The sequence below is a fragment of the Sulfurospirillum sp. MES genome (assembly GCF_000789415.1).
GTDB lineage: Bacteria > Campylobacterota > Campylobacteria > Campylobacterales > Sulfurospirillaceae > Sulfurospirillum > Sulfurospirillum cavolei.
In genome coordinates this window covers 518112-575155 of record NZ_JSEC01000001.1, presented here as the reverse complement: position 1 = coordinate 575155, position 57044 = coordinate 518112, and the positions used below count along the sequence as shown (strand labels likewise).

Genomic DNA, 57044 nt, shown 5'->3' with positions numbered 1-57044 from the left:
GCGCCGTTTAAGTTCCCTTGCGTATAATCTTTTTCTTTAACCATACCGTTGTCTGTGGGGGTGCTAGATAAAACCGCGTTTTATCGGCTGAGATAATACCCCAAGAAACCGTTAATGCGGTTTCACGAACCTGATCCGGATAATGCCGGCGTAGGAAATAAGGAGATAAACCCATGTCTAAAGTCCTCGATAATCTTGAAAAAATAGATTCATCTTACATTCAAAACTTCCCAAGCTCTCGTAAAATTTACATCCAAGGCTCACGTGAAGACATTCGTGTCCCCATGCGTGAAATAGCGCTTAGCCCAACCGCAAAAAGCGATGGAAGCATGGAAGAAAACCCACCGCTTCACGTCTATGACACTTCAGGCGTTTACACCGACCCAAGCGTTACCATCGACTTGCACCAAGGCTTAAAACCCATTCGTGCGAAATGGATAGAGGAGCGAGCTGACACGGAGCAACTAGCCGATTTTAGCTCTGCTTATTTTCATAAACGCTTTGAAGATGAAGAACTTAAAACCCTTCGCTTCCCAAATCTCAAAAAACCACGCCGTGCGAAAGTGGGCAAAAACATCACCCAAATGCACTACGCCCGTGCTGGCATCATCACCCCAGAGATGGAGTATGTCGCCATTCGTGAGAACTGCAACCTTGAAGTCGCACGCCAAAACAAACTCTTAGGCGCACAACACAAGGGTGAGCATTTTGGAGCGAACCTGCCTGAGGTTTACACCCCTGAATTTGTACGCCAAGAGATCGCCGCAGGACGAGCCGTCCTACCTTTAAATGTCAATCACCCTGAAGCCGAACCGATGATCATCGGGCGTAACTTCATGGTCAAAATCAACGCCAACATCGGTAACTCCGCCACCACTTCCTCCATCGAAGAAGAAGTCGAAAAGATGCTGTGGTCTACGCGATGGGGCGGAGACACGGTCATGGACTTATCGACAGGTAAAAACATCCACGAAACCAGAGAGTGGATACTTAGAAACTCCGCCGTGCCTATCGGTACAGTGCCCATCTACCAAGCTCTAGAAAAAGTAAACGGCATCGCCGAAGATTTGACGTGGGAAGTCTATCGTGACACGCTTATCGAGCAAGCCGAGCAAGGCGTGGACTACTTCACCATTCACGCAGGCGTGCGCCTCTCATACGTTCCTATGACCGCAAAACGACTGACTGGCATCGTCTCACGTGGGGGAAGCATCATGGCAAAATGGTGTCTGCACCACCACAAAGAAAACTTCCTCTACACCCATTTTGAGGACATCTGTGAGATCATGAAAGCCTATGACGTCGCCTTTTCTTTAGGTGATGGCTTGCGCCCAGGTTCTTTGTACGATGCCAACGATGAAGCGCAATTTGCTGAGCTTGAAACCTTAGGAGAACTCACCAAAATCGCATGGAAACACGACGTACAAGTGATGATCGAAGGACCGGGACACGTGCCAATGCAAAAAATCAAAGAAAATATGACCAAAGAGTTAGAAGACTGTTTTGAAGCACCCTTCTACACCCTTGGACCGCTCGTTACCGACATCGCTCCAGGCTATGACCACATCACCTCAGCCATCGGTGCAGCGCAAATCGGCTGGTACGGTACGGCGATGCTCTGCTACGTCACCCCAAAAGAGCACTTAGGCTTACCCAACCGAGAAGACGTCAAAGAAGGCATCATCGCCTACAAAATCGCCGCCCACGCCGCAGACCTTGCCAAAGGCTTCCCCGGAGCGCAAATCCGAGACAACGCCATGAGCAAAGCGCGTTTTGAGTTTCGTTGGTACGACCAGTTCAACATAGGCTTCGACCCAGACCGCGCACGTGAATACCACGACAAAACGCTCCCAGTGGAAAGTGCCAAAGTCGCGCATTTTTGCTCCATGTGCGGCCCAAAATTTTGTTCGATGAAAATCTCACAAGATGTTCGTGACTACGCTGAAAAAATCGGCGCGGAAGATGTCAATGTTGCGCTAGAAAAAGGGTTGGAAGAGCAAGCAGAACACTTTAAAAAGAGTGGTGGACAGATTTACATGTAAAGAATTTAGCCCTTGGATTCAAGGGCTAATTTTTTAGATGCGTAAAAAGTTAAAAGTTTAGCTCAAATCCTTAATTTTTAATCTTTCCTTCAGGTGTACACTGATCTGTTCCCAAAAAAGCTTTTGAAATAAGCTCAATCAATTCATCTATTTTTTTGATTGTTAAATTAGCTTCAAATATATTCTTCGGATTTTTTGGATCCTTGTCTCTAAATATAATTGAGCTAATATCATTGTTTTCTGATTTTATTTCTAAATTTTCATCATAAGTCGGATGAGCGATAGCATTTCGTATATGCCTTAAATAATTGAAAAAATTATGATCTTCTTGTTTGCCATAATATACATAATCCCATTTTGTTGGAACATTTGCTTCTACAAAATCTTCCAAAGCTGGATTTTCTTGTATTGCATTAGCCTTTACAAATATAATCAAGCCAAAAAATGAATTGATGAGCTGTGTTATTTCATATTCAAACGCTTTTGGATTTTTTTGCTTTTCTTCTCGATAGATTTCTAAATTATGTAATGTTCTACAAAAAAAATCCTTCTCATTTTGATAATTCATGATGTTTTTCCTTTATATTTAGAGATTTAAGAAGATTTAAAAAAGATTAAAGGGCTTTACTTTTAACTTTTCTCCCGATTTACGCAACCCTACTCTCTACATGTAACATACTCTCGATACTCAGCTGATAGTCTAGTTCTTCCCATTCGATGCCAGAGTCTAAACAGATAAACGTGTAGTTTTTGAGTTGAGAAAGTGTGGCATTTTTGAAAAATTTAGGGGTCAGGGCTAAACTTTTAACTTTTGACCATTAATTTTATGCGTTAAATTTTAGCTAAATTTTGCATAGAAAACTTTACATGTAAAGCTTTTTACTTCACCCCGTGATGTGGATTTGCTTCGCCTCTAGGGACGAGTTCGTCCATATTTTCCCCACCGATAAAATACGCCTTTCCAAACCCAAACGTCGCTTCACCGTACGTTACTTTGAATTCGTAGAGATTAAAGTCGGTCATCTTTTTCAACGTTGCGACCATTTTGGTATCAAATTTCTCTGCAAACAGACTTAAAACTTCCTCAAAACGTTCACTGCCTCGTGTTATTTTTTGGCTGTCGCACTGCAATGAGACGCGCTTTCTGGCAAAGAGATTGTCCGTTTTACTCTCGTCTTCCACGAAGAAAAGTGACGCTTTGGGATTTCTTTGAAGATTTTTAGCATGCGTGGCGATGTCGGAAATGTAGACGTAAAAACGGTTTTGATCGTACATGTAAGGTGCGTAAGAGCTAAAAGGATCTCCTTTCGCGTCAAGTGTGCCGATGATGGCGGTTTGAATGCCGGCTATAAAATGTTTCATCCAGAGCCTTTTTTTTCGTTTCATTGTAGCACGAAAGCGTCAATGATGATGCGAAATTGCGTTACAATACCTATTTCACATCTTGACATGTAAAGCTGACTTATGAACATCGTGCTTTCCGTTTCGGCAATTTACGTTTTTATCGTGCTCGGGTACGTCGCCAAAAAAATTTTCAAAGACGAGCTTTCAGAGCGCGGTATGGTCATCCTCTCGGTCTATTTTTTGCATCCGATGTTCTCGTTTTGGGGACTTTCGACCAAACCTATCAGTCTAGACTTGCTCAAAGTTCCGGCGTACTATCTTGTGTTTTCGTTTCTAACGATTGCGCTCGGCTTTTTCATCGCTCGACTTTTTTTCAACGACAAAAAAGAGCGTTCGATTATGACGATTGCCTCGGCTTTGAACAATACGGGAAACCTCGGCATTCCTTTGGGTATCGCCCTTTTGGGAGAAGAGTCCATCATCTACACCAGTATGATCAGCGTCGCCAACACCCTCATGACCTACACGCTAGGCGTTTTTTTCTATTCGGCGGGGAGCTCAAGCCTGCGACAAGCATTCGTCAATATCTTTAAACTGCCGATTATTTGGGCGGCGATGCTGGCACTTGCGTTAAATTTTTCGGGGATTCGCATTCATCCCGTTTTGTTTCAGTCGTTGGAGATGGGGGCGTACAGCATGATCGTCATTCAGTTGATGATTTTCGGTATGTACCTTTATAACGTCAAGCTCAAAGAACTCAACGTCAAACTCTTATGGCACGTACATCTGCTCAAATTCGTTTTGATGCCCGTCTTGACGGTATGGTTGCTCTTTTTCGTTTTACCGATCACGCCGTTTGTCGCTTCGGTGCTTTTCTTGGAACTCATCGTTCCGCTCGCCGTCGTCAACGTCAACCTTGCCGCACTCTACGACTGTCGGGCGTTAGACGTGGCGAGCCTTATCTTTTTTACGTCGCTATGGTTTATCCCGTTTTTAATGCTCGCCGCCTTTATACTCTCCGCTTTTTCGCTGGGCAGTTTTGCTTAAACCTTGCGATCAAGATGCGTAATCTTCACGTAATCGTAAAAATCGCTTAAGAGCAAATAGCGCATCCCGATGTCCGCAAAGCGTTGACGTACTACCGCATCGCCCGCGTTGTAGAGATTTGCCGCTTCCAAAAACTCTTTAGGATAGCGTTTTTTTTCAAACGGGTACTCCGAAAAGCACTGCATAAAATTGGCAAAAAGGTTGTCGATGATCCGCTCTTTTTCACGCGTCGGTCGATGCAAATAGTCCTTGACTTTTTCAAATTCCCGACAAATGTATTCTAAGCATTGTTGCATGCGTCACTGCTTAAACAGGCGTTGATATTTTCGGGTACGGGCATCGTGACATGTAAGAGTTCGTTCAGGCGCGCAATATCAAAACCGCAGAGCTTTACGTCGCCTATTTGAAGGAGCGGACGGCGAATCAAAATCGGTGTGCGTATCATCGCTTCGATCAGGCTCTCTTTCGTATACTCTGCAAGCTTAAACGTACCGTCTTTAAGTTGCGGCGCAAACGGATTGAGCATCTCACGCGGCGTAAGCCCTTCAAAAAAGGCCTCAAGCGTAGGCTTGTCCCACGGAGTTTCCAACAAACTACGTACCTCAATCTCTATCCCGTATTCACGTAAAAGTGCCTTTTGGCGGGCATTGCCGCTACAACCCGTTTTTTCGTAAAAGACGATTCGTCGGTGAGGCGTAAAGACCATCGTTTGCTCCTTTGCTTTGGAGGGACTTATGCAAATTGTATGCCGCTATAGGTCGTTTTAAAAGATCGCGTGTTAAGATACGCAACGTTTTTAGAAAGGATTTTTGATGAAACTCATCTCGTGGAACGTCAACGGCATTCGCGCCGTCGCCTCGAAAAATGCATTTTCGTGGGTCGACACCTACCAACCCGATATTTTATGCTTGCAAGAGATCAAAGCCGAATACGAACAAATCCCGACCGATCTTTTTACTCATCCGCTCACGCATCGTTACGTAAACTCCGCAAAGAAAAAAGGCTACTCGGGGACGATGAGCCTTTCGCGCATCCCTTTTGCAGATACCTCAACCGACCTACAGATCGATCATACCGAAGAAGGAAGAATTTTGGAGCACCGTTTCGGCGATACGGTCTTGTTTAACGTCTACTTTCCCAACGGTCAACAAAGCGAAGAACGCCTCGCACACAAAATGCGCTTTTACGCCGATTTTTTGGAGCATATGCAAACGCTTCGTAAACAAGGCAAAAGTATCATTGTTTGCGGCGACGTCAACACCGCCCACCGCGAAATCGACCTTGCCCACCCCAAAGCCAACGAAAATACTTCGGGCTTTTTACCCGTTGAACGCGCATGGATCGACACGCTTTTACATGTAGGCTACGTCGATACGTTTCGCCACGTTCACGGCGACCGAAAAGACGCCTACTCGTGGTGGTCGTACCGCGCGGGAGCGAGAAGCAGAAACGTGGGCTGGAGAATCGACTACTTTTTCATCTCCGAAGAGCTTGCGCCAAGACTCAACGATGCGTTTATTTTGCCCGAAATTCAAGGCTCCGACCACTGCCCCGTCGGAATCGACATCGAACTTTAATCGATACTTTAACCAAAATCCATTATAATAAGAGCATTACCAAAGGTTTTGGAAGAGTTTTTGCTTTATTACGCTAACGAAGCTTCAAAGGAATAACATTGGACGCAGCCGATCAAGAGTACGTCGCACGCAAACTGCTCTCCGGATTTGAAAATCTTTTAGATATCAGTGTCGATTTCGTAGCGGAGCTTGGAACGACGCATATCACGATTCAAAGACTTTTAAAACTGGAAAAAGGCTCGGTCATCGACTTAGAAAAACCTGCGGGCGAGAGTGTCGAACTTTACATCAACGGAAAGATTTTCGGTAAAGGCGAAGTGATGGTTTACGAAAAAAACCTTGCCATTCGTATCAACGAGATTTTAGACTCCAAAACCGTTATCCAATACTTTAAAAAAGAGAGCCTATGAGACTTTTATACGTTCTGTTTGCTCTTTCCTCTTGGCTTTGCGCTTCCAACCTTTTAACCTACAACGTCTATGAAAGAAGCGATCGCGTCGATGTGATGCTCTCGTTTGACGCGCCGCACGAAGGCAGTATTTCGCAAAAAAACGATGCGTCTTCCATTACGTTAACGATTAATGATTTAGGCTACGACAAGATGATCGAGAAGAGTATTAACTCGGCGATTATTCAAGAACTCGTGATTATTCCGGAAAAAAACAATGCCCTCAAAGTGGTGCTCAAAAGCGATAAACGCATCAGCGTCGTCGCCTCTAAAACCGTCGACGGCTTTGGTCTTCGCATTCGCGGAAGCATCATGCAAGCCAAAACGTCCGATACCGAAGCCGCTCCGTCGCTTTCACCCTCGTCTTCTAGCCCGACAAGCGATTTGATCGATACGCGCTATATCGTCGTTATTATCGTTTTACTGTTTTTAATTGCGTTGATGTTCTGGATCAAACGTCGCATCGGCGTACGAACGATTCGTCCCGCAAAAAGCGGCGGAGCGGGGAAATCTTGGCTTTTTAACCCTAAAACGGGTGTCGGTCAAGAGGTCAATTTACTGCATAAAAAACAGCTCGATACGCAAAACAGCGTCGTTTTATTTGAATACGGTAGCATTCGTTACCTCGTTATGACCGGAAATACCAACGTTCTTTTGGAAAAATTTCAAAACGGCGAAGTCAAAGACGACAACGATTTTGAAAAAGTCTTTGAGGAAAATCGTAGGCGTTTGGACGACTACTTGAAACTGCAAGATAACAAACTTAGCACTTACAAAAATAAAGCTTCAGCGGATTACCCTCCTTTTGAAGAGGCAGAGCATTAAGCCTCGATGACGATTGCTATCTCCATTCTGTCGATTTATGCCTTTATCCTTTTAGGCTTTATGTCCAAAAAAGTGCTTAAAGAAGAGATGAACGAAAAAGGTATGGTGTTGCTTTCCATCTACTTTTTGCAACCGATGCTCTCGTTTTGGGGACTCTCTTCCCGTCCGATCGATTTATCGTTGCTTCAAGTACCGTTTTGGTATGTGGCGATTTCGCTCTTTTGCGTTCTGGTGAGCTTTGTTATCGCACGTCTTTTCTTTACCGACATCAAAGAAAAATCGATCGTCACGATTTGCGTCATTATCGGCAATACGGGCAATTTAGGTATTCCTTTGGGTATTGCGCTTTTTGGCGACGCATCCATTATCTACACCAGCATGATCAATATTAGCAACGTTTTTATCGTCTATACGCTCGGCGTCTTTTTCTATTCGCGCGGCAATTTTAGCATCAAAGAGTCGCTTTTCAATATCGTCAAACTTCCCGTCATCTGGTTTGCGTTTTTAGCGTTGATCCTTAATTTTTCCGGCGTGCGTTTTCATCCGGCACTGATGCGTTCCATGGAAATGGGCGCATACTGTACGATGGTCATTCAGTTGATCGTCTTTGGCATGTACCTTTACAACATTCATCTCAAAAGCATGAACGTCACATTGGTCTTACATGTCGGAATGATTAAGTTTTTACTGACGCCGCTGATCGCCGGTGCTATTTTATTTTACGCTCTTGATTTGGAACCGATGGTCGCGACTTTGATCTTTTTGGAGTTGATCGTTCCTTTAGCCGTTACCAACGTTAATTTGGCGGCGCTGTACGAATGCAAACCGCTAGACGTCACGATGCTCGTCTTTGTTACGTCTTTGGTGTTTATTCCGTTTTTTATTCTCGTTAGCCAGTTGTTACACTTTTTAAATATCGTGAATCTACCATGAACATGAACGATAAAGAAGCCAGAGTAAAATACATTCGCGCGTTAGAGCGTTTCTTAAGCAGTTGCGTCAGTGCGCTGAAAAACGAACAGTTTGATTACGATCTGTTTGTCAAACGTGCGCAAAAAAGTCTCAAAACTTTACACAAAGTGCAAGCCGTTCGGCTCGATTCAACTTACACGCATACGCTTGAAGCCTACGCCAATCTTGTCGTCTCGACGATAGAAACCCAAGATGCCGACAAAGATGCCGCACATAAACGTCTTTTAAAAGAGGCGAACTTGTTGGAAAAAGAGAAATACCGCGGTAGCTACAAAAAAGAAAAGCATAAAACGCGCGGCTTTGACGACGGATATTAGATTATCCTTGGACGATCACGCACGCTTTACCCGCATCTTTTGCCCGATACATCACACTATCGGCTTCATCAAGAATCGTTTTTGCATCGTTTTGAGCCTCATTAAAAAGCAAGACGCCGATGCTAGCACTGAGCGTATACACGGTTGACGAAAGCGGGTACGGTTGCGCGATGAACGCGGCGATTTGGTGCGCTATGCGTGTAACCGTAGAGAAAGCTTCCTCGCGGGTAAAGCCTAATTGCGCCACTAAAATCACAAATTCGTCGCCGCCGAAACGTCCTACGGTATCCGTTGCACGAACCGTTTCCTTTAAACGACGTGCAACTTCGATGAGCAGTTCATCGCCCGCTTGATGCCCGTACGTATCGTTCAAAGGCTTAAAATCGTCCAAGTCAAGGAAAATGACGCCTGCGAACGTATGCTCTTTTTTGCATGTAACAAGGCTACTTTCCAGCTTATCCACAAAAAGCCTTCGGTTGGCAAGGTGCGTCAGAGGGTCGTAAAATGCTAGCTTTTTGATCTCCTCTTCTGCCGCCAAACGTTCCGTAATATCGCGCGTAATGCCGATAAACTGCATGGAGCCGTCTTGTTGATTGACGACTAGACGAGCATTGACTTCCGTCCAAACCGTGTTACCGTCTTTACACGGTTGTTCGACTAAAACGTTTTTTGCATCAAGGATTGCTCCGTTAGCCGCTTCCATGATCGCCATTTCCATAAGATGTAAAACCGTTTGCCTCGATCCTTCGCAAATCACCTCTTCAAACAATTGATCCATCACCTCTTCCGCGCTAAATCCGCGCAATCGTTTCACGGAAGGACTGACGTAAACAAATTTGCCGTCCACGCCCATCACCCAGATAACGTCATGCGAATTTTCCGCCAACCAACGATACCTTTGAATCGTCGCACTTTGAGCTTCTTGCACCATATCGATCATGGCATTGACGTCGCGGCTTAGCGTCGAGAGTTCATCGGTTTCTTTATCCAAGGGAGCTCTTTGCGTATAGTCGCCCGCACATACGGCTTTAACGACGGAGCTAAGATGGCGAATCGGGGTTAAAAAATACGACTGAGAGAGAACGTAAGCGATCCAAGCGCTCAAACACCCCAAAACGATCAACACCGTAAATGCCATACGCATATCGTACAGCGTCAAAAGCGTGCTGACATCGACCATCGAAAGCCCTATCCAATCCACGTAAGGCATATATGCCAACGCCACCGTATACTCTTTTCCGTCGTATCGTAATTTACATGTAAAAACATCCGATGCATGAGAAGGAAGGTCTTGCATATAACGGCGAAGCTCTTTTTGGCTCTTCGTATCAAGATACGGCCAAATGGTCTTCCACGTATTTGACGCGCTCGTGTGAACGTTATGCGTGACCTTGCTAAAGTCGGGATGTCCGAGAATCGCACCTTGTTTATTTAGAATAATCGCTTGAAAGCCTTGGGTTTTTGTTAAAACATACGCATCGATAAATTGTGCAAGATCAATCCCAAAGCCCGTAACGCCCAAAGCGTTTTGTTCATTGCGAACAAGGATATTCATCCATAATTTCGTCGCTTTGACCGCCTCGTCGTAGTCGATATTTAAATTGAAGGTATCTGCCGAGCGCATCGTATGGTAAAACCATCCGTCGTTCGTGTTGGAAGCGGAGAGCTTTTTCAGCGGTTGAAAGGCGTGATAACTGCGGTTAAGATCTTCGTAGTAAAAATGTTCACTGCCGGAAAAGGCAACAAACCAACTATCGGCTTTTGCCATACGAAGCGAGTCGTTAAGCAGTTTTAAACTCTCTTCTTTCGCCGTTTCATCCGACTCGTTCGACAACCATCGATGCAAAGCATCCGAGGTCATAGTATGTTCGGCTAAGCGAATATTAAGAGCAAGCATATCGGCAATGCGTTGACTGTGTCGAAGAGCATGTTCGATCGCGTATTTTTCACCGAACGTCAGTCTAAGATCCCGCGTTAGCTGATAGGTAAAGGCTAGGCTGATACTGCCCAAAATAAGAAAAGCTACGATACTCAGTAAAATGCTACGTGCCCGTAATCCCTGTAACATAGCTCTTCCTCAAGAGTTTTTACGCTAACGAATCCTTATGATAGTGCATTTGCAAAGAAAAAGTCAATAGCCTCGCGCATCGCGTCGACGTCGTGGATTCGATTGACGCGGTCGCGAAATTCCGAAGCTTCTCGAAAGCCTTTGGAATAGGTGTGTAAATGCTTGCGAAAAAGCGAAACACCCTGTCTTCCGTAAACCTCGATCATGGCATCAAAATGTTCGGAAACGATCTCCAAAATTTTCGTTTTATCGACAAAAGGAAGTGCGTGTTTGATTTGGTAAAAAATCCACGGATTTCCCACCGCCCCGCGTCCGATCATCAGGCTGTTGCACCCCGTTACCGCCTTGACATGTAAGGCTTTTTCGTAGTCGGTAATGTCGCCGTTGGCAATGACGGGAATGCGAACCGACGCACGTGCCCGTGCAATCGCTTCATAATCCACTTCCGCTTTATATCCGCCCGAACGGGTTCTACCGTGAATACTCATAAAATCGACCCCCGCTTCTTCGCAGGCTTTGGCAATCGTCTCGGGGATTTTCGTCGTAAATCCCAAGCGAACTTTCGCGCTGGTATAGCGTTTGTTCGAATGCGTTTTGATCGTTTCGATGATTTTTTGCATATGCGGAAGATTGAGCAGTAGCGACGAACCCGCGTCTTGAGAAACGACTTTAGGCACGGGACAACCGCAATTAAGATCGATACCGTCGATGCCTTCGATGTCGTTTAGCATCAAAACCGCTTCTTTAATGACCGCTAAATCCGAGCCGGCAATCTGCACGATATAGGGAGTTTCCAACGGCGATTTCGTGAGCATTTTAAACGTTTTTGCCGAATGGTGTTTTAACGCGTTGGCGCTGATCATTTCGGAGAAGGTCACGTCCGCGCCGAATTTTTTGACGACGGAACGAAACGGGAGATCGGTAAAACCGGCAAGCGGAGCAAGGGCTAAAATGCCCCGCTCAAAATCTATCTCATAACTCATACGCGAAGAAATGCGTCAATATCAATGCTTTTAGCGTTATCCCTTAAAAAGAGGACGGTTTTAAATCGCACAAACTCGTCACGATCGGAATTGACTAAAATCTCACGAATTTTATCGATCATTTGAAGATCGTATAAAACATACAGATACGCATCAGCCGCAACGCTTCCTTTGGTATTGTACAGTTTTTCGAACAAGGCGATTAAAGCATCGGGAGAGAGTTTGGCTTTAATTTCGCGGGCAAGGTCCAAATAATCGATTCTATCCGCCGCGCATTGGTCGAGCATATCTTCGATGGATTTTAAATCCATATCAAAACTATCGTCCGCATCCAAATAACGCTCCATCATACGGCGAAACGCTTTTTTATCGGTAGCAAAATCATAGCGTTTAATTTCATTGAAACTGGCAAAATTTAAAAGTGCGTTATAGGCTTTTTGGCATAACTCGCTTTGGAGGTCTTTACAATTTTTCAAAACTTCCGTCGCAAATTTCGGCTCTACGCTCAATCGGTTGATCGTATTTTTAACGGCTAAAGGATTGGTTTTTGCTAAACGGTATTTTTTCATATCTTCGTAATTACCGTTTTCGATACTCACCGCCAACGCACACGCTTTTGCAACCTCCTCTTCGATAAAAGAGGTCGGTAAGGTCGGATCAAACCGCATACAACTTAAAACGCGTCCCGCAAATTTGAATCCGTCCGTTTTATAATTGTGCGTTACTTCTTCGCCTAAAATACGATTTTTTGCCGCTTCTTGAAACAACTCAAAATCCTTTTTAAGTGCACGTTTGTAGAGGAAATCTTTAAAATTGTAGAAAACGAGATGAACGATCGATCCTAAGACGAGAACCAATACGGGAATCGTAATCCATAATGCCACCGGTAAGTTTAAAGAGACTCCCAAAAGCGTTAGCGCATAGCTTTCAGCGCTAAAGCTATATACGTAAAGCCCAAGAGCCACCATATAAATCAGTGATAAAAGGATATAACGTTTAATGCCCATCTGTTCCTACTTTTAGAATAATTTTCTCGTTTATTTGTTTTTTGCCGACTTCTCTATAATTTCGCGGCATACGATACAATACCTCGCATGCGGCTTGACTTTAAGACGCTGAAATCCGATCTCTTCTTCGCACATTTCGCAAATACCGTACGTACCGTTGCGAATTTTATTGAGTGCAAATTCGATTTCGTTCAGCTCTTTCATCTGTTGCGTACTAATCGCTTGTTCGATCATACGATCGGTACTGACGGAGGCATGATCGGCTTCATCTCCGACTTCGCTGTCTTTGAGATCATCGATCTCACGCATAGAATCTTCGATGTTTTTTTTGATTTGAACCTTTCTTTCTTTTAGAAGATCCTCGAAATGCTTTAACTCGTTCTCTCTCATCCTTTGTTTCCTTTAGAAAAGTTGCCCTGCATTATAATCGACTATTTATGATAGGGATGGTTGTTTTTTATGCACAATCCCCGATAAATCTGTTCAAATAAAACCACCTTTGCAATTTTGTGCGCATATGTTAATCTACTTAAACTTATAATCTTTTGAGTTTGCCCCAAAAAAGCCTCATCAAAACCGAATGCACCTCCGATAAAAAAATTAATATGGACGTCTTCATCAAAAAAAAGGCTAAACGTTTCGCTGTCTACGAGCGTTCCTTGTACGTCTAAAGCGATGTTGTAGCCTTTTAAAAAAGGCTCGTACGCTTTCGTATAAGAAGCTCTCGCTTCTTTTTCGCCGATGGTTTGTGCTAAGGCTATCTGTTTCGTAAAGATCTTGACTTCTTGCGCTTTGGCAAAGCGTGAAATCATTTTAATATACTCCGACGCTAGCGCGTCGAGTGATTTGTCGTTGCTTTTTTCAATCGTGTAAACCGTGATGTTCATGCTTTGAGTCTTAGCTCAAAATCATCACTTTTACAATGTGCTCCCAAAAGCTTCATCAAATCCGCAACCGTCTTTTTCATCTCTTCGCGCGTAACGATCATATCGATCAAACCGTGTTCCAATAAAAATTCCGCTTTTTGAAAGCCTTCGGGTAAATCGGCACCGATCGTTTGTTTAATAACCCTTTGTCCCGCAAAACCGACCAATGCACCCGGTTCCGCCATAATAATATCGCCCAAAAAGGCAAACGATGCACTCACCCCGCCCATCGTAGGATCGGTTAAGATCGAAATGTAGGGCAGTTTTGCTTCGGCAAGTTTTGCTAACGCAGCGGATGTTTTGGACATTTGAAGCAGAGAAAAAGTGCTCTCTTGCATACGGGCACCGCCGCTGGCACTCACGATTACGAGTCCTTCTTTGGCCTCAATCGCCCGATGAATCGCTCGAACGATTTTTTCACCCTCGACCGACCCTAAACTTCCGCCCATGAACGCAAAATCAAACACGACGAGTTGAACTTTCACGCCCTCGATCGTACATGTGCCGCAAATCACGGACGAATGTTTTCCCGTTTTTTCCTCAGCCTCTTCGATACGCTTTTTATACGATTTTTTATCCACGAATTTTAAAGGATCGACGGGGATCAAATTTGCATCAAACTCAACGAAACTTCCCTCATCGCTTAATTGCTCAATACGTTTTGTGGCAGAAATTCGCATATGAAATCCACACTTTGGGCAGACGTTAAAACGTTGTTCGACCTCTTTATAATACATTAACGATTGACACGCGCTACATTTCACCCAATGGCTAGGTGCTTCGCTCGGAGCGGATTGTGTCTTTCTTATTTTACTGAAGATTTCGGCAAATCCCATACGTATGCATCCTCTTTGAAAGCTAATTGCTTATAAATAAGTCAATTATTCTATCGAAAATTTCCTTATCTTTGCTTACGAGAAAAAGCTCCTGCGTTTCGTAAAGGTATAAATCCTCGCACATAAAGCGTCCCGCTTCCACGTCGTATGAGCGGATAGCTCCCTCATACAACACGAACGAAACATCTCTCGCATACGCTAAAGAGAGTGCGAATGCTCCGGGAGAACGGTATTTGAGTCCTGCTTTTTGCAATAAAGGATGCAGACGAGAAGATGCGTAAGCGCGCTCGAAAATACCCACTTTGCTAAACGGATTGCACCAAACGTCGCTGAAATTTTTTTCGTCGAGGTGAGCGCGTTTGAGTCCGTTTTGATCCTTCATAAAACAATCGCCGTTGGCTAAATTTGCGATAACGGCTTTGGTGCATTTTCCCTCTTCGAAATAGGCAACCGACGTACCGTAATAGGGCAAATGCGATAAAAGGTTGTCGCTTCCGTCGATGGGATCTAGAACGATATACGATGACATGTCGGGATTTTCGATCGTTCCGCTCTCTTCGGAAATAATCGTTCCGAAAGGAAGCAAATGCTCGATAAAAATTCGTTCGGCTTCTAAATCGATCGCCGAACTTCGATCGCCTCCCGCACCTTGTTCAAAACAGAGGTGATCGTCCGCATGCAAGCCTTGCGTTCGTAAACGCCGATACAGTACCCTGTTGGCTTGCAGTGCGGCTTCGATCACGTCCATACTTAACCTAACAACTTTTTGACGATCGCATTGGCGGCTTCTTTACCCTCTTTGGCGGCCGTGACGACCAAGTCTGATCCGCGCTTACAATCGCCGCCGGCAAAGACGCCCGATTTGGTTGTTTGGTATTCGCTATTCACGACGATGCAGCCTGATTTGTTGACTTCAATACCGTTTTCCGCTAAAAACGTCGGTACGGAAGGAATAAAGCCTAATGCAAAAATGATAATGTCGGCATCGACTCTAAAATCGCCGCCTTTTACGATTTCAACGACTTGCCTTGAAGAGGCGTCTTTTGAGCCTAAAATCGTTTTTTGCATATCGATACCGATCGCTTGACCTTCGGAGTTTACCAAAATCTCTTTGGGAGAGACGTTGTACATAAATTCCGCACCCTCTTCGATCGCATTTTTAAACTCTTTTTTAGAACCGGGCATATTGTATTTATCGCGACGGTATAAACATGTCACGCTTTTAGCCCCTTCGCGAATCGACGTTCTCAAACAATCCATTGCCGTATCGCCGCCGCCGACGACGACGACGTTTTTATTTTTAACTTCAAATTTTTTATCGTAACTCTCGTTAAATTGCTTCTTTTGAATATTACGTAAAAAGTCGATTGCCGTAAAAACGCCGCTTGCGTTTTCATTGGCGATATTGGCTTTACGAGGACTCTCCGAACCGATCGCCAAGAAAATGGCGTCGTGGCTATGCGCAATTTCGTCAAATCCGATCTCTTTACCGACTTGCGTATTGGTATGCAACGTCAAACCGGCGTCTTGAAGCCATCTTACGCGCCTTGCGACCACCTCTTTGTCCAACTTAAATCCCGGAATCCCGTACGTCAGAAGCCCACCGGCTCTGTTTTGTTTATCGTACATGCTAACGCCGATACCGGCTCGAAGAAGGTAGGTCGCACAGGCGATGCCCGCAGGTCCCGCACCGATAATCGCTACCTTTTTCTTTGTCGTGATTCCCGGGAAGCTCGGTTTAAAGCCCTTTTTAAATCCCTCTTCGGAAATAAACGTCTCAATTGCGCCGATCGTAATCGCTCCGTGACCGTCGTTTAGCGTACAATCTCCTTCGCACAAGCGATCTTGAGGACAAATACGTCCGGTAATTTCGGGAAACGGATTGGTCTCGTTGGAAAGATTAAAAGCAAGTTCCCTCTTCATTGCGCTCGTGGCTTTTAACCAAAACGGAATATAATTGTGTAACGGACATTTACTGTGACAAAACGGATCGCCGCATTGAATACAACGATCGGCTTGTGCGGAAGCGTCTTCTTTACTAAAAATTTCGTAAATTTCTTTAAAATCTTTAACGCGATCTCCGGTTGAGCGTTTTCTAGGCTCGTATCTCTCTTCATTCACAAAATTTTGCATCTTAGTCTCCTTGCTCCGGATTGAGTGGTACTTTGGTCATATCTTTAGGACGAACGATCCAAAAGTCCCTGACCGCATGGCGAAAATCTTCTAAAATTTGCGTGGCTCTAAAACTTGCCGTTTCATTGATGTGCGTACGAAGTAGACGCTTCAAGAAATGCCGTGCTTCGTCCATATCATCCGTATCGATACGCTCGGCAATCACAAGTTCTTGATTGAGTTTATCGATAAAGTCGCGCGTTTCGTCATACACGAATGCCACACCGCCGGTCATACCCGCACCGAAGTTCACGCCGGTATTGCCCAAGATAGCAACGACGCCGCCGGTCATATATTCGCAAGCATGATCTCCCGTTCCTTCAACCACGGAGACGGCACCGGAGTTTCGCACGCAAAAGCGTTCTCCCACGATTCCGGCAACGTAAAGTTTACCGCCCGTTGCACCGTACAAACAGGTGTTACCGGCACACGCGTATCCCCTGCCTTGAAATTTAGGCGCGATGACGATTTTACCGCCGTTCATACCTTTACCGACGTAATCGTTTGCCGTACCTTTGAGATTAATACTCAACCCGTTGGCTAAAAACGCACCCAAAGACTGTCCCGCAACCCCGTTAAGTCTGAAAACGATGCTGTCGTCTTTGAGACCCTTGTTGCCGTAAAATTTCGCGATTTCACCGCTAATGAGCGTTCCGAAACTTCGATTGGTATTGCAAATTTCGCGATGCAAAACGATTTTCTCGTCCGGATTTTCGATAACTTTGTAGACTTCTTTTAAAATCTCTTTTTCAAACGCGTTTTTATCGAAAGGATCGTTGGATTTGCCGCTATGCGTGTCGGGACCTTCCAAACGCATCAAAACGGACGAAAAATCGAACTTTTTCGCAAACGCATCGTCAATGACATGTAAAAGATCGCTTCGTCCGATAATCTCTTCCAAACGCGTATACCCTAAATGCGCCAAAATTTCGCGTACGTCTTCGGCTAGAAGCGTAAAAAAGTTGACGAGTTTGTCGACCGTTCCGACGAAATGTTCCCTTAACTTTTCGTCTTGCGTCGCAACGCCCACCGAACAACGGTTCAAATGGCAAACACGTAAGACTTTACATCCGATAATCGTTAACGAAAGCGTACCGAACGCATAACTTTCCGCACCTAAAAGTGCCGCTTTTACGACATCGAGCCCCGTTTTGAGTCCACCGTCGGTTTGCAAATGAACATTGTCGCGTAAATGGTTGGCCTTTAAAGCATTGTGTGCTTCGCTTAGACCGATTTCCCATGGATTGCCGGCAAATTTAATCGACGTCAACGGTGCGGCACCCGTTCCGCCGTCGCCGCCCGAGATAATAATTTTATCGGCATACGCTTTAGCGACACCCGCGGCAATCGTTCCCACACCCGCGGTAGAGACGAGTTTGACCGTCACGATGGCATCTGGATTAATTTGCTTCATATCGAAAATCAGCTGTGCCAAATCTTCAATCGAGTAAATATCATGGTGCGGCGGCGGAGAAATTAACGTAACGCCCGGAATCGTATAACGAAGGCTGGCAATTAATGAAGTCACTTTATGACCGGGTAACTGTCCGCCTTCCCCCGGTTTTGCGCCTTGTGCGACTTTGATTTGAATTTCGGTTGCCGAACGTAAATACTCCGGCGTCACGCCGAAACGTCCGGACGCAATTTGTTTAATTTTAGAGTTTTTATTGGTTTTAAGGCGATCAGGTGCCTCGCCGCCTTCTCCTGAGTTACTCATACCGCCGATACGATTCATCGCTTCGCCTAAGGCCTCGTGCGCTTCGGGAGAGATGGATCCTAAACTCATCGCCGCGGTAGCAAAACGTTTAAAAATAGCCTCTTTGGATTCGACTTTTTCGATCGCAATAGGCTCACGATCGGATTTAAGTTCGAAAAAGTCGCGTATCATTTTAAATCCGCGATTGTTAATCAGCTTCGTGAACTCTTGAAAATCTTTTTTTTCTCCCGTAACGGTCGCTTTGTGAATCGCATGAATCGCCTGCGGATGATAATCGTGGTACTCTTGCCCGTCGATGTATTTGTAAAAACCGCCGATTTCCAACGGAAAAAGCTTTTTACTGAGATTGAGTTCATACGCTTTATGATGATTACGTACCAAACGCTCTTCGATGTCTTCGTAACCGAGCCCCGGAATCAATGAAACCGCTCCGTTGAAACACTCCTGAACCACTTCGCTTCCCAAGCCTAAAACGTCGAATAATGCCGAGTTACGATACGACGCAATCGTTGCGATACCCATCTTTGACATCACTTTGAGTAAGCCTTGCCCAATGGCATGATTGACGTTTTTCAGTTTGGTTTTGATCTCGTACGATCCCATATCGCTTTTTTTGCATTCGTCTAAAACGGTTGCGTAGAGCAAATAAGGATAGATTGCACTGGCTCCAAAACCGATCATACATGCACACGAATGCGTATCGATCGCTTCGGCGGAGATCGCGACGATGGAGGCTAAAGAGCGGACGCCTTCATCCAATAAAACTTGATTGACGCGCCCGATGACCATAATCATCGGCATCGGTTTGAGCTTGCTCGTCATACCTCGATCGTCAAGGAAAATAATGCGAACGCCTTCGTTTTTAACCGCTTGCGCAATATCGTATGCCAAATCTTCTAAACTTCCTTTGAGGTTATCTTCAAAAAGTGTCGAGAAATAGCGATTTTTGTACTCATCTTTATAGCGTGGTTTGCTCTTATCGCCGAAAGAATCTAAAATATCGAATTTTTCTTGCATCATAATCGGCGAAATCGATTTGATACGAACGGCATGTTCTTGGCTCTCTTCAAGAATATTGCGTATCTCTCCGAAACTCGTATTAAGGCTCATCACCACTTTTTCACGGATAGGATCGATCGGGGGATTGGTCACTTGGGCGAATTTTTGTTTAAAATAGTCGCTAAAATTACGCTGAACATGGCTAAAAGCCGCCATCGGCGTATCGTCGCCCATTGAACCGACACCCTCTTTGCCGTCTTTCATCATCGGCTCGATGACCATATTTTTTACTTCTTGCGTAATGTTGAAATAGCGTTGCTCCAACTCCAAATTTTCACGCACGTAGTCGGTTGTTTTTGAAAAAGGAATATCGACGAACTCTTGAAGGTACACAAGACCTTTGTTCAGCCACTCGGTATAGGTATTAGAGCTGGCAAGATAATCGTTGATATCGTCATTTTTCATAATTTTGCCGAATTTGAGGTCGAGCCCGATCATTTGACCGCTTTGTAAACGGCCTCTTTCAATAATGTTGTCTTCCTCAATATCTAAAACGCCGTACTCGCTTGAGATAATGATACGATCGTCTTTGGTAATAATATATTTTGCCGGACGCAATCCGTTGCGATCTAAAACACAGGCAATATGACGACCGTCGGTTAAAGAGATCGCGGCAGGGCCGTCCCACGGCTCGAAATTAATACTTGAAAATTCGTAAAACGCTCGCAACCCCGAATCCATATGTGGCGCATTTTGCCAAGGAGCAGGGATGAGCGAACGTACGGCTTTAAAAAAGTCAAATCCGTTGAGGAGCATAAATTCGAACATGTTATCCAAGCTGGCACTATCGCTCACGTCGTTAGTCGTTAAAGGATACAATTTTTGTAACTCTTCGTCCGAGAAAACGCCGCTTTTCATACATTCGGTTTTTACTTGCGTGTTAAAGCGATTGGCGGAAATCGAATTGATCTCGCCGTTGTGTGCCAAAGTGCGAAAAGGTTGTGCCAATTTCCACTTCGGTAGCGTATTGGTTGAAAAACGTTGATGAAACAGTGCAAACGTCGCTTTAAAATCGACATCACTTAAATCGGGAAAAAACGTCTTAATATAGGTCGGCATTACCAACCCTTTATACGAAATCACTTTGCTGGAAAAAGAGGCGATATAAAATTCACTCTCATGTGCCAATCTTTTTTCAACCGTTTTGCGCGTTAAATACAAAAGAGCTTCAAAACGTTTTGTCGCGACCAATGAAGCGGACGTAACAAACGCTTGAACGATTTGAGGAAGTGAGTCGAGCGCTAATTTTCCCAATGCTTTGGTTTTGACGGGTACGTCTCGGTAAAGGAGAACTCTGAGGTCGTTTTGCTCACAGGTCTCTTCAAAAATACGTTTTTGCTCTTGCGTATGCAGGAAAATCATTGCAACGGCAAACTGTTTGGGTAAATCCACTCCCAATTTGTGTGCTTCTTTTTTCATGAAGTCGACCGGCATCGAAAAAAGTAGACCGCTTCCGTCTCCGCTTTTTCCGTCCGCGGCAATTGCCCCTCGATGCATCATGCGCTCTAATGCCGTAATCGCATCTTCAACATTTTCATGGGTAGGAGTATTTTTAATATTTGCGATTAAACCGAAACCGCAATTGTCTTTAAATCCTCTTATTAGATCCATCTCACAAGCCTTTTGTGGAATTTTCATCAAGTTTTTTGACAAATTTTAAGTTAAAAGCGACGGATATTACTCTAAAAATTATTAAATTTCAATTAACGACTATTTTATGGTGTTATCAGAGTTTTCATACCATAAATAATATAATTTTTCAATAAATTTAATATCTAAAATAAAATAACTAATTTTTATATTTAATAAAATTCAATTTTTGAGATGCTAAAATTGCTTATGCAAGGTTATATCATCAACATTACACGGGTTAAAGACGAAGATCTTATCGTCGTCGTTTTAACACACGATAGTATTAAGACCCTTTATCGTTTTTACGGCGCTCGCCATTCGACGATTCATTTGGGCTATAAAATCGATTTTGAATCTCTCGCATCGCTCAAGTCGACGATACCGCAACTACGTTCGGTACTCCATTTAGGAACCCCTTGGAACATTCATCGTGAGCGAATGCTCGCATGGCAGGCATTCATTCGCCTTTTTTACCTGCACCTCAAAGATATCGCGCTTATCGATACTTTTTATTTTGACCTGTTAGAATCTTGCGCCGATATTTGGCATAAGCAAAATCCTAAACGTATCGCCATTGAAGCGTATAGTAAACTTTTGCGCTTTGAGGGACGATTACACGATGATTTGATTTGTTTTAATTGTGAAGAATCGATCAAAGAGGATTTGACGTTAATTCGCGCTTTTTTACCTGCGCACAAGCATTGTGCATGGAATCAAACATTCGAACGCTTACATGTCAAAACTTTGTTTGAAGAGCATAGCACAATAGCGTTTGACGACGAGGAAGTCGAAAGCCTTTGGAAAATTATGCTTGAAGGATTTTAACGATCCAAATAGCGTTCATCGCAAAAGCTTGAAGCCTGTAAGCTCTCAAACGCTTTTTTGAGAGAAACGAACAATTCCGGATTTTCTTTTTCCATCGCCGCTAACATCTCTTTTGTTTTGGCACGCATCACGGGCATTTTGACGTCAAAACGCATGGCAGGACATGCTTCATCGCCGATAACGGGCATACCGTGTTCTTTGGCACATTCTCGCAATTGTCGCTCTCGCACGTGGATCAACGGACGAATCACGACCAGTCCGTTTTGCGCTTTGTAAATCGGAGGCATAGAACGAAGTGCTCCGTTATAGGAAAAATTCATAAAAAAACTCTCCGCCGCATCGTCCAAATGGTGAGCTAACGCTAATTTCGCGTACCCGTGATTCAATGCGTACGTATACAACGCTCCGCGTCGCATACGAGAGAAAAAGCTGCAAAACGAAGAATTGGAACGAATCTTCTCCTGTGCTAGCTCAAAAATCGACGTATCAACGATTTCGTGATCGATTTCATGCTCTAAACAATGCGCATGTAAGGTTTGAAGGTCTTCGCCCATACCGTAAGCGATCGTTACGGCTTTAAACTCGAAATGAAAAGGTGCAACGCGTTGCATATGTTTTAAAATATGCGCCAACGTAAGGGAATCTTTCCCTCCGCTGAGCCCTAAAAGCAGTTTATCGTTTTCTTGAATTAAGCCGTAATGCGCATTCGTACGCCCGACGACGCGTAAAAGACGTTTACTGAGCTCTATCATCGTTTTAATTCGTCCAACATCGCCAAAATCAATTTTGCACTCTCTTGTGCGGAACTGACCAAGAATTCGTCAAAACTAAAACCTGCATCCATATCGGCGGCATCGCTAATCGCTCTAAAGACGCAAAACGGTACATGAAGCGCATCGCAGACAACCGCGACGGATGCACCTTCCATTTCCGTGGCATCGGCTTGAAACGTAGAGCGTATCCACTCTTTTTTCGTAGAATCGCAAATAAACTGATCGCCGGTCGCAATAATGCCTTCTACAAGCTTTAACCCTTGCGCTTTTGCAACTCTATGCGCGATGTGAACCAACGTTTCATCGGTTTGTACGTAAACGCACCCCTCCGGAATATATCCGAAAGGATGTCCGAAAGCCGATATATCGACATCGTGTTGTGCTAATCGGGTCGCGACAACCAAGTCGCCGACTTTTAACGCAGGATTGAGTGCGCCTGCAACACCTGAAAAGAGCAATTTTTCGGCACCGAATTTCTCGATTAACGTTGAAGCCGTCAGACTAGCGTTGACTTTACCGATTTTACTGTACGCGATAATGAGCTCTAGCCCTTGATAGGATGCTTTATAATAACGATTGTTTGCATATTCGATCGTTTCGTAAGTTTTAAAAAACTCCAAAAGAGGTGTTATTTCTTCGTACATTGCACCCATAATCGCTATTTTCATGCATGTTCCTTTGTCAGCAAAGTATACACTTCGTCTAAACTGCTTCTATCGACGATACTATGCGTCGGTTTTTGCGAAATACGTTTATTAAGTCCTTTGAGTACCGTACCGCCGAATTCGATAAAGCAATCCGTATCATTTTCTACATGTAAGATTGATTGTTTGTATTTGACGGGTGAGACAAGCTGCTCACACAACAATTGCTCCGCCCTTGCTTTCGTGCTGTACGCTTGTGCCGTAACGTTAGAAATAATCGGCGCATAAAACGTTTCATGCAACCATTGGCCTAAATACTGCTTCAACATCGGTTGTGCGGATGAGAGCATCGGGCAATGGCTCGCTACGGACATCGCAAGGACGACGGCTTTTTTGGCACCGGCTTCTTTAAAAAGAGGCTCTATAGAGATTAAATCCGCTTTATTACCGGCAATAACGATTTGTCCGTCTCCGTTATAATTTGCCGTCCAAACCTTTTTACCGTCCAATTGCATTTGACGGGTTAAAGCTTCAACCGTGGCATCGTCAAGACCCAAAAGTGCCATCATACCGGCATTTTGATCTTTACATGCCTCTTTCATTAATAATCCTCGTTGATGAACAAGCTCGATCGCATCTAAATAATCCATCGCACCAGAAGCACTTAAAGCACTAAATTCACCTAAAGAATGCCCTAAAAATGAAACGGGCGTTTGAGAAAAACGTTCTGCAAATAGACGATACGCCATCAAACTGACCAGTAAAATTGCGGGCTGTGTAAATTCCGTTTGCTCCAATCGATCGTTTTCTTCAAACAACAACTGTGCCATATTAAAACCTAAACGTTCGCTTGAAGCTTCGACCATCTCTTTCGCTAGCGTAGAATGATCGTAAAAATCTTTGCCCATACCGACTTTTTGGCTTCCCTGACCGGGAAATATTCCTATATACTTCATCATATACCTTTTACATGTAAGGATGAAACATCCTGTACACTCTCATTTTTTAATCTATTTTTAATTGGTCTTTGTAGTCGTTTATTTTTTTTCGTAGCGTATTGCGATTGAGTCCAAACTTTTCGCTAATCGCCAATTGCGATCCAAACTTAGCATAGCCGCTTTTAATCATCGGGACGTCAAATAAATAGAGTAAGTCGCGATAATCGTTTCGACCGCCGATGCGTTGCATCAAAAAACGTTCCATCATCGTCAAGATTTCCGCTTCGCCGAAAGAGTTCATCAAATAGGCATTGTAAACGGAACGTTTGAGAGAGTAACAGTTTTTACTTAAATCCGGAACGATCTCTTCTAAGATAGGCATTTCGCTTGCTTCGCCGTCAAAAGTCGCCTGCGCTTCAAGCGCAAATTTTTCAATCAGGGCAGTCACGTCTTCAAGACGTTCTCTTAAAGGCGGTAAAACGATTTTGAGGCTAAAAAATTCGTCCATGAGCGTCTCGCTGAGTATCACGTTCGATGTACCGATAATACGTGTTTTATGGACGTCTAGTGCCACTTTTAATTTTTTATAATTGGTTATTTTATGAAAGTTTTTTACAATAAGGCTCGAATGCGTTTCGATTAAAGCTAACAACTCGTTAAAAGAGGTCGCATCGACAACGGGAGCCGCAATGATATGTTGCGCTAGTGTCTGTTTCCCTACACCTTTTTCACCGAGAATAAGGGCGTTAATGGTGACGCTTTTGAGTAAATTTGCAGATTTAAGAGCCTCCATGGAGGCTCTAGATTTTGCTATAAAGTTAGTGCGATCCACAACAACCGCCACCGTGAGAGTGACTTTCACCGCCGCAGCATCCGCCTTCGCCGTGTTCATGACCGTGGCCGCCGCAACATTCATCGTCATCGTGGTCATGAGAACCGCATCCGCCGGAACCGCATCCGCAGCTGTGCGCTTGACCGACGTAACCGTTTGCTAATTCATCGGCAGTTGCCTCTCTGACTTCTGCTACGGTAATTGCAAATAAAAGGTCTTGTCCCGCTAAAGGGTGATTAAAATCAATTTCTACGGTTTCGTCGTTAAAACTTTTCACAATCACTTGTACCGTTTCGCCGTGTTCACCTTGTCCATAAAGCGTCATACCGACGTTTAGTTCAAGTCCTGCGAATTGCTCTTTTGGGAGCGTTTGAACGGCATTTTCATCGTAAACACCGTATGCATCGGCTGCAGCAACTTCTATGTTAGCACTCTCGCCGGCTTTTAAACCTTTAATTTTTTCTTCTAACCCTGGAATAATTTGACCTTTTCCAACGATAAAAGAAAGGGGGGCACCTTGAAGGTTACTATCCAAAATCTCGCCATTATCAACACTTTTTAGTTCATAATGAATTGAGACTACTTGATTATCTTGAATACTCATAATTTCTCCCTTAATTCTAATAACGGCTGATTGTAGCATAAATTAGTTTTATATGCCCTTAGAAGAGTAGACGAATAGGTTATTTTTTAAACAATGAATTGATTAAAAAAACGTTATTTGACGCTTTTTGCTTCAGGAGAGGTAGGATAGTTTTCTTTCAGTGCTTTATAAAAACTTTGCGCTTCTTTACCTTTGCCGAGTTTATCGAAAGAAGAACCCGTGTGATACAATAAAGTCGGTATATAAGCGGCTTTGTCATGCAAGGCAATGCTTGCTTTGTAGTATTCGATCGCACCAGAATAGGCTTTTTGGGTATATGCAATTTCGCCTAGCGTAAAATTGACTTTTGCCGGCTTATAATTCCTATTGAGCAATTCTTTGTAATAAGTTTGTGCATCGTTATAAGATTTTTTTGCATACAAATCGTCGGCTTCTTTGAGCAACGTCGCACTATCTTTGCCCGCTAATGCTTTCGCAGAAACAGCAGCCGCCGCATCGTTTGAAGCCTCTTTTTTAGAAGACTCATTGGCTGCAGGCGTCACCTTTGAAGAGGATTTATTACCGTGTACTTCATTGGCTAACTGATCAAATTTTTCTTTCGGAACGTAATTTTTATTAATAGAATCAATTAAAGAGCCCAATTCGCTGACGACGGTTTTAATTTTTTCCTGATTTTCATTTTGAATTCTTCGACTCTCTTCCACATACTCTTTAATGCCTTGAAGCTTTTGATTTTCTTCTTCAAGCTTGCGTATACGCTCATCTTGTTTGGCAATTTTCGTTTCATAGCTATCCATGACAGAGCGCAAAATTTCATATTGTTCCGCATTATTAGCATTATTATTGCCGCTAAAGACAGCAGTAGACTTTGATGAAGAAGGTGTCGGAGCTGTCTTTTCCGTTCTTTGCGTATTAGAAGGAGTTACAACATCGGAAGACGTAATACTATATGTTGAGTTGTTCACCGAAGAACTAGAAGTAGCACTTGGGCTAGAAGAGGAATCATAACTTCCGAAAGCGGAGGGTTCGCTCGCTAGCGCTACTACGGGTAGTAGTGCTAGCGAATATAAAAGAATCTGTTTTTTCATTCAAGCAGAAATTATGGAAGTACTTTGAATTCTGCTCTTCTGTTTTGTGCCCAACAATCTTTGTTGTGCTCGCTGCACGCAGGATTGCTCTCACCGTAACTAACAACGGTAATTCTGTCTGCAACCATACCTTTAGCAACTAAACCGTCTTTAACGCTTTTTGCTCTTTTAAGACCAAGTGCGTAGTTGTATTCGTCTGTACCGAATTCGTCGCAGTTACCTTCGACTTTGATTGAAAAGCTTTTAGCTTCAGCTGAATTGAACAATGCAGCATTTGCATCGATGTTTGCTTGTTGATCTTTTCTGATGTTGTATTTGTCAAAATCAAAATAGATTTTTTTAGAGTTAGCCTCTAAAGAAGCAATCAATTTTTGAAGAGCACTCATACCGTCGTTAACTGCTGCACCTTTTGTGTCGCCAGAGCTTTTAGTCATATCGACTTCTGGACTTTTTTGGCTACAACCTGTTAAAACCAAAACCGCTACCGCTAAGCTTGTTAAAGCTAATTTACCCATTATTAGATCCTTTGTAAAAGTTCAATTTTAAAAACTTCGGAATTATAGCATATTTTTTTTAAAAAATCACCAGTCTAACGACTGTAATTTACCAGTTTTCAATGCAAACTGATACGTTTTGTTAGCACTAAGGCGAATTATCCCCAATGCACTCTGATTTCCAAACTGTTTTATAAACATAATTGTATCAGGATCTTTCGCAAAACGCGGATATAAATTTTCACCTGTTGCCGTTAATTGACGTAAATAGTCCGTTTTTGTCGAAATCAAGTAAAGATTAAAGGTATTTCGACCGAACTCGCTGTCTGCTTCCCTGCTGGAATACACAATATAATTATCGTATGTTGAAATCGAATTTTTATTTTTTCCGTGATAGACAAGTTTTTCAAAACTTTTATCGTTAAGACCTTGTGCAAAAATGTCAGGGTTACCTAAACGGTCGGAGACAAAGGCAATACGCGTATCATTGTCGATAAAATTGCCGTTGACGTCTATGCCCGAATACTCCGTTATTTTTTGAATTTTCTTGGTTCTCAAATCGTAGAGATAAATATCAGGCTGATCTTTAGGTGCCATCGTTAATAAAAGTTTATTGCCGTCTTGGGAAACATCAGAACATACAATCATACCGGGGCTGGAAATAATATTGGATCGACTTCCCGTTCGTAAATCAAATTTATAAATTGTCGGTTCTGCCCCACTATAGGAGGTATAGAAAAAAGCACTTTGCTCTTTATTCGCCCATTTCGGGAAAACATTCAAGCCGCCCGATACCATAACTTTTTGATAGTTAAGCGTATAGTCGGATATAACGATTTCACTTTTCTTCGCATCCGTATATTTTGCAAAAATAACCGATTGTTCCATCCATGCAATCGACGGCGAACCGGTTTGGTCGTTTACATCTATCACGACTCGATGTGCCAAAAACGGATAACGTTTTTTATCACTTAAATTATACGCTTTTTCAAATGTCGTGCTTCCCGTTCTCGCATTAATCAATTTAACGTTAACGGCCAAATTAGCGGTGTCTTGAACAATGCTAAAACGAACGATCATATCTACTTTTTTATCCGCTAAAAAATTCTCAAGAGGACCGCCCTCATAACTGCTTTGCAAATATTCGTCTAAAACATTAAAATGGCTACTGACGCGTAAGTCATTGGCTATCAGTTTATAAAAACTTCTTCTCATTTCACTATCGATTGTTTTCGCACTGGCGTCTTGCACGGCAACTTTGGGCAAAACATCGATTTTTTTGACAACCTCTACCGTCGCATCGGCCGCAAAAACGAATAAGGCCGTACATAGCCATACTATCATTTGTTTTAACATGTAATTACTCCAGCATATCTTTAAATTCTACTTGCATCTCAAACAAAGGTCCCTTTTCGTATTTTGGAAAAACCGTACTTTCCATAGCTTTAAGGAACTCTTTAAGCTTCGTATTGAACTCGTTATTATAAGCTAACGAAACTATTTTATAACTAAAAGTACCGGTATTACTAATTTTGACGATAACTTTAGCAACATTACCGTTTTCCGTATCAACCGTCTTTTGCCAATTCTCTTCCAATATTTCTTGTACTTTGCCGATAAAAGGATCGTATTCGCCCCCTTTATTCATATCGGTAAGATGTTTTTGCTCTGCGAAATTAAGAGAATTTGCAATTTTAGAAGCAACATTTTCACTTTTTTCTTTTGTCTCTTCTACTTTATTAGGTTTGATACGCGTCGGTTGTTTTTGATCTTTTTTTTGTTCTTTGGCGTCCGGCGGCAATTTTGAGGTGTTAATATCTTCAAACAATCCTCGAAGCGATTGACTTTTGACAGCTTCTTTTGGAGAAGAAGCCACAACTTTTTTCTCTTCAACCGGTTTTTCTTGCGGTTTTTCAACCGGTTTTTCTACTTCTTCTTTTTTTCGCTCTTCTTTCGGTTTTTCAGAATCGTTCTTTTTACGTTCGACTAAAGCAATATTGATAGGATTTTTGTTCGAAGTATAGTTTTTAATGGTCGGATGCTGAGTCGCCAGAATATAACCGAGCACCAGAAGTAAAAACACATAGAGAAGGATGGACATTATCCACCCTACGGAGGCATATTTGTTCACGCTAGACACAGAACTATCCGTTCGTTTCTAATGAAACATTCGTAAATCCGGCTTGTTTAATCGTCTTAAGTACAAACATAACATCTTTATATGAAAGGCCCTCATCGGCTTTTATATAAACAATGCTTTTAAGAGGATATTTACTTTTTTGCATCATAAAGCTATCCGCAAATTCTGCAAGCATAAAGCTTTCACTTTTAATAAACACTTTTTTATCTTTAGTGACACGAATCTCAAGCTCCGGCATTTTGCTAACAACGGACGATTTGCTACCGTCTGGAAGTTTAATCATCTCTTCATAGACCAACGCCGGAGTCGTTACCATCAAAATAGCAAGAAGCACCAGCATAATATCAACGAGAGGCGTGATATTAAGCTCAGGCACTTCGTCAAGTTGGCTCATCATTAGCTATCTCGTTTCGTTTCATGTGCCGAGAGTAATATATCGACTTCTCGTTGCACGTAAACAATCACTTCATATGCTTTACGACGTAAAAAGAGGTTGGCGCTGTATGCCGGAATCGCTACGAAAATACCTGTAGCGGTTGCGACGAGTGCCTCGCTAATTGCGGGTGCTATAACGCCTAAAGATGCACTTCCCGATTGTCCCAACCCGCTAAACGTTTGCAAAATAGAGACAACTGTACCGAAAAGTCCGATAAAAGGTGCTGTCGAGGCAATAATAGAAAGCATCCATAAGCCGCTTGTGGCATTCTTTTCCGCAACATTTTTACAAACATTTAAAAGTTTTTCCGAAGCACCCGAGGCATTAGAACATTTTCGCAAGATAGAGTCGTCGCGAACGTTTTTTGCACCCATAAGCATAGATTCAAGCGAACTCTTTTCAATCGATAGCCAATATCCTAAATAAAGATAGCGACTGAATAAGATTCCAAATGTTATAATAAAATAAATCGATAACCAAATCATAATCACCCATGTGAAAAAGCCGCTTCTCGCGGCAAAGTTCACAAACAATTCAAAAGCTGACATTCGTCTTAAAATTTCCTCGTTTTAGCAAAAGATTCCATTTTTGCCGTCGCAATAGCAATAGCAACATCGGAATCACTGATACTCTTAAGAAGGGCTTTTGCCGCTTCCAAAGATTTGGCAACTTCGCTTTCCGTGCTTCCACCGATAGAAACAGCACCGTCGGCTAAAACCGTTACCGAATTTTCATCGACTTTACTGTGTCCCCAGTTAATAGCTACGATGTCGTGATTGCCGTCTTTAAGCTCAATATCAATCACGCCCGCTTGCAAAAGCGTTACTAAAGAAGCGTGGTTTGGAAGAACTCCAAACTCACCCTCTTTTCCCGGAAGCGTAACACTTTTTACATCGTTAGAAAAAATTTGACCTTCTGGAGTCACAATTTCTAATTTTAATGTGTTCATAATTTAACCTTGCTTCTTAGCTTTTTAATTTTGCAGCTTTCTCTATGACTTCTTCGATACCGCCGACCATATAAAAAGCGGCCTCCGGTAAATCGTCGTATTTGCCTTCTAAGATACCTTTAAATCCGGCGATAGACTCTTCAAGCGTAACGTATTTTCCGGGGCTTCCCGTAAAAACTTCGGCAACGAAGAAAGGTTGCGATAAAAATCTCTCGATCTTACGAGCACGTGCAACCGTTACTTTGTCTTCTTCGCTAAGTTCGTCCATACCGAGAATCGCGATAATATCTTGAAGGTCTTTGTACTTTTGAAGTACCGCTTGAACACCGCGAGAAACCGTATAATGCTCTTCACCTAGAATTTCAGGGCTTAACATACGTGAACTGGAATCCAAAGGATCAACCGCAGGATAAATACCTTTTTCCGCGATAGAACGGTTCAAAACGGTTTTAGCGTCTAAGTGGGCAAAAACCGTTGCAGGAGCTGGATCGGTCAAGTCGTCCGCTGGGACGTAAACCGCTTGTACGGAGGTAATTGAACCTTTTTTCGTCGATGTGATTCTCTCTTGGAATTTACCCATTTCACTTGCTAGGGTCGGTTGGTAACCAACGGCTGAAGGGATACGGCCAAGAAGTGCGGACATCTCTGCACCTGATTGGGAGAAACGGAAGATATTATCGATAAACATCAAAACGTCTAGCCCCATTTCGTCACGGAAATATTCAGCCATCGTAAGACCCGTAAGCGCGATACGGTTACGTGCTCCCGGCGGTTCACTCATTTGTCCGTAGCAAAGTGCAACTTTATCCAAAACGTTCGATTCTTTCATTTCGTGGTAAAGATCGTTCCCTTCACGGGTTCTTTCACCTACGCCTGCAAATACGGAATAACCGCTGTGTTTAAAGGCAACATTGTGAATCAATTCCATAATAATAACGGTTTTACCGACACCGGCACCGCCGAAAAGTCCGACTTTACCGCCTTTAGCATATGGTGCAAGAAGGTCAACGACTTTAATACCCGTTTCAAAAATTTCCGATTTGGTACTTTGCTCTTCAAATTTAGGCGGTTCTCTGTGAATCGACCATTTTGTTTTACATGTAACTTCGGGTCCTTGATCGATAATATCACCGACAACATTAAAAATACGTCCTAAAACTTCCTCGCCTACCGGAACTTGGATAGGATTGCCGAGTGCTTTAACTTCAAGACCTCGCGTTAAACCTTCACTCATATCCATCGCAATTGTTCGAACTCTGTTGTCGCCTAAATGTGCCGCTACTTCAAGAATTAATTTTTGTTTCTTGCCTTCAACATCAAAATTTACTTCAATCGCTTCATTGATTTTTGGAAGGTAGCCATTAAAATCGACGTCAACAACTGGACCCATAACCTGGCTAATTAATCCATTCATTGAATATTCTCCTTATATTTTTTCACAAAACAATTTATTTCATAGATTCTACACCACTGATAATTTCGATAAGTTCAGTGGTAATAGACTCTTGTCGTGCTTTATTGTACGCTAACGTCAAAACGTTAACGCGCTCTTTGGCGTTATTGGTTGCATTTTCCATTGCTTGCATTCTAGCACTATGTTCTGCCGCTAATGAATCGATCAATGCATAGTACATGTTATACTCAAAGTATTTTTGTAACAACGAATCTAAAATTTCTTCTCCGCTCTCATCAGGTTCTAATTCCATGAGAGAGTTTGTTTCAAGAACTTCAAGCGGTGAATCGACTGGAACGACGTCAACCACTTTGAGCTCTTGCGAAATCATATTTTTATATCCGTTATGCACTAAAATCACTTTATCCGTTTTTTTATCGATAAAATCTTGAATCGCTTTTTGAACAATTTCTTGCGCTTTCTCATAACTTGGAGACGAGCTTACTCCGGCATACGAAGTGTGTAATTCAATCCCTTGGAAATTAAAAAAAGCGATACCTTTACGACCTACGGCATGCAAACGAACCGTTATCTTTTGTTCCTCATACTCACTCAAAAGTTTACGAACCGCTTTAATTGTTTGAATATTAAAACCGCCGCACAAACCCTTGTCCGCCGTTACAAAAATCACGTCAACGACTTTAGGTGTTTCATCTTTATCAAAAAAACGACTTTCAACCGCACCGTTTTTATATTGATTAATTTTATACGCTATCTCAGAGAGGACTTCGTTAATTTTAATCGCATAAACACGAGATTGCTTAGCGGCCATTTCCGCTCGTTTCAACTTTGCCGTTGAAACGAGCTTCATAGCACGCGTTGTCTTTTGAGTATTTTGAACACTCTTGATTTTTCGTTTTATTTCTTTAAGGTTTGCCATAGCTTATCCTTACTTGACTGCAAACGTCGCTTTGAACTCGCCTAATGCCTTATGTAATAGTTCTTCTAACTCTTTATCGATAGCTTTTTTTGCTTTGAGTTGTTCAAAAATTTCAGGGTATTTTGCTTCGACGTAAGAATTAAGTTCCGCTTCGAAACGACCGACAGATTTAAGATCGATGCTATCAAGATAACCTTTTGCACCGGCAAAGATAATCAAAATTTGCTTTTCAACGGCAATCGGTGCATATGGAGGTTGTTTTAAAACTTCCACCATTCTTTGACCGCGTTCCAATTGTTTACGACTTGATTCGTCAAGATCGCTTGCAAATTGCGCAAACGCTTGAAGCTCGCGGTATTGGGCAAGATCGAGTCTTAACGTACCAGCAACTTGTTTCGTCGCTTTAATTTGAGCCGCACCGCCGACGCGTGATACGGAAAGACCGACGTTGATTGCGGGACGAATACCGGAGTTAAAGAGATCCGATTCCAAGAAAATTTGACCGTCCGTAATCGAAATAACGTTCGTAGGAATGTATGCCGATACGTCACCCGCTTGCGTCTCAATAATCGGAAGCGCCGTTAAAGAACCCGCACCGAGTTCATCATTGACTTTTGCCGCTCGTTCCAACAAACGAGAGTGGAGATAGAAAACGTCGCCGGGATACGCTTCACGACCCGGAGGACGGCGTAAAATCAAAGACATTTCACGGTAAGCAACCGCATGTTTTGAAAGGTCATCGTAAATAATCAATGCGTGGCGTGCACTATCTCTAAAGTATTCGCCCATTGAAACGCCCGCATACGGTGCCAAGAATTGCATTGCTGCAGATTCGGAAGCACTTGCGTTAACAACGATCGTGTACGCCATAGCACCGTGTTCCTCTAATTTTTTAACGACTTGCGCTACGGTTGATTGTTTTTGTCCGATCGCAACGTAAATACAAATAACGTCTTGACCTTTTTGGTTAATAATCGTATCGACGGCAATCGTCGTTTTACCGGTTTGTCTATCGCCGATAATTAACTCTCTTTGTCCTCGTCCGATCGGAACAAGGGCATCAATCGCTTTAATACCCGTTTGAAGAGGTTCATGAACTGATTTACGTGCCATAATACCGTGTGCTTTTTCTTCGACGAATCGAGTTTCCGTCGTTGCAATCGGTCCTTTGGCGTCGATAGGATCGCCTAATGCGTTGACAACGCGTCCGACGAGTGCTTCACCGACGGGAACGCGTAAAAGTTTTCCTAAACGTTTAACGGAAGAGCCTTCTTTAATTTCGCTACCGCTACCGAGAATAACGATACCGACGCTTGATTCTTCAAGGTTAAGAGCCATACCTCTTTCGCCGCTCTCAAACTCGACCATTTCACCAGCCATAACATTTTTTAAACCGTAAACGTTAGCAACACCGTCGGCAACGGAAATAACTTTTCCCGTCTCCTCGATATCGACATTAAGTTCAAAGTTTTCGATACGTTCTTTAATGATAGAACTGATTTCATCAGCTTTCATTTTTGCTCCCACAAACTACTCCTTCACTTTCTTTTATCTATATTCTTTATTTTGGATTTAAATTGCTTTTAAAATATGCTCTGTCATTTGAGCTCTCAAACGCTCTAACGAAAAGCTTACTTCAACCCCAAGATCGTCTAACTCTATTTTAATGCCAGGATATTGTTCTTGTTGTGCCGCTAATTTGATTGTTGCATTAAATTTTTTACTGAAATTTGATTCCAACTCTCCTACTTGAGAAGGGCTAACCGCAAAGTTCGTTAAGATTTTGCCTTCATAAGTATTGTTTTTTAAAGAGAGTTGATATTTAAGTTCTTTCGCCATTAAAGGGATAAGGCTCAAACGGTCGTTACGACTGACGATCTTCATGAAGTTTTTCAATTTGTCGCTACCGTTCTCAACCAAAGAGAGTACCAACGACTCTTTTGCCTGCGCATTGACATCCGGAGAGAGAATAATATGATTAAATTTTTCCAAATGAAACGCCGCTTCTAGCTGAACCAAAGAAGTCGTGATTTCGACCAATTCCGCATCGTTACAACTACCGATTAAAGCGTTAACGTATTTTTTTGCTATTGCTCCACTCATTAGGCAACCTTTTTACTAACGATTTTGACGATTTCGTTATTATCCAGAGAAATAGAGCCCTCTTGGAACACTTCGTCTAAAATTTCACTGACGATAACGCGTTGCATTTTGCGTCGTTCAATCGTCGTGCGATCTTGAAACGCTTTTTCAAGATTTGTGATCTCTTGATCAGCTTCGAGAGATACTTTTTCACTTAAAAGAACCGCTTCTTTTTTTGCCGTCTCGATCAATGCTTTGGCATTGACTTTCGCTTCTTCGACTTTTGCCAAAGCCGTCTCTTTTTTACTGTGAGACTCTTTAAGTTTGACTTGAATCGAGTCTAATTTGTCCGCTATCTCGTTTTTGCGTCCTAAATACCACTGTTTTGCCGGCTCGGCAATATAGTAGTATAAAATAGCGGCAAAAATCAAAAAGTTAATCGCTCTAGGGATAATATCGGTCGAGCCACTATGCGCGCCTCCACTTGCCAAAAGCGCTATCGGAGCAACACACATTAAAAGATATTTGAACATCTTTTCTCCTTAGATATGACTCAATTTAGCGGCAATCGTCTCTTTGAAAAGAGCTTTTTGTGCTAATAAGCCTGCTTTGAATTCTTCTTTTTCCGTTTCAAGCGTTTTCAAAAACGTTGCGTTTTCGACGTCAAGATCGCTCTTTTTTTGCTCGATACGTTTGAGGGCTTTTTCTTTTGCTTCGCTCAACGCGGCTTCTCTTATCTTTGCCGCTTCGATTTTGGCTTCGGATAAAATGCTTTCGATTTCTTGGTAATATGCGACAACGTCACTGGCATTTTTCCCTGCATTCTCTAAATCACGATTAATAGAATTATTGCGATTGTCGATAAATTCTAAAAGGGGTTTGTAGAGAGTTTTGTTCAAAATCACCAACAAAACTAAAAATACAGTTCCGGTCGTCAGTAATAGCGCCGGGATAATATCCAACATATTTCTTGCTCCTTTAAGTTCGAGATCAGTCTCATTTTTGTAGATTTTTTGCTATCTATCAAGCGGCCACGGTAAAATCTGCGCGAATTTTATCACAGCCAAGGAAAATAGTTTATTAAATTAAGGCCAAAAACTAATTCAATTATTTTAAAAATTCAAAAAAGGTATCAATTGCTTTGCCGTTATTAAAATGAATCGTAATGCTATTATTTTTTGCGACGGTCTTAAAACCTAGTTCGTCCAATCGTTTTTGAAGCGTTTGTAGTTCTTCGGGAACACTACGAACACTCTTTGCTGCCACAACCGTCTCTTCGCCGTTTTTCAATTTTTTAATTAACGCTTCGGCTTCGCGAACGCTTAGTTTTTGTCCCAAGATCGTATTGACGATCGTCGCTTCGTCTTTGCTATCGAGTCCGACCAAGACTTTGGCATGCCCTTGCGACAAAATACCTTCAGAGAGGTATTTTTTGGTTTGTTCGCTCAAACTGAGCAGACGAATCGTGTTGGTAATTTGAGTACGACTTTTATGAATAATTTCCGAAAGACCCTCTTGCGTAATCTTATACTCTTCGATCAGCTCTTTATACGCAATGGCTAACTCGACAGGATTTAAATCTTCTCTTTGGATATTTTCGATCAGTGCCAATTCGCGGAGGTTTTTAGACTCGATATCGGCAACGATCGCCTTAATTTTCGTCAAGCCCGCTAATTTGCTAGCGCGTAAACGACGTTCTCCTGCGAGTAACATGTAAGCATCGTCTTTTGCCACGACGATAATCGGTTGCAATAAACCGTGGCGTTTGATCGATTCGCTGAGTTCTTTGAGAGCGACCTCGTTAAAATGGGTTCTCGGTTGATACGGATTGGGCGTAATACGTTCGATATCGATTTCGCGAACTAAATCTTTCGCCTGTTCGATATCTTGCTTATACGCCTCTTCAACGTCTTCAATAATAGCACTCAGCCCTCGACCTAAAACTTTCTTCGCACTGCTCATATTAACTCACTAAAATCGAATTGGCGAGCGTTTGATACGCTTTGGAGCCGGGAGATTCGACGTCGTATAAGATAATCGGTTTACCGAAACTCGGAGATTCCGCCAACTTAATATTACGCGGAATAACGACGTATGAAGCGTTCTCTTTGTCGACGAACAGTTTACTTTTAAAGTGTTCTTTCAAGTCGGCAAAAACCTGCTTCGAAAGATTATTTTGCGTACTGTACATCGTTGGTAAAAACCCTTTGATTTCAAGCGTAGGGTTAATGGTTTTTTTAATTAATTTCACGGTATTGAGCAATTGCGCTAAACCTTCCAATGCGAAAAATTCGCATTGAATCGGAATAATAACGGAATTGGCGGCACTTAAAGCATTGATCGTAATGCTTCCTAATGCCGGCGGCGAATCGATGATGATATAATCGTACTGATCGCTGATCTCTTCGATTTTATTTTTCAAAATAAGCTCTCTACCCTTGGTGTTGTTATCGTAAAACTCTTTTTCGACACCCACAAGCCCAATGTTGGAGGGTGCGACATGTAACGTCGAAAGCGAAGTTTCCAATATGACTTGCGAGAGTCGCTTTCGGCCGATTAGAACATGATAGATATTGTACTCGTAGTCACTTCTGTGAAAACCGAGCCCCGTCGTAGCATTGGCTTGAGGGTCAATATCGATCAACAACACGCGCTTTTCGGCAACGGCTAAAGAGGCAGCCAAATTAATAGCGGTCGTCGTTTTACCCACGCCGCCTTTTTGATTTGCTATCGCTATAATCTCACTCATCGTAAACTATACACCTTTTTATTTTCTAGCTCGATAGAGCCATCATCACACAATACCGCATCGTTCAAAGAGACCAATTTGCCGTCTAAATGGAAAGAAAACTTTCGATTTTTGTCAAATTCTATCTTATATTTACTAAAAACTTTCTTCCACGATATTTTTTTCTCAACCTCTTGCATCAAACGTTCAGCCAGAATTTGAGGTGCGATATCGATGTCTAAAACATCAAAATTTTCGGGTGCATAGCTGATATTCAGGCCTATTGAACCGACGATCGTACCGGCGATTTTCGTCGTAATCAATCCGCCGATTTTTTTCTCGCTCCGATAAAAATCATTCGGCCATTTTAACCATACATGCGAGCCTTGTTCTTCCAAAATATGCTTCACTAAAGAAGAAAAATAGATGGAAACGGAAGCAAGCGGTAAATCTTCGGGTAACTGTTTCTCTTCTACACAAAAGGAGAAAAAAAAGTTTCCTTTGCCGCCTTGCCACGCATTGCCTCGACTCCCGATACCGTCTGTTTGCTCAACGGCACCGATCGCATAAGGTGCAAGAAGTGTACCTTCGCGAAGTTTAGAGATCAAATAACGGTGCGTCGAATCGATACGCTCAAACCATTGAATCACCACATGTCAGCCTTTTTCCGCGAATATAGTCCAAAACAGGCATTGCGTTTTTGGAAGAGGGTTGCACTTTTGAAATCAAAAGCGAACCTTGGGTACACCCTACGACAATGCCTTCGTTCGTAATGCGCTCAATGCACCCGATGCGAGAGTTTTTGCCTGCCGCGTCGATTAACGAAAGCTCCGTCAGTTTCAATCCCGATGCCAGATAAATCCCCGGCCAAGGCGTAAACGCCCGGTATTTGCACATCAGCGTTTGCGCTTTTTCCTGCCATGAAACTAAACCGTCTTCTTTTTTGATTTTGCGGCAATGCGTCATAGCGGCATCGACTTGTTTCCAAGGGTGGAGTTTTTCAAAATGGGCTAACGTCTTTAGCGTTAAAGACGCCGCCGCATCCGATAACGCTTCAAAGAGCTGTTCTGATGTATCGTCTGGTTTAACATGTAAGTATGAAAATCCGAGCATCGCTCCCGTATCAAGCCCCTCTTCCATCAGCATCGACGTCACGCCCGCATAAGTTTCGTCGGCTAACAAAGTAGATTGAATCGGGCTTGCGCCTCGGTATTTAGGAAGAAGCGATGCGTGCAGATTAATACACGGAGCCAACGCTAAAATCGATGCGGGTAAAATTTGTCCGTACGCCGCGACGATGATAAAATCCGCACGACAAGCGGCAATTTTAGAGACCGTTTCGTCGTTTCTTAGGTGTTTGGGTTGATAAACTTCAAGATTTGGAAAATGCTCTTGCGCCCATGCTTTCGTATCCGGAGGCGTCAAAATTTGTTTACGTCCCACGGGTTTGTCTTCTTGCGTAACCAATAAAACAACGTCATGCTCGATAGCTTGCATCAATGCTTCTAAAATTCGTGTCGCATATGCAGGCGTTCCCATAAAAACAATTCGCATTGTATTCCTTCGCATAGGTTCATTCTTCACATACATGCTTCGGTTCCAAACCTATCAAAGTGAAAAAATTCACTTTGATTTAACGGTTTTCACATGTAAAGAGTGTTCCGCCTTTATGGACGCCCTCAAGCATAAAGCTTTTCACGTCGCTCAAATCAAAACCGCTGGCGATAAACATCGATTTTCGGTGTTCCAATAAAAAGTGGGCGGCTTTCAGTTTGGTGGCGATGCCGCCGGTAGCAAAAGCGTAATGTGCCGCTTTTTCAACTTCCAGCTCGGAAGGTTCAATCGCGTGTACGACTTTTCGCATTTTTGCGTCTTCGTATTGATGCGGATCTTTATCGTAATAGCCGTCGATGTCGGAAAGTAATACTAACATGTCGGCTCCGAAATAGTATGCAACGCGCGAAGAGAGTTGATCGTTATCGCCGAAGACCAACTCTTCGGTTGCCGTAGCGTCGTTTTCGTTAATGATGGGTAAAATGCCGTTTTGAAGGAGCGTATCGATCGTACACTTGGCGTGATAGCAGCGTTTTCTCGAGTCAAAATCATCCGCCGTGAGCAAAAGCTGAGCACCGTTTTTACCGAATTTTTCCAATTTTTTGTTGTACGTCGCCATCAATTGCGGCTGCCCGACCGCGGCGATGGCTTGGCGATTGTGCAAAAGGTTTTTATCCAATTTTAAAAGAGAATGCCCTGCCGCAACGGCTCCCGAAGAGACCAAAATGACTTCATATTTTTGCATTAAAGCGACTAAAAACTCGACTAAATTTAAAATGCGCTCTTTACATAAGCGATTGTTTTCGCTTAGTACGTGCGTACCGACCTTAACGACGACTCTTTTCATCACGAACCTTTGTTATAACATCTGATAATGCGTATTTCACCGCATCGATATTTATTTTTGAAACGGAAGAGATCGGCATCACGAAAAACGGCAATGCGGCGTCTCTTTCATAAACGTCTTGAGCATACGCATGTAAATCTTCACGTACTTTGTATTTATCCGCACCCCTGTTGGGCTCTAAGCGCAATAAACTCAAAAAAGAATCGACTTTTTCATTAACTTCTTCCACGCTCATCGTATCGCAACGCGTCAATGCAATCGCAAAATTTCGGGAAGAGAGTTCTTCGGAAAATTTTTCCAACTCTTCTTTGAGGGTAAAATATTGCTCTTTTAAATCGCGGTAATTGGCTAGATCGATCATAAACAGTAAAAACTGCGTACGTTCGATATGACGCAAAAAGTCTATTCCAAGACCTTTACCTTCGCTTGCTCCCTCGATAATCCCCGGAATATCCGCCATTACGTACGAACGGTAATCTTCGGTTACGACGACGCCTAGTTTTGGCGTCAAGGTCGTAAATTCGTAATTGGCAATTTCAGGCTGTGCATTGGAAAGTACCGAAATCAGGGTTGATTTTCCGACGTTCGGAAATCCGACCAATCCAACATCGGCGATCAATTTCAATTCCAAACGAACGTTACGGGTAACGCCGGGGCGTCCTTGTTGCGCAAATTCGGGGCGTTGGTTGGTCGAGCTTTTAAAGTGGGTATTTCCCAATCCGCCTAGCCCGCCTTCTAGAAACAATTGTTTTTCGTCTTGATCTAACATGTCAAGTAAAATCTCGCCCGTTTCGGCATCGATAATTTGTGTTCCTGGGGGTACGCTTAAGACTAAATGCTCGCCGGATTTTCCGTACATTTTGCGCCCCATGCCTTGTTCGCCGTTTTTGGCTTTTAGATGTTGATTGGTGCGAAAATGCGAAAGCGTGTGCGTGTTGCGATCGATTTGAAAATAGACGTTCCCTCCGCGTCCGCCGTCACCGCCGTCAGGCCCGCCTTGGATCACGTGTTTTTCCCTACGGAACGAGATACAACCCGGCCCGCCCTTTCCGGAGCTTAAAGTCAGTAGTACATTATCGATAAACATCGTCAAACCTTTTGTATAGTAAGTTCGTCAGTATACCTCTGATCATTACATGTAAGCGTAAACGATGATAATCACAAGAGGTAACGTCATTCATTTTTATGAAAGAAGAAAAGCGGTGAAGCTAAACGCTTCACCGGATGAATTATAAGCTAGCGGGGATAACGGAAACTTTGTTGCGTGTTTTGTCTTTACGTTGGAATTGAACATAACCGTCGATTAACGCATAAATCGTATGATCCGTGCCGATACCGACGTTGTTTCCTACATGTACTTTTGTTCCGCGTTGGCGAATAATGATATTTCCCGCACGGACAAACTCGCCGCCGAATTTTTTAACGCCGAGTCTTCGACCTGCTGAATCTCTGTTATTTTGGGTACTACCTTGACCTTTCTTGTGAGCCATTGATTACTCCTAATCTTTATTGCGTCGTGTGTAAGTTAAGCTTTAATGCTTACAACTTTGACTCTGCTATACTGTCTTCTAAAACCGCGTTTTACTTTAGAGTCTTTTCTTCTACGTTTTTTGAACGTAATGACTTTTTTGTCTTTACCTTCAGTTACAACGACCAATTCTACTTCCGCACCGCTGACGAATGGATTTCCCACTTTCAGTTCACCGTTATTGACGGCAAGAACTTCCGTCACAACTACTTTCTCTTGTGGCTGAGCGTCAAGTTTGTCGACATTTAAATAGTCGCCTTCTTGAACTTTATACTGCTTCCCGCCATTTTTAATGATTGCATACATGCGTATGTCCTTCTTGGGAGAGATTTATTTTAAGGCTTGGATTTTATCTAAAAAACCTTTAAGCCAATATAAAACTCTCTTAAGCTTATAAAACCATATCGGTGTAGTACTCAATCTGCTCGCGTTTTAAAATACGAATAAAGTTCGTGCTACCCTCGACGCCCGCCGGATAACCTGCGGTAACGATATAGGTTTTGTCTTTGTTGATTAAACCTCTTTCGATTCCTTTTTGAAGCGTCTTTCCGAGCATCATATTTAAGTTGCTCGCTTCAATGTTCATAATGGGTTTAATACCCCATGCGATCGTCAAAGAACGCGCCGTTCTCTCATCGTGCGTTACGGCATAAATATCGGCACGAATGCGATAACGCGCCAATTTTTTGGCCGATTTACCCGAACTCGTCAGCGAAATCATCGCTTCTACACCCAAGCGATCGGCAAGGCGTGCCGTAGATGAAGAGATAATATCGGTTTCATCCAAGAACGGATACATTTCAAATTTGCTGTAGGGATAAATCGCTTCCGTTTCACGAATCGTATTGGCCATAACCTCAACGACGTGAATCGGATTTTTACCGATAGCACTCTCTTCGGAAAGCATCACGGCGTCGGTTCCGTCTAAAACGGCATTGGCAACGTCGCTGATTTCCGCACGCGTCGCCATCTCTTTTTCCGCCATAGAAAGCAACATTTGCGTTGCGGTAATGACGGGTTTTGACGCCGCATTGGCTTTTGCGATCAATCTCTTTTGGATACTCGGTACTTTGTAATACGGAACTTCGATTCCCAAATCGCCGCGTGCGACCATAATGCCGTCGCTGACCTCTAAAATCTCGTCGATTTTTTCCACCGCGTCGAATTTTTCGATTTTTGCGAAAAGGTGCGCGCGTGATTTATGCTCTTTTAAAATCCTGCGAGCATGTAAAATATCTTTAGCACTTTGTACGAAAGAAACGGCTACAAAATCCACACCGTTTTGCGCACCCCATGCAAGGTCGGCTTCGTCTTTGGGCGTAATGACTTCGATGTTAATGACCGTATTGGGGAAATTGACCCCTTTATTGGAAGAGAGCTTTCCGTTGTTTTCGATTTCCGTGACGATATGCTCACCGATTTCGATGACTTTAGCGCGAATATTGCCGTCATAGAGGTAAATATACTCGTCCACTTGAAGCATGTCTAAAATTTGCGGTTGATTAATGCATAACGTATAACCGTGTTCGGCAGTTTTCTTGCCGACGATTTGCTCTTTCGTAAAATAAAGCTTGTCACCCGTTTCTAAATAAAAATCGTCTTCGAGCTTTCCGACGCGGATTTTTGGGCCGCAAATATCTTGCAATACGCCGATCTTTTTGCCGACGTTAGCCTCGGCTTCTCGTATTTTGGCTAAGGTTCCCGCATGGTATTCATGGCTTCCGTGACTAAAATTAAGACGAAAAACGTTCACGCCGGCTTTAATCATACCTTCTAAAATTTCTACGCTGTCACTGGCCGGTCCCACGGTTGCGAGGATTTTTGTCTTTTTATCCATCTTTTTTCCTTCGTTAAAATAAGTTCTATTGTACTTTGAGATTGTTACAAAATTATATCACGAGAAGGGTTCATCGTACCTAAAAAACATGCTGAAGATTTGAACATGCCTTCTCGTCAAACAAAAGTCGATAAATCGCTTCGGTACGTGTTTGGAGGTATTCTAGAGAATGGGCTCTTTGGCATAAATATTTAAAATGGCGTATCACCGACTCGTTGATTTGAATTTGCGCCTGCAGCAATAATTTTAACATGTAAGCATAGCGTTCGCTCGGTATCGCGACGTCTAGGCCGTAACGTGTTATTAGTTTGTGAGCATCTGCTCGCCAAACGTGTTCGCCGTATCCCTCTTGGTGCCGTGCCATTTTTTTAAGTTTGTGCGTTGCTTTTTGAAAAACGTCAAAGTTAACCGTATAACTTGAAAAGAAGATCAAATCTTCTAATTCTTGGGTAATTTCATGCGCGATTTCATCTTCGACATAGCGTCTTATTGCGGCATCGATGTCTTCAAACGACGTATTCATGACGTTCGATGCCTCCTTGTTGTTTTGTATGATTTTAATTATAGCGTCAGATTGTTTCAATAAAATTAAAAGCTTTCTATGGTACTATCTTTGCGTTTTAAATTCATCTCATTTCTTTAATGCGAACACAACATCATGACACATACGATTCAACATGCTATTTTTATCGTCGACTATAACGAAGCGGTATTGGAGAGCCGAAATACGGTTTTGTTCAATACGATCGTCAGCCAAAATGCCCTTTTAAAAGAAAAAGGGATTAAGGGCATCTATATCTCTTTAAAAAATGCTCCCTCTACGCAAAATGCATCCTTCGGGCACCTGATTAAAGTGTTGGAAAAACTTTCGCAAGCCCTAAATATCCCGACGGCTTTAGGCGATTATAAAAAAGAGTCTTTTGAACATCTCAAACAAATGAGTGCCGATACGGCGGTTCAACTTTTTCAAAACGTTAATGTCGCTATTTTATTTTTCAATCCTTCGTCGTTTAAAAAAGAACTCTGCGTTCTTCTCTTCGATACCGATAAAGACAACGCCGATAAAATTTCTTCCGAACTGACGAAATTAGGCTACAGCGTCGTACATGCTTACGATGCCGAAGACTTTAAACTAAAAGCGATGGCAAAAAAATACGATATGACCATTACGCATACGGTAGTTAAAAAAGCAAGTTCCGCTCCCTCAATTCCCAATTTATCGCTTTCAAAGCAATTGATTGTCAACTTACCCGTTTTTATCGATACCGCCGTCAATACCTTGGTCACGATTACCGGATTGGAAGCACAAAAAATCAAGCACGAAATTCGCCCTTTTAACGAGAAAATTCCGGCACAGGTCATTATCGCGGCAATGAAATTTAAAGGCGACGTCAGCGGTACATTCTTTTTAGTTTTTCCAAGAGAACTTGCCGTTGCGGCTTTGGAGGCTATGCTAGGAGAACATGTCAACGGCGACGATACCGCCGCAATCACGGACGGCGTCGCCGAATTTTGCAATATTATCACGGGTTCGGCAAAAACGATTTTCTCGACAAAACAGATCAAAGTTCTATTTGAGCTACCTAAAACCTATCTATCGCCTAACGTCGCCCTCAATGCCTCTACCGGAACCAACGGCGTATGGATCGACATGCAACTTAGTAACAAACCGTTTTACATGTTTATCACCAAATAAGCTTCGAATCACCACTCTTCCAAAATACAGCATTGAGCGATTTTCGTTATTTTTGATGCAAAATACTTAAGGCCTGGTCTAAGACGTTATCTTCCGAAGCGTCGTTGCTCGGTTTGACTTCGATATTCGGAACGACACCGCTTGGCCAAACGCTTTTTCCCTTGGGCGTACTCCAACGAGCCGTCGCAAATTTTACTGCCGAGACACGACTACTCAAAGGGAAAAGCGTCGCAAACGTATCTTTTCCGTATGTCGGCGTTCCGATGACTTTTGCTCGTTGATACTCTTGTAAAACCGACGCAACGATTTCCGCACCGCCTGCGGAGTCACGATTGACCAAAACAATCAGAGGTACCGTCTTTAAAAACGAGAGTTTTTCGATTTTTTCCGCATAATCGCTCATTTCATACTCTTCTAAACGGTTTTTATAGTAGCGTTTGTCGTCTTTGTTGCGACTTTTAACGTTTAAAATAAGTTTGTCGTTCTCCAAAAACAGTCCCGTAACCGCTAAACCGATATTGAGATTGCCGCCCGGATTATCCCGTAAATCCAATACCATCCCTTTAATCCGCTGTTCTTGTGCATCGTAGAGATAACGTATATCTTCAAGCATTTCGCCGAAGCCTTCTTGCATAAACGAACTGACTTTGACGTATGCGATATCTCCTTCGTACATTAACGACGTAACCACGTTAATATTCACCTCTTTACGCGTGAGCGTTACTTCCACGGGCTTTGTCGTATTGGGCTTTAAAAACGTTATTTTCACTTTGCTGTTGGGAGCACCCCTTAGCTCGGCAATCACCTCTTCAAAATTGAGATCACGTACCAAATAGGAGCCGACCTGAATAATTTCATCGCCTTTTTGCAAAGCGGCCTTATACGCCGGAGAGTGTTCGACGACGGACTTAACAAAAATATGATGTCGTTTTTGCGCCAAAAAAAGCCCGACGCCCGCTACGGGCGTATTGCTTAAATAGAGCGTTTCGTACTCTTCTTCGTTAAAATAGCGTCCGTTTTTATCAACGCTATTAACCATACCCTCCAAACAACTGTCCATCAATCTTTTTTCGTCAATCGGTTGAACAAATTCGTCTTTTAGTTTTTTAACGACTTCTTGATACGCAAGCATAGCTTCCTCCGGCGTAACCGTTTTGGAAGATTGTGCCCATACCAACGATACCGTTACGAGCATACCGTACACAAACCTTTTCACGTCAATCCTTTATTTTTTCCGAATACTATAGTAGCGTTTTTGCCTTTTTTTAACAAGAAACGTCACTTAAGAGCAATCGAAACGGTTGCATCGACGAGGCTTGAAAGCCGTATTTCTCATAAAAACGACGCGCCGGTATATTATCCCCGTCCGTTAAGAGCGTTATACGACGGCATCCGACGCTTCGCGCGTACGCAATCGCTTCATGGATTAAAACAGAACCGATACCTTCGGAACGAAACGCGTTATCGACGACCATATCTTCCAGCCACGCGACCTTAGCACCTAACGCCGTACTGATACTCCATAAAAGACTGACCATTGCGATGATGCTTTTTTCGTTTTCGGCTACGAGAATAACGCCGACCGAACCATCGCGTAATATGCTTTCAAGCCCTTTAACATGTAAAGATCGATTCGGGATGAACTCGGTCTCTTGCTCGAAAAGTTGTAGAAGTAACGTTACGAGTTTATCGCAATCTTCAATCGTTGCTTGACGGATTTTTAACATCATCGTTCCTTGTTCAATTGGTAAACGTATTGTAACATAGGAATCATTTTTGCTTGTACTTATTACCTCACGACAAGGAGTAAACGATGATGATTGACGACCAAACGAAAAAAACGTATCAGTCGCTTCTTGATTCGACGACGACACGCGTTAAAAACGGTCTGGAAGATGCGAGCTCGTTTGCACAAACACTCGCCGACGAAATTAAAGCCAAATTTTCAACCGATAATGAAGCCTCGACGATCAAAGATTCCGAGACGACGCAGAGGGATCCTGCGGTTGAAACGTTTCTGGAAGATCTAAAAACAAAAGGTGCTCTTGCATTCTACCAAGACTACAATTTTGAAAAAATTGAGAAATTAATCGAAGAAAAGAAAGCGGAACTTACTGAAAAATTAGGTCTAGGAGAATCCACGCAACCGCCGCTTACGGGCAAAGCCCGCGAAGATGCGTTGATGAGCCTTGACGATATGCTCGACGCCTACCGAAAACAACTTCAAGAAAAAATGCAAGCGGAAGATAAGCTCGATCAGCAAAATACGATGCTCGGTACGTTTTTGCAAGATTTAGCTTAACGTTTCCGATACACTAACAAGGTCTTATCGGGTGAATCGCCAAAAAGTTTCAGGGCTTCGGTTGTCTCCAATCGAAACCCTTCTTGTTTTTTGAGTTCGCCGAGCGTGTGAAAATATTGCCGGATTTGACCGCTGTGTTTACGGTAAAGCTCGCCCTCTTTTTCAAAAAATGCGATATGCGTTAAAAGCTCTTTGTCGGCATAATTGGCTTCGATGCATAAAAACTGCGTTTCGTTTTCAAAGCGCATCACGCCCTCCGCAACGGCTTCAAATCCGTACAAAGTATTGACGTCGCACACAAAATAGCCTTTGGGTTTTAACACGCGATTAATCGCGTGAAAAAAACCCGCCAACTCTTTGGGCGGTATGTAATTGAGCACGTCCGCGACCGCCGTAACGCAGTCAAAACATTCCGCTTCAAAATCCTCCAACTCTTTACACGATGCTCGAACGCCGATCTCGTTGGCACGCTGAATCATAGAAGCACTCCGATCGATCCCTTCCGCATCGATGTGTCGCTCTAAAAGATGCTTTAAAAACTTTCCGTTCCCGCATCCCACATCTAAAACCGAACCGATAGAATAAGAGCTTAAATACCGAAGGTACGTTTTATAGAGAATTTCATATTGGTCGTAAAAACCGATGAAAGGTTCAATTTTGGCGTAAAGATCGAGTGGATTCATGCGCAACTTTCCGAGGGCGTTATGCCCTCGAAGATTTTTAGTCTAATAACTCTTGTCGAAACAAGGCTTCGTTAAACGTACGACCGAGATGTTCACATACCAGTTTAACGTCCCGACGGGCATTGCCTAAACAGCTCGTCGCTCCGGGGCTTGGCGTCATGTTGAAAATAATGCCGATACCGGGATTAATGCTCGCTTCGCCTAACATTAACTTTTGTTCTTTTTTGTTGATGACCTGCGGTCGTACGCCGCCGAAATTCTTCGCGTATTCAATTTCGTCTAATTGCAACGAAGGAACGATTTTTCGCGCATCTTTTAAGAAAAGCCCTTTATTGAAATAAGGCACTTCAAATAAAAAGTTACGGAAAATATAGTTTCTAATATCGCTATCTTTGAGCAAATCGTAGAACACTTTTGCGACTTTTCCGTCAAATTGCAACGTTTGCCAAAAATCAAGATACGTACCGCCCGTGTAACGCTCCAATTTCGGCAAAACCAGCGCCGTTGGACCAAAACGCGTACAGCCACCGGCTAAAACGTCAGGGTCGCCGTGTAATGCGGCAAACGGAAGCTTTGGATTTTGAACCATATAAACTTTACCGTTGAGCATCTTTTGTTTCGTCAAGTAAAAACTTCCCGCAACCGGTAAACACGCAAAATCCAGTCCGAATCCCATCTGATGCGCCAAATAAAGCGAATGTGCTCCGGCGTTCACGACAACAAAATCCGCCGTAAAAGTATGGTCTTTGGTCATCACGACAAACATATCGCCGAGTTTCGTGATATTCGTCACTTGCGCATTTAAGTATACGTCCGCAACTTTTCCTTCGATTTTTTGTGCCTCTTCGACCAAACTTTCCGTCATTGCGCCAAAATCGACCGTACTGTACTCGCCGCCTTCTACGCCTACGCCTATAATGCTTTCCGGTCGTTCTTTACCGTTTTCGTCGAAGATCAATTTCGGCTCGATTTTCGCCAATTTTTCTTTATCGAACACTTCCAAATACGGATACAACTCTTTAAACTCTTCGTAACGTTTTTGCATATACGCCACTTCGGTATCGCCTACGCCGATTGCCATTTTTTGGTGTGCAAATAAAAACTTTCCTTCATGACCGTATTGAAGGCAATATTTTGCGACCATACTCGCCGTTTCTTTGACTTTTTTCGCTTTTTCTAGAGTATAGTTTGTCTCGATGTCACCGCAGTGAATCGTTTGAGAGTTTGACGTTCCGGCAGAATTAAGCTTTGCCAATTTTTCATATTTTTCAACCAGCGCGATACGCTTAATATCCGTGTATCTTGCAAGCTCGTAAAATAGAGCCGCACCTGAAATTCCGCCACCGACGACTAAAACGTCATAGTGATTTTTTGTCATATTGAACAACTTCCTACTCTAAGATTTAGGGTTTATTATTGTAATACACTCTTGCCTATAAAACTTTTAAAAGTTTTAATTTTCACGATTATTTCGTTGCGATAACTTCGACTTCAACACGGGCGTTTTTGGGTAAAGCTTTGACGCACACCGTACTGCGAGCCGGTTTGTGATCTGCAAAAAATGAGCCGTAGACCGCATTTACCGCGGCAAAGTCGTCCATATCGGTTAGAAAAATCGTCGTCTTAACAACGTTTTGCAAGCTGCTTCCCGCCGCTTCCAAAACGGCACTTACGTTGTACATCACCTGCGTCGTTTGTGCTTCAATATCGCCGTCGTTAAAGCTTCCGTCCGGACGTAAAGCGATTTGACCCGATGCATAAATCATCCCGTTGCTTTCAATCGCTTGAGAATAAGGCCCGATCGCTTGCGGAGCCTTGAGGGTTGCAATACTTTTCATTTTAAATCCTTTGAAAAATTTTCTATCGTATGCGAAAACACGCGACATAACGCTTCGACCTCATCGAGGCAACATCGCTCGTTGGGAGCATGGATCGTATCGTTAACGACACCGCACTCCACCGTAGCAATACCGTAACTTCCAAAAAATCGTGCATCGCTTGTGCCGCCTGCGGTGGAAAGTTTAGGTGCAAAACCGTTACACGACTTGAGTGCTTCTTGCAGTTTTGCGACAATTTTAGAATCTTTACATGTTAAAAAAGGGCGGGCACTCTCTTGAAGGCGCAATCGATAATCCAGTCCGTTTAAGACCCCTTCCGCGTACGATCGAACGCTCTCTGGATTCGTTTGAGTCGAGTTTCGGACGTTGAACATGATTTTTAGCGAGTTGGGTGTGACGTTGGTAACTTCCATACCGCCTCGTATATCGGTAACGACGATCTGAGAGGGGGCAAAAAAATCATCGCCTCGGTCTAAAAAATGCCCCGCAAAAAGAGGAAGCAACGGTGCCATTTGATGAATGGGATTGATGCTTTTTTCAGGGTACGCCGCGTGGCCTTGTTTGCCCAAAATTTCGATAACGCCGTTAATCGAACCGCGTCTGCCTATTTTGATTGCATCGCCGAAGAGTTTCTCGGACGTCGGTTCGGCAACAACGGCATAATCGGGCAAAAGAGCGCGTCGCTCGAGTTCGCGAAGCATTTCGATCGTCCCGTACGTGGCATCGCCCTCTTCGTCGCTGGTCAGCAGTAACGAAAGCGTTCCCTTAAAATCGCGCGTCATTTTAAGCGCCTGAATACTTGCCGCTACGCCGCTTTTCATATCTTGAGCACCTCTGGCGTAAATGTTTTCCCCTTCGATCAAGGGTTCAAACGGATCGCTCTTCCACCCTTCTCCGGGAGGAACGACGTCGACATGTCCTGCAAAACAAAGGTGCTCGCCCTCGCCGAATTTTTTGAAAAGAAAAAGATTTTTCGTCGATTCGATTGAAACTTCAATCGCTTCAAAATCGTCCAAATAGCCTCGAATAAACGCAAACGAGCCAGCCTCATCGGGCGTGATCGAAGGAAAACGCAATAAAGTTAAAAAAAGTTCTTTCGTACTTAACATCATGCCTCAATTATAAAAAAGTCTGTTTTAAAGTTTCCACTTTTTTGAAATTATCGTCTTGCGACAAGCCGCTTTAAAGTTTAATCAGCGTCGCGCCGAAGCCGCCTAAGTTTTGCGGTGCGTCGGCGTACGAAACCAAGGAAGGATACGTACTTAAAAACGTGCGTACCGCATAAGCCAATTTCCCCGTTCCGATACCGTGGTAAACCAAAACTTCGTCAAACCCGTTGATCAGCGCGTCGCTCAAGAACTTATCGAGGCGTTCAATTGCTTCGTCGCTGCGAAGCCCGTGCAAATCCAAAATCATCGAACCGCCCGTCGTCTCTTTGGCGATCACGACGCTTTGTTTGCGCGAGTGCGGTTGCGGGCCGCTTCGTTTGAGCGACGCAAGCGGTACGCGCATGCTAATACCGTCGCATTCGATCAAAGCTTCTTCTTTTTTGATACTTTTGATCACACCTTTGGAACTGCCGTATTTGATCTTTTCTCCGACGCTTAAAAGCTCGCCCGCGCGCGCTTCCGGAACGTTTCGTTTGCTTTCTTGTCGGTAAAGATTGGCTTTGTTCAACAACCGATGCGCCTCTTTAACGTCTTGGGTTTTAATGGCTTTTTTCGCCTCCGATACGGCATCCCTAAACTCTTTGGAGAGCTTCCCGTAAGCGGTTTCAAATTCGCCTCTCACGCGTTCTTTTTCGTCGCTGAGCGAAATTTTCAGCTTTTCAACCTCTTGCAATCGCGCATCTAGCTCCTCTTTTGTCTTGCGCATTTGCAATTCCAAATCAATATTTTTTTGAATCAATTCGCCCAATTTCTCTTTGTCTTCGCCGTATAAAATTTTCGCTTCTTTCACAAGCGAAGGCGGAACTCCGTAACGAAGCGCGGTTTCAAACGCGTAACTGCGCCCGATGGTTCCTTTTAAAAATCCATACGTCGGGCGTTCGTTTTTTTCGTCGTAAATCGCCGCTAAAAGTTCGACTTCCGGATGTGTCGCCAACATTGAAGCCAAGCGTTTATGGTGCGTCGTAATGACGATCTTCATCTCTTTTTCGATCAGTTTTTCGATCATGACTTTAAACAGATTTGCCGCCTCGTCCGCGTCCGTACCCAACTCGATCTCGTCGACGCCGACCAAAGCGTTTTTTTTGCCGAACAATTGACTAAACTCGTTCATCCGTCCCGCAAACGTTGAAATGTCGTTTTTAACGCTTTGAGGATCGTCTAAAACGGCGTAAAGCTCTTTAAACGAACCGATCGTCGAATGCGCGGCGTCGATTTTCATGGGCAGAAGGTATTTGCTCAAGAGTGCCGCGGAGAGAATCGATTTTAACAACATCGTTTTTCCGCCCGCATTAACGCCCGTAATCATCAAAACGCGTTTGGAAAAATCGACGCAAATAGGTTTAGGATGGGCTAATGCGGGATGCGAAAAGTTTTCGAGCACGATGGCGGAAGATTTGGAAGAAGCGAGTACGAATTCCATCTCTTTTTCGCGCGCAAACGCGACGCGTGCGTAGTAAGCATCGAAACGATCAAACTCTTTGTTGATAAAGCTTAGAAATTTAAGCTGTTTGGCGAACACGGAGGAGATTTGCTTCGCGTATTTATAAATCAACTCCTCTTTTTTGTCGATCAATTCACTCTCTTTGGCGACCAATTTTGCTAAAGCTTCGGGAACGACGTAGAAAAACCCGCTGCTACTGCGTGCAACGACATTGCCTTTTAAGACATGGTTAAATCCGCCGCGCAACAAGAGGGCTTCTTGATTATTGATATAATGGATCTGTTTGTCGGCAAGGTATAACGCGATTTTTTCGGTTGATATCAAGCGGCGAAGGGTCGCATTCATCTCGTCTTTGATGCTTTTGAGGTTTTTGTTGATGTGCTCAAACTGTTCGTCGACGCTCGATTTTAATTCGCCTTTTTCGTCGAAATAGTCGCAAATGCGCGTGATTTCAACCGGAATAACGATACGTGCGATCCATTCCCCCAACGCTTGATCGAGCAGAACGCTTTGAAGGTAGGTCGTATAATTAACGATTTTGACGAACGCGAAAATCTCCGAAAGATGCAAAACGCCCATTTTACTTAAATGCGCGATTGCCGTATCAAGATTGGGTACTTCCGGAAGCGGCTTTAGGCGGTCTTTTGCGAGAAGTTCGTGAATCAATTTAAAATGCAAATGCGCGTCGCCTTCCATAAACAAAGGCTTTTCTCGTGCCAAAAAGTGTTTAAAACTCTCTTGATAATCGCTCAAATCGAGTTTGGCAAATAGCTTTTCCATTAGGGAAGAATCCTACATGTACTCACTTCGATTACCGTACCTTTATCGTTTTCGTTGATCTCATTCGGGATGAAACTTTGCGTTCCGTTGACGTAAATAAACCGTTTAAAATCAACCGTAACACCGCCTTGACATGTCAGCGTTTTTCCTTGTTTAAAGGCATTGACGATCAAGCGGCGTTGTTCGCTTTGGGACGATTGATAGCTCTCGTAACCGATTGCCGAAGCGAGCAGTACGACCATCGAGCCGATCAACGTCTTTTTCATGCGTGAAGAGAGCGTCTCTTTTTTGGTGTACAATACCGCGGCTAGCAGAAGGATTAACACTAAAAAGAGCAAAAATTGCATTAGACGACTCCTCGAAGCTGATACGTAATGTCGCCCGCGCCGAAACTAATCACCACGCCTTCGTCAAAGCGCTCGTAACCTTCTTCGTTCGGGAAAATTTCGATCGCAGCGTCTTTGCGATGGACTCTGGGTGCGAATACGGGAGCATAGCGCGAAAACGCTTTTTCAAAATCGATAAACACCTCTTTTTCGCCGGCTTTCCATACCGGTAAAATAACCAGCTTGTCTACCCCTTCGAAACATTCGACGAAACTTTCGAGATTGTCGATCGTACGTGAATATTTGTGCGGTTGCCAAATCGCCGTGATCGTTTTAAGACCCGTCAAATGTGCATAGGTTTTTGCCGAAGCAAGCGTTGCTTTAATCTCGGTCGGATGGTGTCCGTAATCGTCGATAAGAGCGAAATTATCCTCTTTAGCAATAATATCGAATCGTTTTTTAATTCCTTTATAACGTTTCAGCTTTTCGCGTACGATTTCCACGTCTTCTTCCACAAGGCTCGCCAAAATCGCCAAAGAAGCGTCCAACGCCATATGCGCTCCGATACCCCAAACCTCGAAACGTCCTAAATCTTTGAGCACGAAAGAGGTATAAGGCTCGCCCTCATGCATCGTCGTTTCGATCGCTTGAATATCCCTGCTCGGATACAGACGAATCGCGTCCATCTCTTCAAGCGTCGCCAGAAAAGGATCTTCGGCATTGATGACGCGAATCGTAGCACTTTGCAAAAAGCGACGATACGCGCCGTAAAAGCGTTCCAAATCGTAGTTATAATGCTCCATATGCTCCGGTTCGGCATTGGTCACGACCGCAACGTAAGGGTTGGAATTTAAAAAACTCTCATCGCTTTCGTCCGCTTCGAAAATAACGTTATGGCCCTCTTTATAGTACATGTTGGTGCCGTATTGTTTGCTTTCGGCTCCGATGACGACCGAACCTTCGATCAAAGACGCCAGCATCGCACTGGTGGTACTCTTGCCGTGTGCGCCGCACACCGAGAAGACCCGTCTGTTCTTTAAAATGAACACTAAAGCTTGCGAACGCGACATAATCGCGATTCCTTTTTCGCGCGCTCGTACCAACTCGACGTTATCGGGTTTGATAACCGCCGAATACACCACCAAATCTTGATCGTTAATGCAAGAGGGATCGTGCGGAATGACCACCGAAATGCCCTCTTCTTCCAAACGTGCCGTAATTTTCGTCGCCTTAATATCCGAACCCGTAATCGTATAGCCCTCTTGTTTAAGATAGCGTGCCAATGCCGAAAGTCCGATACCGCCGATACCTACAAAATGTACTTTTTTCAATTCAACCCTTTACAAAAATCTTTTACTTTTGACACACTTACTTTGAAGTCGCCATAAAATCTCGTATCTCTTTTAAAATCGTTTCCGTTTTCGTGCTGTTTTCGACCAAGGCGATACGCACAAATCCATCCCCCATACCGCCGCGCCCTAAAAATCTTCCGGGTAAAACTTTGATATTTTTCTCTTGATAAAGCTTACATGTAAAGCCTAAATCGTCTCCGACTTCCAACCAAACGTAAAAGGTCGAAGCAATCGCATCGATGCCTAAAATCGCTTCGGCCAAACGGAGGTTTTTCGCATACTCTTGGCGCGTGATCTCCACATGTGCCATATCATTCCATGCAGCCGCAGAGGCTTTTTGCAACGGCAAAGGAATACCCGCTCCGATGTACGTACGATACTTCATATAGCCGCTCAAAATCTTCTCATCGCCTGCGATGAAGCCTGAACGAAGTCCCGGAGCGGAGCTTCGTTTGGAGATGGAGTTGATGACCAAGACGTTTTTGAAACTCTCGTTTCCTACATGTAAGGAAGCTTCCAGAAGCGAAACGGGTTTTTCATCGACGTAAATCTCGCTGTAACATTCGTCATTTAAAAGCACGATGTCGTATTTGAGTGCAAATTTGACCCACTCACCCAACTCGTCCAACGAAAGAGTCGATGTGGTCGGATTGTTGGGAAAATTGAGAATGATCAAATCGGCTTCTTTAAGCTGGGGAAGCGTAATGTCGGGTTTAAACGCATTCTCTTTTGTCAGGTTTAAATGCACGACTTTAGCGCGACTGGCAATCGCCGCACCTTCGTAGATCTGATAAAACGGATTGGTATACGCCATCACGGGATTTGGTTTATCGTGCAAAAGGTATTGCGGGAAGTTGAATAACACTTCTCTCGTACCAAACGTACAAAGCAGTTCGCTCTCTTTGAGCGCAACGCCGAAACGCTTTTGAACAAAAGTGCGCTGTGCTTCCGTGACGTAACCCTCACCGGATGATTTTGGGTATTTATTTAAAAGTGCGCTGTTTTCTTTGAGTGCGTTTTGGATAAACATCGGGGTTTCAAACTGCGGCTCACCGATGGTCAGATTGACCGCTTCGTACTGCGGATTGGGCGTTACGTCGTTCAATAACGCACTTAATTTTTCAAACGGATAGGGTTCAAAATGCAATGAATTTCCTTTAGTCAAAACTAAAATATTTTTATTCGATCGGTATGTTTTTAGATGTGCAATAATTCAAGATATCTTCATCTTTTTCATAATACATGTCACATTCTTTCTCTAATTCCAACAAAGACGAATTGACATATTTGTCATCCGCACTTAATATTTTTTCAATTTGTTCTATAAATTGGCGATATTTCTCGTTAATATGGCACAGCTTGTCAATCGTTTGATAGTCTAAGTTTTTATAAGAAGATTGAAAAAGAATTTGGCTTTCAAACGGATTTGCATGAAGTTTAATTACCCCAATTCCAAAAGACTTATTTAATCGCTCCATCTCTTCTTTCAAATTATCATTAATTTCAAAGGCCACCAAATAACCTAAATTTGCCCATGTCGAATTTGAAACGGCTTGAAAGTAATATTTTTTTAATTCATAATCTGAATTGATCTCTTTTTTAATCTCATAGGAAATGATTTCACAAGAGTCTTTTCTTTCAAGTGTTTTCAATAACTTACTGCTCGTTGCACTTTTAAATTTCGCAAACTTCACGCCGATAATATCGGGATGCGCCCATTTTTGCGTGTCGTCTTTACTATTTTTCGACTCTTCGTGTAAAATCGTTTTGGCATAAATACCTCGACTTTTAAGATAGCTTACAAACAAAACATGCAAATCTCTCTCAGAGAAGCAAGCCTTCGTACCTTTTTT

At 43.2% G+C, this 57044-nt stretch carries 63 protein-coding genes (1 of these 63 only partly in view); 10 read left to right on the top strand and 53 right to left on the bottom strand.

Annotated features, from left to right (window positions below):
* The first annotated feature begins 173 nt into the window (after positions 1 to 173).
* Positions 174 to 2042, top strand: a complete 1869-nt coding sequence (gene thiC / locus OA34_RS02940; RefSeq protein ID WP_039672315.1) for a phosphomethylpyrimidine synthase ThiC — start codon at positions 174 to 176, stop codon at positions 2040 to 2042.
* A 70-nt stretch (positions 2043 to 2112) separates the two neighbouring features.
* On the opposite strand, the gene OA34_RS02935 is transcribed toward thiC, so the two are convergent.
* The 3 genes from OA34_RS02935 to OA34_RS02930 all read right to left on the bottom strand — a co-directional run bounded on the left by OA34_RS02935 (position 2113) and on the right by OA34_RS02930 (position 3404).
* The gene (locus tag OA34_RS02935; protein WP_039672314.1) at positions 2113 to 2610 is read right to left on the bottom strand and encodes a HEPN family nuclease; all 498 of its coding nucleotides are present in this window, start codon (positions 2608 to 2610) and stop codon (positions 2113 to 2115) included.
* 79 nt (positions 2611 to 2689) lie between these two features.
* Positions 2690 to 2836, bottom strand: coding sequence for a DUF2442 domain-containing protein (locus tag OA34_RS13885; protein WP_353681534.1), 147 nt, complete (start codon positions 2834 to 2836; stop codon positions 2690 to 2692).
* Between the two features lie 85 nt (positions 2837 to 2921).
* Entirely contained in the window at positions 2922 to 3404 is a 483-nt protein-coding gene (locus OA34_RS02930; RefSeq protein ID WP_039672313.1) for a HugZ family pyridoxamine 5'-phosphate oxidase, read from the bottom strand.
* A 102-nt stretch (positions 3405 to 3506) separates the two neighbouring features.
* On the opposite strand from OA34_RS02930, the gene OA34_RS02925 reads away from it, so the two are divergent.
* Positions 3507 to 4433 carry an AEC family transporter gene (locus tag OA34_RS02925; RefSeq protein WP_052435279.1) on the top strand — a complete coding sequence of 309 codons (927 nt, stop codon included), beginning with the start codon at positions 3507 to 3509 and terminating at the stop codon, positions 4431 to 4433.
* On the opposite strand, the gene OA34_RS02920 is transcribed toward OA34_RS02925, so the two are convergent.
* Both OA34_RS02920 and OA34_RS02915 read right to left on the bottom strand, forming a co-directional pair.
* Positions 4430 to 4729, bottom strand: a complete 300-nt coding sequence (locus OA34_RS02920; protein ID WP_039672312.1) for a hypothetical protein — start codon at positions 4727 to 4729, stop codon at positions 4430 to 4432. The two genes, OA34_RS02925 and OA34_RS02920, sit on opposite strands and share 4 nt — an antisense overlap.
* Entirely contained in the window at positions 4714 to 5139 is a 426-nt protein-coding gene (locus OA34_RS02915; RefSeq protein ID WP_039672311.1) for an ArsC/Spx/MgsR family protein, read from the bottom strand. The genes OA34_RS02920 and OA34_RS02915 overlap by 16 nt, the downstream gene beginning before the upstream one ends.
* 106 nt (positions 5140 to 5245) lie before the next feature.
* Here OA34_RS02915 and OA34_RS02910 point away from each other — a divergent pair, with 106 nt between their 5' ends.
* The 5 genes from OA34_RS02910 (at position 5246) to OA34_RS02890 (ending at position 8572) form a co-directional block, all read left to right on the top strand.
* Positions 5246 to 6010 (top strand): exodeoxyribonuclease III, encoded by a 765-nt coding sequence (locus OA34_RS02910; RefSeq protein ID WP_039672310.1) that lies wholly within the window; start codon positions 5246 to 5248, stop codon positions 6008 to 6010.
* A gap of 98 nt (positions 6011 to 6108) precedes the next feature.
* Positions 6109 to 6420: a flagellar motor switch protein FliN gene (fliN, locus tag OA34_RS02905; RefSeq protein WP_039672309.1), complete on the top strand. Its 312-nt coding sequence runs from the start codon at positions 6109 to 6111 to the stop codon at positions 6418 to 6420.
* Positions 6417 to 7283, top strand: coding sequence for a hypothetical protein (locus OA34_RS02900; RefSeq protein ID WP_039672308.1), 867 nt, complete (start codon positions 6417 to 6419; stop codon positions 7281 to 7283). Before fliN ends, OA34_RS02900 begins: the two co-directional genes overlap by 4 nt.
* Before the next feature lie 6 nt (positions 7284 to 7289).
* A complete protein-coding gene (locus OA34_RS02895) occupies positions 7290 to 8216 on the top strand; it encodes an AEC family transporter (protein ID WP_052435280.1) in 927 nt (308 codons plus the stop codon).
* On the top strand, positions 8213 to 8572 hold the full coding sequence (locus tag OA34_RS02890) for a hypothetical protein (RefSeq protein WP_039672307.1): 360 nt from the start codon (positions 8213 to 8215) through the stop codon (positions 8570 to 8572). Before OA34_RS02895 ends, OA34_RS02890 begins: the two co-directional genes overlap by 4 nt.
* A gap of 1 nt (position 8573) precedes the next feature.
* Here OA34_RS02890 and OA34_RS13470 read toward each other — a convergent pair whose 3' ends face one another.
* Genes OA34_RS13470 through gltB form a run of 9 tightly spaced genes read right to left on the bottom strand, consistent with a single transcriptional unit; the run spans position 8574 to position 20951 of the window.
* Positions 8574 to 10640, bottom strand: a complete 2067-nt coding sequence (locus tag OA34_RS13470; protein ID WP_286682812.1) for a diguanylate cyclase — start codon at positions 10638 to 10640, stop codon at positions 8574 to 8576.
* A 35-nt stretch (positions 10641 to 10675) separates the two neighbouring features.
* Positions 10676 to 11623, bottom strand: coding sequence for a tRNA dihydrouridine synthase (locus tag OA34_RS02880; protein WP_039672306.1), 948 nt, complete (start codon positions 11621 to 11623; stop codon positions 10676 to 10678).
* Positions 11620 to 12630 (bottom strand): fatty-acid--CoA ligase, encoded by a 1011-nt coding sequence (locus OA34_RS02875; RefSeq protein ID WP_039672305.1) that lies wholly within the window; start codon positions 12628 to 12630, stop codon positions 11620 to 11622. The genes OA34_RS02880 and OA34_RS02875 overlap by 4 nt, the downstream gene beginning before the upstream one ends.
* Before the next feature lie 30 nt (positions 12631 to 12660).
* Positions 12661 to 13020: an RNA polymerase-binding protein DksA gene (dksA, locus tag OA34_RS02870; RefSeq protein WP_039672304.1), complete on the bottom strand. Its 360-nt coding sequence runs from the start codon at positions 13018 to 13020 to the stop codon at positions 12661 to 12663.
* 41 nt (positions 13021 to 13061) lie between these two features.
* Positions 13062 to 13517: a 23S rRNA (pseudouridine(1915)-N(3))-methyltransferase RlmH gene (locus OA34_RS02865; RefSeq protein WP_039672303.1), complete on the bottom strand. Its 456-nt coding sequence runs from the start codon at positions 13515 to 13517 to the stop codon at positions 13062 to 13064.
* On the bottom strand, positions 13514 to 14392 hold the full coding sequence (accD, locus tag OA34_RS02860; RefSeq protein ID WP_039672302.1) for an acetyl-CoA carboxylase, carboxyltransferase subunit beta: 879 nt from the start codon (positions 14390 to 14392) through the stop codon (positions 13514 to 13516). The genes OA34_RS02865 and accD overlap by 4 nt, the downstream gene beginning before the upstream one ends.
* A 22-nt stretch (positions 14393 to 14414) precedes the next feature.
* A complete protein-coding gene (locus OA34_RS02855; RefSeq protein WP_039672301.1) occupies positions 14415 to 15140 on the bottom strand; it encodes an inositol monophosphatase family protein in 726 nt (241 codons plus the stop codon).
* Positions 15141 to 15142: 2 nt separating this feature from the next.
* Positions 15143 to 16525: a glutamate synthase subunit beta gene (locus tag OA34_RS02850; protein ID WP_039672300.1), complete on the bottom strand. Its 1383-nt coding sequence runs from the start codon at positions 16523 to 16525 to the stop codon at positions 15143 to 15145.
* A gap of 1 nt (position 16526) precedes the next feature.
* Entirely contained in the window at positions 16527 to 20951 is a 4425-nt protein-coding gene (gene gltB / locus OA34_RS02845) for a glutamate synthase large subunit (RefSeq protein WP_039672299.1), read from the bottom strand.
* 228 nt (positions 20952 to 21179) lie between these two features.
* Here gltB and recO point away from each other — a divergent pair, with 228 nt between their 5' ends.
* Complete coding sequence (gene recO / locus OA34_RS02840) at positions 21180 to 21797, top strand: recombination protein RecO (protein ID WP_039672298.1); 618 nt, start codon at positions 21180 to 21182, stop codon at positions 21795 to 21797.
* On the opposite strand, the gene OA34_RS02835 is transcribed toward recO, so the two are convergent.
* From OA34_RS02835 to OA34_RS02700, 28 genes are all read right to left on the bottom strand, one after another.
* Positions 21794 to 22549, bottom strand: a complete 756-nt coding sequence (locus OA34_RS02835) for a PP-loop family protein (protein WP_039672297.1) — start codon at positions 22547 to 22549, stop codon at positions 21794 to 21796. The genes recO and OA34_RS02835 overlap by 4 nt on opposite strands.
* A complete protein-coding gene (locus tag OA34_RS02830) occupies positions 22546 to 23238 on the bottom strand; it encodes a 5'-methylthioadenosine/adenosylhomocysteine nucleosidase (protein WP_039672296.1) in 693 nt (230 codons plus the stop codon). Before OA34_RS02830 ends, OA34_RS02835 begins: the two co-directional genes overlap by 4 nt.
* Positions 23235 to 24173 (bottom strand): ACP S-malonyltransferase, encoded by a 939-nt coding sequence (gene fabD, locus OA34_RS02825; RefSeq protein ID WP_039672295.1) that lies wholly within the window; start codon positions 24171 to 24173, stop codon positions 23235 to 23237. The genes OA34_RS02830 and fabD overlap by 4 nt, the downstream gene beginning before the upstream one ends.
* Before the next feature lie 46 nt (positions 24174 to 24219).
* On the bottom strand, positions 24220 to 25083 hold the full coding sequence (locus tag OA34_RS02820; protein ID WP_231563848.1) for a Fis family transcriptional regulator: 864 nt from the start codon (positions 25081 to 25083) through the stop codon (positions 24220 to 24222).
* Entirely contained in the window at positions 24971 to 25588 is a 618-nt protein-coding gene (locus OA34_RS02815; RefSeq protein ID WP_039672293.1) for an FKBP-type peptidyl-prolyl cis-trans isomerase, read from the bottom strand. The genes OA34_RS02820 and OA34_RS02815 overlap by 113 nt, the downstream gene beginning before the upstream one ends.
* 113 nt (positions 25589 to 25701) lie before the next feature.
* A complete protein-coding gene (locus OA34_RS02810) occupies positions 25702 to 26676 on the bottom strand; it encodes a tetratricopeptide repeat protein (protein ID WP_039672292.1) in 975 nt (324 codons plus the stop codon).
* An 11-nt stretch (positions 26677 to 26687) separates the two neighbouring features.
* Positions 26688 to 27191 (bottom strand): OmpA family protein, encoded by a 504-nt coding sequence (locus tag OA34_RS02805; protein WP_039672291.1) that lies wholly within the window; start codon positions 27189 to 27191, stop codon positions 26688 to 26690.
* Positions 27192 to 27257: 66 nt separating this feature from the next.
* Positions 27258 to 28526 (bottom strand): Tol-Pal system protein TolB, encoded by a 1269-nt coding sequence (tolB, locus tag OA34_RS02800; protein ID WP_039672290.1) that lies wholly within the window; start codon positions 28524 to 28526, stop codon positions 27258 to 27260.
* A gap of 4 nt (positions 28527 to 28530) precedes the next feature.
* Positions 28531 to 29301: a TonB C-terminal domain-containing protein gene (locus OA34_RS02795; protein WP_254376632.1), complete on the bottom strand. Its 771-nt coding sequence runs from the start codon at positions 29299 to 29301 to the stop codon at positions 28531 to 28533.
* A gap of 13 nt (positions 29302 to 29314) precedes the next feature.
* Entirely contained in the window at positions 29315 to 29704 is a 390-nt protein-coding gene (locus tag OA34_RS02790; RefSeq protein WP_370695876.1) for an ExbD/TolR family protein, read from the bottom strand.
* 2 nt (positions 29705 to 29706) lie between these two features.
* Positions 29707 to 30294, bottom strand: coding sequence for a MotA/TolQ/ExbB proton channel family protein (locus tag OA34_RS02785; RefSeq protein ID WP_039672287.1), 588 nt, complete (start codon positions 30292 to 30294; stop codon positions 29707 to 29709).
* Between the two features lie 5 nt (positions 30295 to 30299).
* Entirely contained in the window at positions 30300 to 30695 is a 396-nt protein-coding gene (gene atpC / locus OA34_RS02780) for an ATP synthase F1 subunit epsilon (RefSeq protein WP_039672286.1), read from the bottom strand.
* 16 nt (positions 30696 to 30711) lie between these two features.
* On the bottom strand, positions 30712 to 32109 hold the full coding sequence (atpD, locus tag OA34_RS02775; protein ID WP_039672285.1) for a F0F1 ATP synthase subunit beta: 1398 nt from the start codon (positions 32107 to 32109) through the stop codon (positions 30712 to 30714).
* Positions 32110 to 32143: 34 nt separating this feature from the next.
* Complete coding sequence (gene atpG, locus OA34_RS02770) at positions 32144 to 33028, bottom strand: ATP synthase F1 subunit gamma (protein WP_039672284.1); 885 nt, start codon at positions 33026 to 33028, stop codon at positions 32144 to 32146.
* Between the two features lie 9 nt (positions 33029 to 33037).
* On the bottom strand, positions 33038 to 34543 hold the full coding sequence (gene atpA, locus OA34_RS02765; protein WP_039672485.1) for a F0F1 ATP synthase subunit alpha: 1506 nt from the start codon (positions 34541 to 34543) through the stop codon (positions 33038 to 33040).
* Positions 34544 to 34600: 57 nt separating this feature from the next.
* Positions 34601 to 35131 (bottom strand): F0F1 ATP synthase subunit delta, encoded by a 531-nt coding sequence (locus tag OA34_RS02760; RefSeq protein ID WP_039672283.1) that lies wholly within the window; start codon positions 35129 to 35131, stop codon positions 34601 to 34603.
* Positions 35131 to 35643 carry a F0F1 ATP synthase subunit B gene (locus tag OA34_RS02755; protein WP_039672282.1) on the bottom strand — a complete coding sequence of 171 codons (513 nt, stop codon included), beginning with the start codon at positions 35641 to 35643 and terminating at the stop codon, positions 35131 to 35133. Before OA34_RS02755 ends, OA34_RS02760 begins: the two co-directional genes overlap by 1 nt.
* A 9-nt stretch (positions 35644 to 35652) precedes the next feature.
* Positions 35653 to 36075, bottom strand: coding sequence for a F0F1 ATP synthase subunit B family protein (locus OA34_RS02750; RefSeq protein ID WP_039672281.1), 423 nt, complete (start codon positions 36073 to 36075; stop codon positions 35653 to 35655).
* Between the two features lie 142 nt (positions 36076 to 36217).
* Positions 36218 to 37072 carry a ParB/RepB/Spo0J family partition protein gene (locus OA34_RS02745; RefSeq protein WP_039672280.1) on the bottom strand — a complete coding sequence of 285 codons (855 nt, stop codon included), beginning with the start codon at positions 37070 to 37072 and terminating at the stop codon, positions 36218 to 36220.
* Between the two features lies 1 nt (position 37073).
* Positions 37074 to 37859, bottom strand: a complete 786-nt coding sequence (locus OA34_RS02740; RefSeq protein WP_039672279.1) for a ParA family protein — start codon at positions 37857 to 37859, stop codon at positions 37074 to 37076.
* Positions 37856 to 38491: a biotin--[acetyl-CoA-carboxylase] ligase gene (locus tag OA34_RS02735; protein ID WP_039672483.1), complete on the bottom strand. Its 636-nt coding sequence runs from the start codon at positions 38489 to 38491 to the stop codon at positions 37856 to 37858. Before OA34_RS02735 ends, OA34_RS02740 begins: the two co-directional genes overlap by 4 nt.
* Complete coding sequence (gene fmt, locus OA34_RS02730) at positions 38472 to 39392, bottom strand: methionyl-tRNA formyltransferase (protein ID WP_039672278.1); 921 nt, start codon at positions 39390 to 39392, stop codon at positions 38472 to 38474. The genes OA34_RS02735 and fmt overlap by 20 nt, the downstream gene beginning before the upstream one ends.
* A 79-nt stretch (positions 39393 to 39471) precedes the next feature.
* Positions 39472 to 40239 (bottom strand): glutamate 5-kinase, encoded by a 768-nt coding sequence (proB, locus tag OA34_RS02725; protein WP_039672277.1) that lies wholly within the window; start codon positions 40237 to 40239, stop codon positions 39472 to 39474.
* Entirely contained in the window at positions 40220 to 41326 is a 1107-nt protein-coding gene (gene obgE, locus OA34_RS02720) for a GTPase ObgE (RefSeq protein ID WP_039672276.1), read from the bottom strand. The genes proB and obgE overlap by 20 nt, the downstream gene beginning before the upstream one ends.
* Positions 41327 to 41468: 142 nt before the next feature.
* Positions 41469 to 41729 carry a 50S ribosomal protein L27 gene (rpmA, locus tag OA34_RS02715; RefSeq protein WP_039672275.1) on the bottom strand — a complete coding sequence of 87 codons (261 nt, stop codon included), beginning with the start codon at positions 41727 to 41729 and terminating at the stop codon, positions 41469 to 41471.
* Positions 41730 to 41764: 35 nt separating this feature from the next.
* Positions 41765 to 42073: a 50S ribosomal protein L21 gene (gene rplU, locus OA34_RS02710; RefSeq protein WP_039672274.1), complete on the bottom strand. Its 309-nt coding sequence runs from the start codon at positions 42071 to 42073 to the stop codon at positions 41765 to 41767.
* 85 nt (positions 42074 to 42158) lie between these two features.
* Positions 42159 to 43604: a pyruvate kinase gene (gene pyk, locus OA34_RS02705; RefSeq protein ID WP_039672273.1), complete on the bottom strand. Its 1446-nt coding sequence runs from the start codon at positions 43602 to 43604 to the stop codon at positions 42159 to 42161.
* 79 nt (positions 43605 to 43683) lie between these two features.
* Positions 43684 to 44127 carry a hypothetical protein gene (locus OA34_RS02700; RefSeq protein WP_039672272.1) on the bottom strand — a complete coding sequence of 148 codons (444 nt, stop codon included), beginning with the start codon at positions 44125 to 44127 and terminating at the stop codon, positions 43684 to 43686.
* A gap of 135 nt (positions 44128 to 44262) precedes the next feature.
* Between OA34_RS02700 and OA34_RS02695 the strand changes: the two genes are divergently transcribed.
* Positions 44263 to 45300, top strand: a complete 1038-nt coding sequence (locus OA34_RS02695; RefSeq protein ID WP_039672271.1) for a chemotaxis protein CheX — start codon at positions 44263 to 44265, stop codon at positions 45298 to 45300.
* A 46-nt stretch (positions 45301 to 45346) separates the two neighbouring features.
* On the opposite strand, the gene OA34_RS02690 is transcribed toward OA34_RS02695, so the two are convergent.
* Together OA34_RS02690 and OA34_RS02685 are read right to left on the bottom strand one after the other, a co-directional pair.
* Positions 45347 to 46516 (bottom strand): S41 family peptidase, encoded by a 1170-nt coding sequence (locus tag OA34_RS02690; protein ID WP_039672270.1) that lies wholly within the window; start codon positions 46514 to 46516, stop codon positions 45347 to 45349.
* 49 nt (positions 46517 to 46565) lie between these two features.
* Positions 46566 to 47027, bottom strand: coding sequence for a GNAT family N-acetyltransferase (locus tag OA34_RS02685; RefSeq protein WP_039672269.1), 462 nt, complete (start codon positions 47025 to 47027; stop codon positions 46566 to 46568).
* Positions 47028 to 47113: 86 nt separating this feature from the next.
* Between OA34_RS02685 and OA34_RS02680 the strand changes: the two genes are divergently transcribed.
* A complete protein-coding gene (locus OA34_RS02680; protein ID WP_039672268.1) occupies positions 47114 to 47602 on the top strand; it encodes a hypothetical protein in 489 nt (162 codons plus the stop codon).
* Here OA34_RS02680 and OA34_RS02675 read toward each other — a convergent pair.
* The 9 genes from OA34_RS02675 to OA34_RS02635 form a co-directional block, all read right to left on the bottom strand.
* A complete protein-coding gene (locus OA34_RS02675; RefSeq protein WP_039672267.1) occupies positions 47599 to 48285 on the bottom strand; it encodes a class I SAM-dependent DNA methyltransferase in 687 nt (228 codons plus the stop codon). The genes OA34_RS02680 and OA34_RS02675 overlap by 4 nt on opposite strands.
* Positions 48286 to 48322: 37 nt before the next feature.
* A complete protein-coding gene (locus OA34_RS02670; protein ID WP_039672266.1) occupies positions 48323 to 49663 on the bottom strand; it encodes an FAD-dependent oxidoreductase in 1341 nt (446 codons plus the stop codon).
* A gap of 88 nt (positions 49664 to 49751) precedes the next feature.
* The gene (locus OA34_RS02665) at positions 49752 to 50123 is read right to left on the bottom strand and encodes a RidA family protein (RefSeq protein ID WP_039672265.1); all 372 of its coding nucleotides are present in this window, start codon (positions 50121 to 50123) and stop codon (positions 49752 to 49754) included.
* The gene (gene dapE / locus OA34_RS02660; RefSeq protein ID WP_039672481.1) at positions 50120 to 51232 is read right to left on the bottom strand and encodes a succinyl-diaminopimelate desuccinylase; all 1113 of its coding nucleotides are present in this window, start codon (positions 51230 to 51232) and stop codon (positions 50120 to 50122) included. Before dapE ends, OA34_RS02665 begins: the two co-directional genes overlap by 4 nt.
* Before the next feature lie 73 nt (positions 51233 to 51305).
* On the bottom strand, positions 51306 to 53513 hold the full coding sequence (locus OA34_RS02655) for an endonuclease MutS2 (protein ID WP_039672264.1): 2208 nt from the start codon (positions 53511 to 53513) through the stop codon (positions 51306 to 51308).
* Positions 53513 to 53860: a hypothetical protein gene (locus OA34_RS02650; RefSeq protein ID WP_039672263.1), complete on the bottom strand. Its 348-nt coding sequence runs from the start codon at positions 53858 to 53860 to the stop codon at positions 53513 to 53515. Before OA34_RS02650 ends, OA34_RS02655 begins: the two co-directional genes overlap by 1 nt.
* Positions 53860 to 55170, bottom strand: a complete 1311-nt coding sequence (gene murC, locus OA34_RS02645; protein ID WP_039672262.1) for a UDP-N-acetylmuramate--L-alanine ligase — start codon at positions 55168 to 55170, stop codon at positions 53860 to 53862. The genes OA34_RS02650 and murC overlap by 1 nt, the downstream gene beginning before the upstream one ends.
* Before the next feature lie 37 nt (positions 55171 to 55207).
* Positions 55208 to 56338 (bottom strand): succinyldiaminopimelate transaminase, encoded by a 1131-nt coding sequence (locus tag OA34_RS02640; protein WP_039672261.1) that lies wholly within the window; start codon positions 56336 to 56338, stop codon positions 55208 to 55210.
* A gap of 31 nt (positions 56339 to 56369) precedes the next feature.
* Positions 56370 to 57044, bottom strand: partial view of an HTH domain-containing protein gene (locus OA34_RS02635; RefSeq protein ID WP_039672260.1) — the 3' portion only. 279 nt of this gene lie beyond the right edge of the window; only the last 675 of its 954 coding nucleotides appear in the window; its start codon lies off the right edge, out of view; its stop codon occupies positions 56370 to 56372.

Coding starts and splice junctions, on each gene's coding strand:
- dapE (WP_039672481.1), bottom strand. CDS start 51,232: ATGTTAAGTACGAAAGAACTTTTTTTAACTTTATTGCGTTTTCCTTCG.
- accD (WP_039672302.1), bottom strand. CDS start 14,392: ATGGGATTTGCCGAAATCTTCAGTAAAATAAGAAAGACACAATCCGCT.
- OA34_RS02785 (WP_039672287.1), bottom strand. CDS start 30,294: ATGTCAGCTTTTGAATTGTTTGTGAACTTTGCCGCGAGAAGCGGCTTT.
- OA34_RS02760 (WP_039672283.1), bottom strand. CDS start 35,131: ATGAGTGGAGCAATAGCAAAAAAATACGTTAACGCTTTAATCGGTAGT.
- OA34_RS02880 (WP_039672306.1), bottom strand. CDS start 11,623: ATGAGTTATGAGATAGATTTTGAGCGGGGCATTTTAGCCCTTGCTCCG.
- dksA (WP_039672304.1), bottom strand. CDS start 13,020: ATGAGAGAGAACGAGTTAAAGCATTTCGAGGATCTTCTAAAAGAAAGA.
- OA34_RS02670 (WP_039672266.1), bottom strand. CDS start 49,663: ATGACAAAAAATCACTATGACGTTTTAGTCGTCGGTGGCGGAATTTCA.
- OA34_RS02700 (WP_039672272.1), bottom strand. CDS start 44,127: ATGAATACGTCGTTTGAAGACATCGATGCCGCAATAAGACGCTATGTC.
- fmt (WP_039672278.1), bottom strand. CDS start 39,392: ATGCGAATTGTTTTTATGGGAACGCCTGCATATGCGACACGAATTTTA.
- atpD (WP_039672285.1), bottom strand. CDS start 32,109: ATGAATGGATTAATTAGCCAGGTTATGGGTCCAGTTGTTGACGTCGAT.
- OA34_RS02835 (WP_039672297.1), bottom strand. CDS start 22,549: ATGATAGAGCTCAGTAAACGTCTTTTACGCGTCGTCGGGCGTACGAAT.
- OA34_RS02815 (WP_039672293.1), bottom strand. CDS start 25,588: ATGAGTATTCAAGATAATCAAGTAGTCTCAATTCATTATGAACTAAAA.
- OA34_RS02920 (WP_039672312.1), bottom strand. CDS start 4,729: ATGCAACAATGCTTAGAATACATTTGTCGGGAATTTGAAAAAGTCAAG.
- OA34_RS02740 (WP_039672279.1), bottom strand. CDS start 37,859: ATGAGTGAGATTATAGCGATAGCAAATCAAAAAGGCGGCGTGGGTAAA.
- rpmA (WP_039672275.1), bottom strand. CDS start 41,729: ATGGCTCACAAGAAAGGTCAAGGTAGTACCCAAAATAACAGAGATTCA.
- proB (WP_039672277.1), bottom strand. CDS start 40,239: ATGAAAAGAGTCGTCGTTAAGGTCGGTACGCACGTACTAAGCGAAAAC.
- thiC (WP_039672315.1), top strand. CDS start 174: ATGTCTAAAGTCCTCGATAATCTTGAAAAAATAGATTCATCTTACATT.
- OA34_RS02820 (WP_231563848.1), bottom strand. CDS start 25,083: ATGACCACGATGACGATGAATGTTGCGGCGGCCACGGTCATGAACACG.
- OA34_RS13470 (WP_286682812.1), bottom strand. CDS start 10,640: ATGTTACAGGGATTACGGGCACGTAGCATTTTACTGAGTATCGTAGCT.
- atpG (WP_039672284.1), bottom strand. CDS start 33,028: ATGGCAAACCTTAAAGAAATAAAACGAAAAATCAAGAGTGTTCAAAAT.
- OA34_RS02910 (WP_039672310.1), top strand. CDS start 5,246: ATGAAACTCATCTCGTGGAACGTCAACGGCATTCGCGCCGTCGCCTCG.
- OA34_RS02675 (WP_039672267.1), bottom strand. CDS start 48,285: ATGAATCCACTCGATCTTTACGCCAAAATTGAACCTTTCATCGGTTTT.
- pyk (WP_039672273.1), bottom strand. CDS start 43,604: ATGGATAAAAAGACAAAAATCCTCGCAACCGTGGGACCGGCCAGTGAC.
- OA34_RS02925 (WP_052435279.1), top strand. CDS start 3,507: ATGAACATCGTGCTTTCCGTTTCGGCAATTTACGTTTTTATCGTGCTC.
- OA34_RS02650 (WP_039672263.1), bottom strand. CDS start 53,860: ATGCAATTTTTGCTCTTTTTAGTGTTAATCCTTCTGCTAGCCGCGGTA.
- recO (WP_039672298.1), top strand. CDS start 21,180: ATGCAAGGTTATATCATCAACATTACACGGGTTAAAGACGAAGATCTT.
- OA34_RS02805 (WP_039672291.1), bottom strand. CDS start 27,191: ATGGGTAAATTAGCTTTAACAAGCTTAGCGGTAGCGGTTTTGGTTTTA.
- OA34_RS02895 (WP_052435280.1), top strand. CDS start 7,290: ATGACGATTGCTATCTCCATTCTGTCGATTTATGCCTTTATCCTTTTA.
- OA34_RS02685 (WP_039672269.1), bottom strand. CDS start 47,027: ATGTTAAAAATCCGTCAAGCAACGATTGAAGATTGCGATAAACTCGTA.
- OA34_RS02790 (WP_370695876.1), bottom strand. CDS start 29,704: ATGAGCCAACTTGACGAAGTGCCTGAGCTTAATATCACGCCTCTCGTT.
- OA34_RS02750 (WP_039672281.1), bottom strand. CDS start 36,075: ATGTTGGATATTATCCCGGCGCTATTACTGACGACCGGAACTGTATTT.
- fabD (WP_039672295.1), bottom strand. CDS start 24,173: ATGATGAAGTATATAGGAATATTTCCCGGTCAGGGAAGCCAAAAAGTC.
- OA34_RS02855 (WP_039672301.1), bottom strand. CDS start 15,140: ATGGACGTGATCGAAGCCGCACTGCAAGCCAACAGGGTACTGTATCGG.
- OA34_RS02890 (WP_039672307.1), top strand. CDS start 8,213: ATGAACATGAACGATAAAGAAGCCAGAGTAAAATACATTCGCGCGTTA.
- OA34_RS02830 (WP_039672296.1), bottom strand. CDS start 23,238: ATGAAAATAGCGATTATGGGTGCAATGTACGAAGAAATAACACCTCTT.
- OA34_RS02810 (WP_039672292.1), bottom strand. CDS start 26,676: ATGAAAAAACAGATTCTTTTATATTCGCTAGCACTACTACCCGTAGTA.
- OA34_RS02665 (WP_039672265.1), bottom strand. CDS start 50,123: ATGAAAAGTATTGCAACCCTCAAGGCTCCGCAAGCGATCGGGCCTTAT.
- OA34_RS02900 (WP_039672308.1), top strand. CDS start 6,417: ATGAGACTTTTATACGTTCTGTTTGCTCTTTCCTCTTGGCTTTGCGCT.
- OA34_RS02655 (WP_039672264.1), bottom strand. CDS start 53,513: ATGGAAAAGCTATTTGCCAAACTCGATTTGAGCGATTATCAAGAGAGT.
- gltB (WP_039672299.1), bottom strand. CDS start 20,951: ATGGATCTAATAAGAGGATTTAAAGACAATTGCGGTTTCGGTTTAATC.
- OA34_RS02930 (WP_039672313.1), bottom strand. CDS start 3,404: ATGAAACATTTTATAGCCGGCATTCAAACCGCCATCATCGGCACACTT.
- atpA (WP_039672485.1), bottom strand. CDS start 34,543: ATGAAAGCTGATGAAATCAGTTCTATCATTAAAGAACGTATCGAAAAC.
- obgE (WP_039672276.1), bottom strand. CDS start 41,326: ATGTTTATCGATAATGTACTACTGACTTTAAGCTCCGGAAAGGGCGGG.
- OA34_RS02755 (WP_039672282.1), bottom strand. CDS start 35,643: ATGTTCAAATATCTTTTAATGTGTGTTGCTCCGATAGCGCTTTTGGCA.
- OA34_RS02865 (WP_039672303.1), bottom strand. CDS start 13,517: ATGAACATCACGGTTTACACGATTGAAAAAAGCAACGACAAATCACTC.
- OA34_RS02875 (WP_039672305.1), bottom strand. CDS start 12,630: ATGGGCATTAAACGTTATATCCTTTTATCACTGATTTATATGGTGGCT.
- OA34_RS02680 (WP_039672268.1), top strand. CDS start 47,114: ATGATGATTGACGACCAAACGAAAAAAACGTATCAGTCGCTTCTTGAT.
- atpC (WP_039672286.1), bottom strand. CDS start 30,695: ATGAACACATTAAAATTAGAAATTGTGACTCCAGAAGGTCAAATTTTT.
- OA34_RS02850 (WP_039672300.1), bottom strand. CDS start 16,525: ATGCAAAATTTTGTGAATGAAGAGAGATACGAGCCTAGAAAACGCTCA.
- tolB (WP_039672290.1), bottom strand. CDS start 28,526: ATGTTAAAACAAATGATAGTATGGCTATGTACGGCCTTATTCGTTTTT.
- OA34_RS02745 (WP_039672280.1), bottom strand. CDS start 37,072: ATGAGCAGTGCGAAGAAAGTTTTAGGTCGAGGGCTGAGTGCTATTATT.
- OA34_RS02915 (WP_039672311.1), bottom strand. CDS start 5,139: ATGGTCTTTACGCCTCACCGACGAATCGTCTTTTACGAAAAAACGGGT.
- OA34_RS02935 (WP_039672314.1), bottom strand. CDS start 2,610: ATGAATTATCAAAATGAGAAGGATTTTTTTTGTAGAACATTACATAAT.
- OA34_RS02695 (WP_039672271.1), top strand. CDS start 44,263: ATGACACATACGATTCAACATGCTATTTTTATCGTCGACTATAACGAA.
- rplU (WP_039672274.1), bottom strand. CDS start 42,073: ATGTATGCAATCATTAAAAATGGCGGGAAGCAGTATAAAGTTCAAGAA.